47 protein-coding genes and 5 pseudogenes are annotated in these 57,671 nt (G+C 65.5%); 21 read left to right on the forward strand and 31 right to left on the reverse strand.

Features of this window, described 5'->3' with window-relative positions; genetic code table 11:
* The coding region (locus tag F0Q45_RS01450; protein ID WP_188112745.1) for a DUF3068 domain-containing protein at positions 1-712 on the reverse strand (712 nt) is incomplete at its 3' end.
* Positions 713-888: 176 nt separating this feature from the next.
* Here F0Q45_RS01450 and F0Q45_RS01455 point away from each other — a divergent pair.
* On the forward strand, positions 889-2,058 hold the full coding sequence (locus tag F0Q45_RS01455; protein ID WP_262490826.1) for an acyltransferase family protein: 1,170 nt from the start codon (positions 889-891) through the stop codon (positions 2,056-2,058).
* Here the strand turns inward: F0Q45_RS01455 and F0Q45_RS01460 are convergent.
* Positions 2,058-2,250, reverse strand: a pseudogene (locus F0Q45_RS01460) (PE family protein); the annotation flags it as partial. The gene F0Q45_RS01455 and the pseudogene F0Q45_RS01460 overlap by 1 nt on opposite strands.
* Before the next feature lie 48 nt (positions 2,251-2,298).
* Complete coding sequence (locus tag F0Q45_RS01465) at positions 2,299-3,279, reverse strand: phosphotriesterase-related protein (RefSeq protein WP_149652215.1); 981 nt, start codon at positions 3,277-3,279, stop codon at positions 2,299-2,301.
* A gap of 115 nt (positions 3,280-3,394) precedes the next feature.
* On the opposite strand from F0Q45_RS01465, the gene F0Q45_RS01470 reads away from it, so the two are divergent.
* The 3 genes from F0Q45_RS01470 to F0Q45_RS01480 all read left to right on the forward strand — a co-directional run bounded on the left by F0Q45_RS01470 (position 3,395) and on the right by F0Q45_RS01480 (position 6,921).
* Positions 3,395-5,113, forward strand: a complete 1,719-nt coding sequence (locus F0Q45_RS01470) for an acyl-CoA dehydrogenase (protein ID WP_149652216.1) — start codon at positions 3,395-3,397, stop codon at positions 5,111-5,113.
* Between the two features lie 177 nt (positions 5,114-5,290).
* A complete protein-coding gene (locus F0Q45_RS01475; protein WP_149652217.1) occupies positions 5,291-5,986 on the forward strand; it encodes a TetR/AcrR family transcriptional regulator in 696 nt (231 codons plus the stop codon).
* Entirely contained in the window at positions 5,983-6,921 is a 939-nt protein-coding gene (locus F0Q45_RS01480) for a R2-like ligand-binding oxidase (protein WP_149652218.1), read from the forward strand. Before F0Q45_RS01475 ends, F0Q45_RS01480 begins: the two co-directional genes overlap by 4 nt.
* Here the strand turns inward: F0Q45_RS01480 and F0Q45_RS01485 are convergent.
* Positions 6,918-8,294: an NADP-dependent succinic semialdehyde dehydrogenase gene (locus F0Q45_RS01485; RefSeq protein ID WP_149652263.1), complete on the reverse strand. Its 1,377-nt coding sequence runs from the start codon at positions 8,292-8,294 to the stop codon at positions 6,918-6,920. The two genes, F0Q45_RS01480 and F0Q45_RS01485, sit on opposite strands and share 4 nt — an antisense overlap.
* Before the next feature lie 79 nt (positions 8,295-8,373).
* Between F0Q45_RS01485 and F0Q45_RS01490 the strand changes: the two are divergent.
* Positions 8,374-8,585, forward strand: a pseudogene (locus tag F0Q45_RS01490) (thiamine pyrophosphate-binding protein); the annotation flags it as partial.
* An 84-nt stretch (positions 8,586-8,669) separates the two neighbouring features.
* On the opposite strand, the gene F0Q45_RS01495 reads toward F0Q45_RS01490, so the two are convergent.
* The 5 genes from F0Q45_RS01495 to F0Q45_RS01515 form a co-directional block, all read right to left on the reverse strand.
* Positions 8,670-10,094, reverse strand: coding sequence for a lipase maturation factor family protein (locus F0Q45_RS01495; RefSeq protein ID WP_149652219.1), 1,425 nt, complete (start codon positions 10,092-10,094; stop codon positions 8,670-8,672).
* A 216-nt stretch (positions 10,095-10,310) separates the two neighbouring features.
* Positions 10,311-11,072, reverse strand: a complete 762-nt coding sequence (locus tag F0Q45_RS01500) for a glycerophosphodiester phosphodiesterase family protein (protein WP_149652220.1) — start codon at positions 11,070-11,072, stop codon at positions 10,311-10,313.
* 1 nt (position 11,073) lies between these two features.
* A complete protein-coding gene (locus F0Q45_RS01505; RefSeq protein WP_149652221.1) occupies positions 11,074-15,270 on the reverse strand; it encodes an alpha-(1->3)-arabinofuranosyltransferase in 4,197 nt (1,398 codons plus the stop codon).
* 46 nt (positions 15,271-15,316) lie between these two features.
* Positions 15,317-15,490 (reverse strand): DUF2613 domain-containing protein, encoded by a 174-nt coding sequence (locus tag F0Q45_RS01510; protein WP_023369784.1) that lies wholly within the window; start codon positions 15,488-15,490, stop codon positions 15,317-15,319.
* A 67-nt stretch (positions 15,491-15,557) separates the two neighbouring features.
* Positions 15,558-15,815, reverse strand: a complete 258-nt coding sequence (locus F0Q45_RS01515) for a DUF2613 family protein (RefSeq protein ID WP_149652222.1) — start codon at positions 15,813-15,815, stop codon at positions 15,558-15,560.
* A gap of 103 nt (positions 15,816-15,918) precedes the next feature.
* On the opposite strand from F0Q45_RS01515, the gene F0Q45_RS01520 reads away from it, so the two are divergent.
* The 3 genes from F0Q45_RS01520 to F0Q45_RS01530 are packed head-to-tail and all read left to right on the forward strand — an operon-like array spanning position 15,919 to position 19,032.
* Complete coding sequence (locus tag F0Q45_RS01520; protein ID WP_149652223.1) at positions 15,919-17,094, forward strand: glycoside hydrolase family 3 N-terminal domain-containing protein; 1,176 nt, start codon at positions 15,919-15,921, stop codon at positions 17,092-17,094.
* A 39-nt stretch (positions 17,095-17,133) separates the two neighbouring features.
* Positions 17,134-17,760, forward strand: a complete 627-nt coding sequence (locus F0Q45_RS01525) for a TetR/AcrR family transcriptional regulator (RefSeq protein ID WP_149652224.1) — start codon at positions 17,134-17,136, stop codon at positions 17,758-17,760.
* A gap of 9 nt (positions 17,761-17,769) precedes the next feature.
* Positions 17,770-19,032, forward strand: a complete 1,263-nt coding sequence (locus F0Q45_RS01530) for a chloride channel protein (RefSeq protein ID WP_149652225.1) — start codon at positions 17,770-17,772, stop codon at positions 19,030-19,032.
* A gap of 3 nt (positions 19,033-19,035) precedes the next feature.
* Here the strand turns inward: F0Q45_RS01530 and F0Q45_RS01535 are convergent, their stop codons facing one another.
* Positions 19,036-19,878, reverse strand: coding sequence for a MaoC/PaaZ C-terminal domain-containing protein (locus F0Q45_RS01535; RefSeq protein ID WP_149652226.1), 843 nt, complete (start codon positions 19,876-19,878; stop codon positions 19,036-19,038).
* A gap of 90 nt (positions 19,879-19,968) precedes the next feature.
* Positions 19,969-21,333, reverse strand: coding sequence for a 3-oxoacyl-ACP reductase (locus F0Q45_RS01540; protein WP_149652227.1), 1,365 nt, complete (start codon positions 21,331-21,333; stop codon positions 19,969-19,971).
* A 153-nt stretch (positions 21,334-21,486) separates the two neighbouring features.
* Here F0Q45_RS01540 and F0Q45_RS01545 point away from each other — a divergent pair, with 153 nt between their 5' ends.
* A complete protein-coding gene (locus F0Q45_RS01545) occupies positions 21,487-22,815 on the forward strand; it encodes an acetyl-CoA C-acetyltransferase (protein WP_149652264.1) in 1,329 nt (442 codons plus the stop codon).
* A gap of 418 nt (positions 22,816-23,233) precedes the next feature.
* Positions 23,234-23,342 (forward strand): annotated as a pseudogene (locus tag F0Q45_RS30445) (IS982 family transposase); the annotation flags it as partial.
* 73 nt (positions 23,343-23,415) lie between these two features.
* On the opposite strand, the gene F0Q45_RS01555 reads toward F0Q45_RS30445, so the two are convergent.
* Complete coding sequence (locus tag F0Q45_RS01555) at positions 23,416-25,251, reverse strand: acyl-CoA dehydrogenase (RefSeq protein ID WP_149652228.1); 1,836 nt, start codon at positions 25,249-25,251, stop codon at positions 23,416-23,418.
* 464 nt (positions 25,252-25,715) lie between these two features.
* Between F0Q45_RS01555 and F0Q45_RS01560 the strand changes: the two genes are divergently transcribed.
* The gene (locus tag F0Q45_RS01560; RefSeq protein WP_149652229.1) at positions 25,716-26,204 is read left to right on the forward strand and encodes a flavin reductase family protein; all 489 of its coding nucleotides are present in this window, start codon (positions 25,716-25,718) and stop codon (positions 26,202-26,204) included.
* Between the two features lie 387 nt (positions 26,205-26,591).
* On the opposite strand, the gene F0Q45_RS01570 is transcribed toward F0Q45_RS01560, so the two are convergent.
* The 5 genes from F0Q45_RS01570 to F0Q45_RS01590 all read right to left on the reverse strand — a co-directional run bounded on the left by F0Q45_RS01570 (position 26,592) and on the right by F0Q45_RS01590 (position 31,230).
* On the reverse strand, positions 26,592-27,338 hold the full coding sequence (locus F0Q45_RS01570) for a succinate dehydrogenase/fumarate reductase iron-sulfur subunit (protein ID WP_149652230.1): 747 nt from the start codon (positions 27,336-27,338) through the stop codon (positions 26,592-26,594).
* Positions 27,338-29,254, reverse strand: coding sequence for a fumarate reductase/succinate dehydrogenase flavoprotein subunit (locus tag F0Q45_RS01575; RefSeq protein ID WP_149652231.1), 1,917 nt, complete (start codon positions 29,252-29,254; stop codon positions 27,338-27,340). Before F0Q45_RS01575 ends, F0Q45_RS01570 begins: the two co-directional genes overlap by 1 nt.
* A 35-nt stretch (positions 29,255-29,289) precedes the next feature.
* The gene (locus F0Q45_RS01580) at positions 29,290-30,111 is read right to left on the reverse strand and encodes a hypothetical protein (RefSeq protein ID WP_149652232.1); all 822 of its coding nucleotides are present in this window, start codon (positions 30,109-30,111) and stop codon (positions 29,290-29,292) included.
* 78 nt (positions 30,112-30,189) lie between these two features.
* Positions 30,190-30,486, reverse strand: a complete 297-nt coding sequence (locus F0Q45_RS01585) for a hypothetical protein (RefSeq protein WP_149652265.1) — start codon at positions 30,484-30,486, stop codon at positions 30,190-30,192.
* Between the two features lie 303 nt (positions 30,487-30,789).
* Complete coding sequence (locus F0Q45_RS01590) at positions 30,790-31,230, reverse strand: Hsp20/alpha crystallin family protein (protein WP_149652233.1); 441 nt, start codon at positions 31,228-31,230, stop codon at positions 30,790-30,792.
* Between the two features lie 214 nt (positions 31,231-31,444).
* Here F0Q45_RS01590 and nirB point away from each other — a divergent pair, with 214 nt between their 5' ends.
* Together nirB and nirD are read left to right on the forward strand one after the other, a co-directional pair.
* Positions 31,445-34,045 carry a nitrite reductase large subunit NirB gene (gene nirB / locus F0Q45_RS01595; protein ID WP_149652234.1) on the forward strand — a complete coding sequence of 867 codons (2,601 nt, stop codon included), beginning with the start codon at positions 31,445-31,447 and terminating at the stop codon, positions 34,043-34,045.
* Positions 34,045-34,401 (forward strand): nitrite reductase small subunit NirD, encoded by a 357-nt coding sequence (nirD, locus tag F0Q45_RS01600; RefSeq protein ID WP_149652235.1) that lies wholly within the window; start codon positions 34,045-34,047, stop codon positions 34,399-34,401. Before nirB ends, nirD begins: the two co-directional genes overlap by 1 nt.
* A 7-nt stretch (positions 34,402-34,408) precedes the next feature.
* Here the strand turns inward: nirD and F0Q45_RS01605 are convergent, their stop codons facing one another.
* The 7 genes from F0Q45_RS01605 to F0Q45_RS01635 all read right to left on the reverse strand — a co-directional run bounded on the left by F0Q45_RS01605 (position 34,409) and on the right by F0Q45_RS01635 (position 40,424).
* Positions 34,409-34,867 carry a TetR/AcrR family transcriptional regulator gene (locus F0Q45_RS01605; protein ID WP_149652236.1) on the reverse strand — a complete coding sequence of 153 codons (459 nt, stop codon included), beginning with the start codon at positions 34,865-34,867 and terminating at the stop codon, positions 34,409-34,411.
* A gap of 80 nt (positions 34,868-34,947) precedes the next feature.
* Entirely contained in the window at positions 34,948-35,679 is a 732-nt protein-coding gene (locus tag F0Q45_RS01610) for a sirohydrochlorin chelatase (protein WP_149652237.1), read from the reverse strand.
* Complete coding sequence (locus tag F0Q45_RS01615; protein ID WP_149652238.1) at positions 35,676-36,821, reverse strand: uroporphyrinogen-III synthase; 1,146 nt, start codon at positions 36,819-36,821, stop codon at positions 35,676-35,678. The genes F0Q45_RS01610 and F0Q45_RS01615 overlap by 4 nt, the downstream gene beginning before the upstream one ends.
* A 394-nt stretch (positions 36,822-37,215) precedes the next feature.
* Positions 37,216-37,761, reverse strand: coding sequence for a GNAT family N-acetyltransferase (locus F0Q45_RS01620; protein WP_149652239.1), 546 nt, complete (start codon positions 37,759-37,761; stop codon positions 37,216-37,218).
* A 5-nt stretch (positions 37,762-37,766) separates the two neighbouring features.
* Positions 37,767-38,636 carry a 5-oxoprolinase/urea amidolyase family protein gene (locus F0Q45_RS01625; RefSeq protein WP_149652240.1) on the reverse strand — a complete coding sequence of 290 codons (870 nt, stop codon included), beginning with the start codon at positions 38,634-38,636 and terminating at the stop codon, positions 37,767-37,769.
* Positions 38,637-38,651: 15 nt separating this feature from the next.
* Positions 38,652-39,314, reverse strand: a complete 663-nt coding sequence (locus F0Q45_RS01630; RefSeq protein WP_149652241.1) for a 5-oxoprolinase subunit B family protein — start codon at positions 39,312-39,314, stop codon at positions 38,652-38,654.
* Between the two features lie 114 nt (positions 39,315-39,428).
* The gene (locus F0Q45_RS01635) at positions 39,429-40,424 is read right to left on the reverse strand and encodes an ABC transporter substrate-binding protein (protein WP_149652242.1); all 996 of its coding nucleotides are present in this window, start codon (positions 40,422-40,424) and stop codon (positions 39,429-39,431) included.
* A gap of 158 nt (positions 40,425-40,582) precedes the next feature.
* Here F0Q45_RS01635 and F0Q45_RS01640 point away from each other — a divergent pair, with 158 nt between their 5' ends.
* Positions 40,583-41,986, forward strand: coding sequence for a NarK family nitrate/nitrite MFS transporter (locus F0Q45_RS01640; RefSeq protein WP_149652243.1), 1,404 nt, complete (start codon positions 40,583-40,585; stop codon positions 41,984-41,986).
* A 1-nt stretch (position 41,987) separates the two neighbouring features.
* Here the strand turns inward: F0Q45_RS01640 and F0Q45_RS01645 are convergent, their stop codons facing one another.
* On the reverse strand, positions 41,988-43,205 hold the full coding sequence (locus tag F0Q45_RS01645; RefSeq protein ID WP_149652244.1) for a DNA polymerase domain-containing protein: 1,218 nt from the start codon (positions 43,203-43,205) through the stop codon (positions 41,988-41,990).
* A gap of 66 nt (positions 43,206-43,271) precedes the next feature.
* Between F0Q45_RS01645 and fadD2 the strand changes: the two genes are divergently transcribed.
* On the forward strand, positions 43,272-44,942 hold the full coding sequence (fadD2, locus tag F0Q45_RS01650; RefSeq protein WP_149652245.1) for a long-chain-fatty-acid--CoA ligase FadD2: 1,671 nt from the start codon (positions 43,272-43,274) through the stop codon (positions 44,940-44,942).
* Between the two features lie 34 nt (positions 44,943-44,976).
* On the opposite strand, the gene F0Q45_RS01655 is transcribed toward fadD2, so the two are convergent.
* The 4 genes and pseudogenes from F0Q45_RS01655 to F0Q45_RS01670 form a co-directional block, all read right to left on the reverse strand.
* The gene (locus tag F0Q45_RS01655) at positions 44,977-47,172 is read right to left on the reverse strand and encodes an acyl-CoA dehydrogenase (RefSeq protein ID WP_149652246.1); all 2,196 of its coding nucleotides are present in this window, start codon (positions 47,170-47,172) and stop codon (positions 44,977-44,979) included.
* Positions 47,173-47,205: 33 nt separating this feature from the next.
* Positions 47,206-48,163 (reverse strand): annotated as a pseudogene (locus F0Q45_RS01660) (2-hydroxyacid dehydrogenase).
* Positions 48,154-49,269: an alpha/beta hydrolase gene (locus tag F0Q45_RS01665; RefSeq protein WP_149652247.1), complete on the reverse strand. Its 1,116-nt coding sequence runs from the start codon at positions 49,267-49,269 to the stop codon at positions 48,154-48,156. The pseudogene F0Q45_RS01660 and the gene F0Q45_RS01665 overlap by 10 nt, the downstream one beginning before the upstream one ends.
* Positions 49,262-49,879: a TetR/AcrR family transcriptional regulator gene (locus tag F0Q45_RS01670; RefSeq protein WP_149652248.1), complete on the reverse strand. Its 618-nt coding sequence runs from the start codon at positions 49,877-49,879 to the stop codon at positions 49,262-49,264. The genes F0Q45_RS01665 and F0Q45_RS01670 overlap by 8 nt, the downstream gene beginning before the upstream one ends.
* 88 nt (positions 49,880-49,967) lie before the next feature.
* Here F0Q45_RS01670 and F0Q45_RS01675 point away from each other — a divergent pair, with 88 nt between their 5' ends.
* From F0Q45_RS01675 to F0Q45_RS01685, 3 genes are read left to right on the forward strand one after another with little or no spacing between them, the layout of a single operon-like run.
* Complete coding sequence (locus F0Q45_RS01675) at positions 49,968-50,552, forward strand: VOC family protein (protein WP_149652249.1); 585 nt, start codon at positions 49,968-49,970, stop codon at positions 50,550-50,552.
* The gene (locus F0Q45_RS01680) at positions 50,549-51,094 is read left to right on the forward strand and encodes a hypothetical protein (protein WP_149652250.1); all 546 of its coding nucleotides are present in this window, start codon (positions 50,549-50,551) and stop codon (positions 51,092-51,094) included. The genes F0Q45_RS01675 and F0Q45_RS01680 overlap by 4 nt, the downstream gene beginning before the upstream one ends.
* Entirely contained in the window at positions 51,091-51,978 is an 888-nt protein-coding gene (locus tag F0Q45_RS01685) for an oxygenase MpaB family protein (RefSeq protein ID WP_262490824.1), read from the forward strand. The genes F0Q45_RS01680 and F0Q45_RS01685 overlap by 4 nt, the downstream gene beginning before the upstream one ends.
* Before the next feature lie 126 nt (positions 51,979-52,104).
* On the opposite strand, the gene F0Q45_RS01690 is transcribed toward F0Q45_RS01685, so the two are convergent.
* Together F0Q45_RS01690 and F0Q45_RS27450 are read right to left on the reverse strand one after the other, a co-directional pair.
* Entirely contained in the window at positions 52,105-53,856 is a 1,752-nt protein-coding gene (locus tag F0Q45_RS01690) for a PE family protein (protein WP_149652251.1), read from the reverse strand.
* Positions 53,819-54,046, reverse strand: coding sequence for a hypothetical protein (locus F0Q45_RS27450; RefSeq protein WP_188112746.1), 228 nt, complete (start codon positions 54,044-54,046; stop codon positions 53,819-53,821). Before F0Q45_RS27450 ends, F0Q45_RS01690 begins: the two co-directional genes overlap by 38 nt.
* Before the next feature lie 165 nt (positions 54,047-54,211).
* Here F0Q45_RS27450 and F0Q45_RS01695 point away from each other — a divergent pair, with 165 nt between their 5' ends.
* From F0Q45_RS01695 to F0Q45_RS28935, 3 genes and pseudogenes are all read left to right on the forward strand, one after another.
* Entirely contained in the window at positions 54,212-55,843 is a 1,632-nt protein-coding gene (locus F0Q45_RS01695; protein ID WP_306439418.1) for a PPE family protein, read from the forward strand.
* A gap of 18 nt (positions 55,844-55,861) precedes the next feature.
* Positions 55,862-56,767, forward strand: a complete 906-nt coding sequence (locus F0Q45_RS01700; protein WP_149652253.1) for an SAM-dependent methyltransferase — start codon at positions 55,862-55,864, stop codon at positions 56,765-56,767.
* Between the two features lie 309 nt (positions 56,768-57,076).
* Positions 57,077-57,244 (forward strand): annotated as a pseudogene (locus tag F0Q45_RS28935) (PE domain-containing protein); the annotation flags it as partial.
* Positions 57,245-57,671: the final 427 nt, after the last annotated feature.

Genomic DNA, 57,671 nt, shown 5'->3' on the forward strand with positions numbered 1-57,671 from the left:
TCGCTGCGGTCGCGGTGACCTTGCCGTCCTCGTCGCCGGCGTACAGCGATGGGTACTTGATCGGTGCGACCAGCTTCCCGTCGGAGCCGTAGCCGACGTTCTGGGTGAAGCGATAGGTGGTGAGACCGTTGACATCCTCTTCGCTGTCGTAGTTGACGTCGAACGCCTTTTGCGCGATCGGATCGAAGTAGGGGTAGGACTTTTTCTCGGTGTGGAACGGAAAGCGGTAGGCCAGTCCTTCGTGTCGCAGCGGGATGGCGGTCGGCGGACTTTCGTCGTTGAAATTGCGTGGCTTCTGTACCGAGCCGCCGGTGTGGGTGTCATCCGACACGGCCATCGCTGTTCTGCGGTTGAGGGTGACGGTGTCGACGATCGCCAGCAGCAGACCGGTGTCCTTTTGCTTGTCGGTCCGTCGCACCGAGGTGCCGACCTGAAGTGTGACCACATCAGCGTTGGCTGGCGATTCGACAGTGACTTGTTGCTGGGACACCAGCGGCACATTCTGGTTGACCACGACACGGTCGCCCGACAACGACGCCGAGTCGAGTGCTGAGCCGGTCCCTTCGCTGATCAGCGTGGCATCGATATCGAGCGGGATCTTGGTGATCCGGCTGCTGGTGTAGGTCGATAGCAGCAGCGCGGCGATCAGCAGAGCGGCTCCGAGCCCGATCGTTCCCAACGCGGCGATCCGCAACATGACGGCTCGGTTCACGCTGCTGTGACCTCCTTCTGGACCACGAACTGTTCGGTCGCAACCCGCTGTGACCTGACCAAGCCGCGCGGCAAACCCCGTTCGACCCTAACAGCAGAATGTGGTGCCCCCGCGTGCCAACCCGCCCCACGGTTGCTGGTGTGCCCCATTCGCGCGCCGACACGCACGGGCAGACTGTGCTGGTGACCGACAATCAGCAGGTAGGTGGAACACGCTCCTTTCTACCGGCCGTGGAAGGTATGCGCGCTTGCGCGGCCATGGGCGTGGTCGTCACCCACGTCGCTTTCCAAACCGGCCACTCCAGCGGAATCTGGGGACGGCTATTCGGGCGATTCGACCTGGCCGTGGCAGTATTCTTCGCGCTGTCGGGTTTCTTGTTGTGGCGCGGGCATGCGGCGGCGGCCCGAGGCTCGGGCAAAAGGCCACGCACGGGCCACTACCTGCGATCGCGGGCGGTCCGCATCATGCCGGCCTATCTGGTGGCGGTGATCGTGATCCTGACCCTGCTGCCTGACTCCGACCACGCCAGCCTGACGGTGTGGCTGGCAAACCTGACGCTTACCCAGATCTATGTGCCGCTTACCCTGACTGGGGGTCTGACGCAGATGTGGAGCCTGTCCGTGGAGGTCGGCTTCTACCTAGTGCTACCCGTGTTGGCGTTGTTGGCGCGCCGTATCCCGGTGGGGTTGCGGGTACCTGCCATCGCCGCTCTGGGGGGCCTCAGCCTGGCTTGGGCGTGGCTGCCCGTGCCCACCGGGTCTGGGATACATCCGCTGAACTGGCCGCCGGCCTTCTTCTCCTGGTTCGCCGCGGGAATGTTGCTGGCCGAGTGGGCCTACAGCCCGCTCGGGCTATCGCACCGGCTGGCACGCCACCGGATACCGGTCGCCATCGTGGCGGTGTCGGCCTATCTGGTGGCTGCGTCACCGTCGGCAGGTCCGGCGGGCCTGATGCCCAGCACGGCCGGCCAATTCGCGGTGAAGACCGCAATGGGCGCGCTGGTGGCATGGGCACTGGTGGCGCCGCTGGTGCTGGACCGGCCCGATACACCGCACCACCTGCTCGGCAGCACTGTCATGGTGACCCTGGGCCGCTGGTCTTATGGGCTGTTCCTGTGGCACCTGGCCGCCCTGGCGATGGTTTTTCCCGTGCTGGGCATCTTTCCGTTCAGCGGGCACCTGCCCACGGTGCTGGTGTTGACGCTGATTTTCGGTTTCGCGATCGCCGCCGTGAGCTACGCCCTGGTCGAGTCGCCCTGTCGGGCGGCATTACGCCGCTGGGAAAGACGCGCCAAGCACATCGAGCCGCAAGATACCGACCGGGAAGCGGACGCAATCGCGCCCTGAGCGGCGTTGGCGGCCTCGGCCGGCCCGTAGGCGCCTGCCCCGGCGGCTAGTTGCTAGTAGCTGGACGAACTGTTGGTGAAACGCCACCGCCTGCGCGCTCAGCGCCCGATACGCCTGATACGCCTGGCCGTGCGTGCCGAACAAAGCCGCGATGGCCGCCGACACCTCGTCGGCGCCCGCAGCAAGCACGGTGGGCGTCGGGCCAGCCGCGTTTTCCGCCGATGGCGCTCTACGCCAAAGTTATTCGTAGCCGCCCTGCTGCTCGAAGATCCGCCGCGGGTTCTCGACGAGCATGGTGTGCAGCTGCTCATCGGTGACGCCGCGCTGTTTCAGTGCGGGGATGACGTCGTTGTGAATGTGTAGATAGTTCCAGTTCGGGGCGGCCACCGCGACCAGTTGCTCGGGTAACGCATCGAAGTAGCAGTTGGCGTCGTGCGACAGCACCATCTTGGCGGCGTGGCCGCGCTCGCACATCGTCGCCACGATGTCCACTCGGTCCTGGAACGGCAGGATGACATCGACGCCAAACCTGTCCATACCCAGGTACGACCCGGCGGCGATGAGCTCTTCGAGGTAACCAACGTCGGTGCTGTCGCCCGAGTGTCCGATGATGACCCGGCTCAAGTCCACGCCCTCTTCGGCGAAGATCCGCTGCTGCTCAAGCCCGCGCCGCAACCCGGCGTGGGTGTGCGTGGAAATCGGCACCCCGGTGCGCTTGTGCGCCTGAGCGACCGCGCGCAGCACCCGCTCCACCCCCGCGGTGATGCCGGGCTCGTCGGTGGCGCATTTGAGAATGCCGGCCTTGATCCCGGTGTCAGCGATGCCCTGCTCAATGTCGCGGACGAACATGTCGGTCATCACTTCGGGGCCACCCAGCTGCGCGCCCGGTCCCAGGTAGTGAAAACAGAACGGCACGTCGTTATAGGTGTACAACCCCGTGGCGACGACGATGTTGAGGTCAGTCTGTGCGGCCACGCGGGCGATGCGCGGCATGTAGCGGCCCAGGCCGATCACGGTCAGATCGACGATGGTGTCCACCCCGCGGGACTTCAGCTCGTTGAGCCGGGTGACGGCGTCGGCCACCCGTTTGTCCTCGTCGCCCCAGGCTTCGGGGTAGTTCTGCGCTATCTCGGTGGTCATGATGAATACGTGCTCGTGCATCAGCGTGACACCCAGATCCGCGGTATCGATGGCGCCGCGAGCGGTATTGAGTTCCGACACATCAGTGATGCTAGGTCGAGGTGGTGGTTCGCCAAAGGACCGTTTCTCGGCCGCGGCAATAGCTGTGACGTACGCTCACCCTCGACCTTGTCCCCACCCCGCCTGGAGCCCTCTCATGCTGCTCAATCCGAATCGTCTGCAACGCAAATACCCGGACAGCCGCTCGGGAGAGATCATGGCCGCGACGGTGGACTTCTTCGAATCCCGGGGCAAGGCGCGGCTCAAGCACGACGACCACGAGCGGACCTGGTATTCCGACTTCCTCGACCATGTCGGGCGAAACCGCATCTTCGCCTCGCTGCTGACGCCGGCCGAGTACGGCGCCTCGGACGACTGTCGGTGGGACACCTACCGGATCAGTGAGTTCGCCGAGATCGTCGGCTTCTACGGGTTGAGTTACTGGTACCCGTTCCAGGTGACCGCCCTGGGCCTGGGCCCGATCTGGATGAGCGAGAACGAGGACGCCAAGCGCAAGGCCGCCGCCCAGCTGGAACAAGGAGAGGTGTTCGCCTTCGGCCTGTCCGAGCAGGCCCACGGCGCCGACGTCTACCAGACGGACATGATCCTGACGCCCGCAAAAGATGTTGGACACGGCTGGGTCGCCAACGGCGAGAAGTACTACATCGGCAACGCCAACGTGGCGCGGATGGTCTCCACTTTCGGCAAGATCGACGGGACCCCAGGAAGCCAGGAGTACGTCTTCTTCGCCGCCGACTCCCAGCACGACCGGTATGACCTGAAGAAGAACGTGGTGAACTCGCAGAACTACGTCGCGAATTACGCGCTGCGCGACTACCCGGTCTCTGAGGCCGATCTGCTGCACCGCGGGATGGGCGCCTTCCACGCCGCGCTCAACACGGTCAACGTTTGCAAGTACAACCTGGGCTGGGGTGCCATCGGCATGTGCACCCACGCCTTCTACGAATCCATCACCCACGCCGCCAACCGCCACCTGTACGGCACCGTCGTCACCGACTTCAGCCATGTGCGCCGGCTGCTCACCGACGCCTACACGCGGCTGGTCGCCATGCGGCTGGTTGCCAGCCGGGCCAGCGACTACATGCGCAGCGCGTCGGCCGATGACCGCCGCTACCTGCTGTACAGCCCGCTGACCAAGGCCAAGGTCACCAGCGAGGGAGAGCGGGTGATCATCGCACTATGGGACGTCATCGCCGCCAAGGGCGTGGAGAAGGACACCTTCTTCGAGACGGTTGCGCGGGAAATCGGCCTGCTGCCCCGGCTGGAGGGCACCGTGCACATCAACATCGGGCTGCTGGCCAAGTTCATGCCCAACTTCCTGTTCGGCCCGGACGGCGCGCTGCCGCTGATCGGCCGCCGCGACGACGCCGCCGACGACACCTTCCTGTTCAACCAGGGACCCACCGGCGGGCTGGGCAAGGTGCGTTTCCATGACTGGCGAGTGCCGTTCGACAGTTACGCACACCTGCCTAATGTCGCGCTGCTGCGTCAGCAGATCGACGTGCTGGCCGAGATGCTGGCCAGCGCCACCCCGGATGCCGCGCAGCAAAAAGACATCGATTTCGCGTTCGGTGTGGGCCAGATCTTCGCCCTGGTGCCATATGCGCAGCTGATCCTGGAGGAAGCCCCGCTGTCCGGGGTGGACGAGTCGTTGCTCGACGAGATCTTCGGCTTGCTGGTCCGCGACTTCAACAGCTACGCCGTCGAGCTGAACGACAAGGCGGCCACGACCGACGCGCAGGCCCATTTTGCGATGCGGATGATCCGCCGTCCCGGGCACGACCCGGCGCGTTATCAGCAAATCTGGACCGACCACGTGTTGCCCCTCAACGGCGCCTACCAGATGGCCCCCTGATGCGGCCCTGACCGCTGAGCTGAGCGCGCCAATGTCGGCGGCGGGGTCGGCTCCGGTGTGGTCGGTGGCAACGGCGCGCCGGGCAACACCGGCAACTCGGACTGCGCTCGACAGCTAACTTGACTATGGCTCACCTCACAGTAAAATGACCAGTGGTCATTAGCGCGAGGAGGCCCGATGCCAACGGTGACGTGGGGGCGCGTGGATGCGGCTCGCCGGGCTGCTGTGGTGAACGCCGCCGAGGCCGAGTTCGGGGCGCACGGCTTCTCCCAAGGCAGTCTGAACGTCATCGCTCGGCGTGCGGGCGTCGCGAAGGGCAGCTTGTTCCAGTACTTCGCGGACAAGCGCGACCTCTACTCCTACGTCGCCGAAATGGTCAGCCAGCGCGCGCGCGCCGACATGGAGGGCGTTATCAGTGAGCTGGATTCGAACAGACCGTTCTTCGAGTTCCTCACCGAGCTGCTGGACGCCTGGGTCACCTACTTCGCTGAGCATCCCTCCGAGCGCGCGCTTCATGCCGCAGCGACCCTGGAAGCCGACACCGACGCGCGGATCAGTGTGCGGACCGTCGTTGACCGGCATTACCTGCAAGTGCTGCGGCCGTTGGTGCGCGACGCGCAGACGCGGGGCGACTTGCGTGCGGATGCCGACACCGAGGCGTTGTTGGCGCTGTTATTGCTGATTATTCCCCATCTGGCGTTGGCGCCCTACGTACGTGGTCTGGATCCGGTTCTCGGGCTCGACGACCCAACGCCGGAGCAGCCCGCGTTGGCCGTGCGCAGGTTGGTGGCCGTGCTGGCGGCCGCGTTCTCGATGCCACAGCCGGCCGATGACCCAGCCCATCAACACTATCCGAGGAGTTCAACACCATGACACGCACACGATTAGGTTCGCTGGGCGCGGGGGGCCTCAATTGGGACAGTCTGCCGTTGAAGCTGTTCGCCGGCGGCAACGCGAAGTTTTGGAACCCAGCCGATATCGACTTCTCCCGCGAACAGGCCGACTGGGAGCGGCTGTCGGATAGCGAACGTGACTATGCCATTCGGCTGTGCGCCCAATTCGTCGCGGGGGAGGAAGCGGTGACCGAGGACATTCAGCCGTTCATGTCCGCGATGCGGGCCGAAGGTCGGCTCGGCGACGAGATGTATCTGACGCAGTTCGCGTTCGAGGAAGCTAAACACGTGCAGGTGTTCCGTCTGTGGCTCGACTCGGTGGGTGTCACTGGGGACCTACATGGCTATCTCGATGACCTGCCGTCCTACCGCCAGATCTTCTACGAAGAGCTACCCGAGTGCCTCGACACGCTGTCGTCTGATCCGTCACCGGCGGCGCAGGTCCGGGCTTCGGTCACCTATAACCACATTGTCGAAGGCATGCTCGCGCTCACCGGTTACTACGCTTGGCACAAGATTTGCGTCGAGCGCGGCATTTTTCCCGGCATGCAGGAGCTGGTGCGGTGCATCGGCGACGACGAGCGCCGCCATATGGCGTGGGGAACCTTCACCTGCCGGCGCCACGTCGCCGCCGACGACGCCAATTGGACGGTTTTCGAAAACCGCATGAACGAACTCATTCCGCTGGCCCTAGGCCTGACCAACGATGGGTTTGCCCTGTATGGAGACCCCATGCCGTTCGAGCTGTCGGTGGACGAGTTCCTGCAGTACTCCACCGACAAAGGGATGCGGCGTTTCGGAACCATCAGCAGCGCCCGCGGCCGGCCCGTCGGCGAAATCGACCTCGATTTCTCGCCGGTGCGGCTCGAGGACACGTTCGCCGAGGAGGACCGAAAGGCTCTGGCGGGCGTCTAGCCGACCCAGACCGTCTTGGCGTTGCAGAATTCCCGGATCCCGTGGCCGGAGAGTTCCCGGCCGTATCCGGACCGTTTGACGCCGCCGAATGGCAGCTCGGGGTAGGACACCGTCATGCCGTTGATGAAAACCTGGCCGGCCTCGATGTCGTCGATGAAGCGCCGCTGCTCAGCCTCGTCCTGGGTCCAGGCATTCGATCCCAGCCCGAAGGTGGTGGCGTTGGCGATCTCGATGGCTTCGTCGATGTCGGCGGCGCGGTACATCGAGGCGACGGGCCCGAAGATCTCCTCGGTGTAGAGCGCCATGTCTTTGGTGATATCGGTGATCACCGTCGGTGGGTAGAACCAGCCCGGCCGGTCCAGCGGCTTGCCGCCGCAGCGGATCACCGCCCCGGCCGTGGCGGCGTCTTCGACCTGTTTAGCGATCTCGTCGCGGCCCGATTCGGTGGCCAGTGGGCCCACATCGGTCTCGGGGTGGGTCGGATCGCCGACCCGCAGCGCCGACATCCGCTCGACGAACTTTTCCACGAACTCGTCGTAGATGTCGGCGTGGGCGATGAAGCGCTTTGCGGCGATGCAGGATTGGCCGTTGTTCTGCACGCGACCGGTGACCGCTGTACTGACCGCCCTATCCAGGTCGGCCGAGGGCATCACGATGAACGGGTCGCTGCCACCGAGTTCCAACACCGTCGGCTTGATCTCGTGACCGGCGATAGCGCCGACCGATTGGCCGGCCGGTTCGCTACCGGTGAGGGTGGCCGCAGCCACCCGAGGATCACGCAAGATGGCCTCGACCGCGCCGGAGCCCACCAGCAAGGTCTGGAAGCAGCCGTCCGGGAAGCCGCCGCGGGCAATGACGTCGGCCAGGTAGAGGGCGCACTGCGGCACGTTCGAGGCATGCTTGAGAATCCCCACGTTGCCCGCCATCAGCGCGGGCGCGGCGAACCGGACGGCCTGCCAGAGCGGAAAGTTCCACGGCATCACGGCCAGCACCACGCCCAGCGGCTGATACCGGGTGTATGCCTGGGACGCATTAACCTTCCCCGCGTCGGCCGGCTCGTCGGCCAGCTGCGCTTCGGCGTTCTCGGCATAGTAGCGAAAACCCTTGGCGCACTTGAGTGCTTCGGCCTTGGCGGAGGCCAGCGTCTTACCCATCTCCAGGGTCATCAGGGCGGCGGTCCGGTCGGCCTCGGCTTGCAGCAGATCGGCGGTGGCATTGGCCCATTCCGCGCGCTGCGCGAAAGTGGTGTTGCGGCGGTAGTCGTGGAACCGCTGGTAGGCGCGGGCTATCGTTGCCTCGACTTCATCGTCGGATGCTGCAGTGAAGGTCTTGACTGTCTCCCCGGTGGCCGGGTTGATCGTGGCGATGGGCACGCTGACATCCTTATCGCTGGGTTGGTTATAGACGGCCGGTGTCCAGCCTGCCACGATCGTCTCCGCTGAGGGGTGCCGGATGAGTACTGCTGCTCAGCTGATCGTCATGTGCCTGGAAAACGAGGGTGTCACCGTCGTCTTCGGATTGCCCGGCGAGGAGGACATCGCCTGATCCAGGCACTGGCCGCCTCGAACATCCGCCATGTGCTGACCCGCCACGAGCAGGCCACCGGCCGCGCGGGCGTGGTCTCGGCTACGGTCGATCCGAGCGCGAGCGACTGCCCTTCGGGGCCGGATCCCACTGGTCGTATCGAGTACGGACGAGGCGTTGCCGTCGCTGCGGGCTGCTCTTGACGACGACGCCGTGTCACCGGCTCACCCCAGCGACATTGGCGAGACATACCGCCCGATCAGCGTGCGATGCCACCAGGCGCGATCACGGCGCAATTCGGCCACTGTGGTAAAGCGGTACTCGTAGAGCTGTGCACGCACATATCGCGGTGGCGAGTCAGGGAACGGATTGTGCCGCAATAATTTCAATGTCGCCCGATCGTTGCGCAGCAGCCGTGTCAGCAATGGCGTCATCCATGGCAGCGCGTAGCCCGGGGAAAGCGCGGCGAACCACATCAACCAGTCCAGGCGTAGGTGGTAGGGCGCCCATTGCCGCGGCAGGCGGCGCAAGGAGCCGGGCTTGCCCTTGAATTCGTACTCCTTCCAGGCCGTTTGCCCGGTGATCTCCGGCTCGTCGGTTCCTTCGATCACCACTTCGCGACGAACGCGGCTGATGCTGCCGAATGCGCCATAAGTGTTGACCAAATGAAAAGGATTGAATGACATGTTCATTCGTTGCCGGTTTGACAGCATGTTGCGCACCGGCCAGTAGCTCAGGAACAACACCGCCGCCGCGAGCACCAGCACCAGTGCGGTGAACCACAGTGGCGGCGCCGGCAGCGTCGGCCGAACCGTAATCGGTGCCAGCGCCGCCGCAGCCGAAGGATCGATAGCGCTGCACGCCAGCAGGATCGTCAGCCAGTTGAGCCAGGAGAAATTTCCTGATAACACCAACCAGAGTTGCGTGACGATGATGATGGCGGCGGCGACGCTGGCGATCGGTTGCGGGGCGAACAATCCGAACGGCACTACGAGTTGGGCAAAGTGGTTGCCTGCCACCTCAACCCGGTGCAGCGGCTTGGGCATCCGATGGAAGAACCAACTCAGCGGCCCCGGCATCGGTTGCGTTTCGTGGTGGTAGTACAGGCAGGTCAGGTTGCGCCAGCACGGATCACCGCGCAGCTTGATCAGTCCTGCGCCGTACTCCACCCGAAACAGTAGCCAACGCACCAACAACAGCGTCAGCGTCGGCGGGGCCACCTGCTCGTTGCCCAGAAAGACCGTGAGAAAACCGGCTTCCAGCAGTAACGATTCCCAGCCAAAGCCATACCACAGCTGTCCGACATTGACGATTGAGAGGTACAGTCCCCATAGCGTCAGCCACAGCAACATCGCGGCCCACAACGGCACCCGGTCCACTACGCCGACAATGATGGTCGCCGACAGTGCCGCACCACACCAGCACACCCCGGCGAACAACCGGTCGGAGTAGCCGAAGTGAAAGATGCTCGGCGTACGCCAAAAGGACCTGCCGGCCAGATACCCCGGCACCGGAAGCATTCCGTGCTCTCCAATGAGGGCCCGGAACTGCAGTGCGGAGGCGACGAAGGCGGTCAGATAGATTGCCGCGACGCCACGCTCGAGCACCAGCCTGCCCAGCAAGTATTCGGGTGCCGAAAACCATCCCATGCGGTAGCTCCTTGGACGGTGACCGCGTAACCAGTTAACCAGTCGGTAAAGCGGGAGCCAAGCTGACCTTGGCCTTATCATTTCGGGTGCGTGTGTTCATGACTCGGAGGCCTAGCCATGTGCCGGAGGCCGGCGAAACTGCTTTGGCCGCGCTGCTCTTTACCGTGACCGCGGTCACCGTTCGCGGACGAGAAAGCCGCTTTGGCGCCACGGCCGCTACCACGCTCCTCGGGAAATAAGCACCTCGCGAAGCAGATCCGCCCGATCGGTGATGATGCCGTCCACCCCGATGTCAAGAAGCGCATGCATCATGGCGGGGTCATCGACCGTCCAGGCGTGCACCTGACGCTCAGCAGCGTGCATGACCCGCACCAGTGCCGGGGTAATGACCGGCACGCCGCCAAGCCGCGGTGGCAACTGCACGCAGTCGCTGTCACGCAACATCTGCAACGCATAGGCTCGCCGGCCGGCCGTGCGCGCCGCCATGAACGCCACGAATGCCCCCGTCCCCGCCGAGCTCGCCACGCGCTTGGACAGCAGACGTAACGCCCGCTGGCGACGCCGCTCGGAGAACGAACCGATCAGCACGCGGTCATGTGCGTTCAACCGCTCGATGACCGCGACGGTCGGTTCGATGGCCGACTCGGATTTGATGTCGATATTGACCCGCACATCTGGAAATGCGACAAGAAGCTCTTCGAGGGTCGGGATCAGTTCCCCGCGACCCAAATCCGCTGCGCTGACCTGTCGCCAGGATAACTGGTCGACCGCCCCGGACACTCCCGACTTTGATGGCAGCCTGCCGTCATGCAGAATCACCGCAACCCCGTCACCGGTAGCACGAACGTCAGTCTCGAGGTAACGAAAACCCAGCTTCACCGCCTCGTGGAAGGCGCTGATGCTGTTTTTAGGCAGCGAAAACGAGGTAAATCCCTGGTGTGCCATGGCAATAGGTCCGGTGCTGCGAAAAAACTCCATCTCAACTTCTCCGATCTACAGCCCGCGAAGTAACCGACGCAGCCAACGCGGCAAGCGAAATCAGGCTCAGGAGTTGAACACTCGCCGAATGCCCGGCATAGCCGTCCACCGAGCGCCACGGCTGACGCGACAGCACCGCTCCTGCCAGAATCAGGCCACCGGCACTGAGTCCCGCGGTGACGTTGTCTAGCAGTGGCTTTCGTCGACGCAACGCGTACCGCAAACCGCAAACGGCGCCCACCACGATAACTCCGGCCACCCCGGTAATCGCCGCGCCGGCCACCAGCACCGCAGCCGCAGCCAAGCGCCCGGGCATCCATGGCCGCGGGAGCGGATTACCCGGGCCGACTCGTCGTCTGCGCCACCAGGCGAGCAAGGCCAGCATCGGCAACAACGTCAGCCCGAACGCCAGGCCCGATCGGTACACCGCGTTAGCGGCGAAGGTGAGCGTGATGGTGCCGGGGTCCCCGGCGGGTACTACCCAGCCCTGCTGCCAGCCGTTGACCGCGACGGGAGTCAGCCGGGCTCCGGTACTGGTGTGGGCAACCCAACCTGGGTTGATGCTGTCCGGTATGACCAGCACCCGGGAGGTTGCCGAGGCGGCCGCTCGTACCTCTCGCCGGGCCGGACCCCACACCCCGGTCGACGCGGGAACCGTTGTAGTGCCAAGTAATTCGGCGGCCGTCGGTGCCGACAGTTGGGCCCCGTCGACGACGAACTGGGCGCCGGGGCTGATTAACAGCTCCTGTTGTCCGGCCGGCAGCGCGATCGGGTCGCGTTCGCAGGGCAGCGCTGCCACCGGATTGCCGTCTAACAGTGCCCCTACCGTGGTCCGCACCGACGTGTGCACAAAGCGGCCGGCGACCGCGATCACCGGGCCATGGTCGCAGTCCACGGTGATCTCTCGCAAGCGGTTCCGCGAAGCATCAGCGGGTGCAATAGCAGCGCCGTCGCCGCCCAGTGCCACGACTTCGGCCAGCCCGGGGGGCTTGAGCTGGTCGAAGCCCAGCGCGTTGCGGTCGATAACGTCCTCCCAGTCCAGCAGGCTGACGGTGACGGTGTCGGTGACGCGGGGTTGTAAAGACAGCGTCTGCGGCCCTCCGTCCGGATGCACAACGCGCGCTTGGGGGCCGTCGCCGAGGTTGACCGCCACCATCGTCGGATGGGCAGGCAAGGCCGACCGGCTGGGCAGCACGCGTAACCCGGCCACCTCGGTGGGTCGGGGCAGGGTGAGGCTGATCGTCGGTGGAGTCTTGTGCTGCACCACCCGCTGCGGTGCCGTCCACGCGGTCGCCGGATCGCCGTCGCTGGCCGCGTACGCCGAGCCGAGGAGATCCAGCACATCGGAATCTCCGTGAGCGCGGGTGGCCCCCGGTTGGGCGATCAAATCGGCGAGCTTAGGCCCCTGTCGTGGCCGCACCCATACCATCGGGGTGATCGTAACCGGGTGCGGCACGGTCAGGGTGCGGCTGAGGTTGGCCGGCTCTTCGGGTGCCAGCGCCATCGACGCGGCGCAGCGCATGCTGTCGGTCGCGGGGGCGCAACCCGGCCGGCCCAGCAGGTCCGATCCCAGATCCCAGCGCGTGATCACCGAGTCCGCGGGCGGCCCCGGCACCAGCACGGTGTGCCGGAGCTGGACCGGGTGGGCGAACCCGGCGGCGTCGTACTGGGTGATGGCCAGGTCGGTGATGCCGAACTGCACGCCCGCGGACCCGTCATCGGTGGCGGCCGCGGTGACCCGCACCCAGGGCGTCTCGCCGTACGGCAGCGCCGCGGTGAGCGGCTTTCCCGCCTCGTCGAACCGCAGGGTGGTGCTGCCGTTGACGGTCTCGACCAGAATGCGGCGAATCTGCGCGCCGACGGCGGTGGCGCTGGGGGTCAAGGTGATGACGGCGTTGGTCACCGGGTGGTCAAAATCCACTTGTAGCCATTGCCCGACAGCGGCCTGCAGCGCATTGGACACCCAGGCCGTCGCTGAGTCGCCGTCGATCGCGGCGACGGCCGAGGTCGCCGGGGCCACGTCGGGCATGGCGGTGGAATCCGCCGACGAGCTCGATACCGTGACGCGGCCGCCGGCCCACCCGCCGTACACCAGGTCGGCGCCGGGGACCGGATAGTCGGGCACCCGGTTGTAGGTGTGCCGGGCGTCTCCTACTGCTCGGATCGCCGAAGAGTGCTGATCCACCCGGCCGTAGTCGGTTTCGCGGGCCACCGGGGTGTCGGTGACGGTAACCAGGGGAGCAGGCAGACTGGCGGCCCGAGCATCCTGCGTCAGCAACACCGGCCCCAGCGCCGGTTGGCCCAAGAGCCGGCGCCGTTCGTCCAGACGCAACAGCACTTCGGGCCCACCGTCAACGCGGGGCAGCCGGTCGGTCTCGACGAAGTAGGGCGCGCCAGGGTTGGCTGAGCCACCCACGCGGTAGATCTCTACAGCGGGATAGTGCGGTCGCAGTCCGCTGTCGTTGACGAACCCCGCCAGCGTGCCCGGGCCCATTGGTGCGCCGAACTCGGCCACTTTCTGCAGCCCGGGTGAGCCCGCAACGGCCCGATGCACCAGGATGGGGCGAGCCGACCGCGACGACTCGGGATCGAGATCGTTGCGTAGCACTAGGTACGAAATGCCTTGGCGTGCAAGGGTATCAGCCAATCCGGCCGAGGGGCTCCCAGCCGCGAACAGCCGTTGCACTGAGTCCAGCGCCCGGATGGTCTGCGGCGGGGTCAGCGGAATGGAGTCGCGCACCCCCCACGGGCTGCTACCTAGCACCTGCAGCGGCTCGTCGTGGCTGGTGCCCCACACCTGGGTAGCGAACGGCGCCCCCGGCACCACCAGCACCCGCCCCGGCACAGGTGTCCCGGTGTTATGGGAGCTGAGCCAGTCGGCGGCGCCATGCCAGTAGCGGGGTATCGCGCTGAACGTGCCGGGCGGGGTGAGCCGCCCCGTCCAGGCCAGCGACGTGCTTACCATGAGCGCGGTCAGCACGACGATTCCGACTGCCACTCGTCTGTCGCGCTCGGGGTGCGCAACCGCGCGTAACCACACTGACCTGGGTGCGCTGCCGGGTAGCGGCATTCGGCCCAACAGCTGGGCGATGCCCAGCACCAGCGGCAGCCGGATCACCGGGCCCAGCTTGTGCACATTGCGCAGCGGAGTGCCGCCGGCGTCCAGAAACACCTGCACCTGGTGCGCCAACGGCGAGCCCAACCCACCGCTGTAGCCAATGGCCAGCAACACCACACCGACCAGCAGCATCGTCACCAGCCGGCCGCGAGCCGGCAGCGCTGGGCTGGCCAGTCCGGCCAGCCCAGCCGCCGCCACCAGGCAGGTGCCCAGAATCGCTACCGACCCGGTGACCAGCGGCGCGCCGGCAGTCGCATGGGGCGCCACGAACGGTGTCCAGCTGTCAGTGCCGCGCAGCACCTCCACCAGCGAAGACCATTGGGTCGTCACGCCCGAGGATTCGATGAAGTCCAAGAATGGCGGACTGACCCCGCGCAGCTCAGTCAGCGCCACCACCCACCACAGCGTCGCCAACACCAGCGCCAGCAGCCACCACGCGGTGTAGCGCCACCACAGTCGGTTGGGCCGGTGGCAGGCCAGCCAGATCACCGCGGGTAGACAGCTGGCCAGTGTCGCGATGGCGTTCACCGCGCCCATCAACGCCACCGCCAGCCCGGCCTGGGCGGCCAGCGCCCGCACCGACCGCCCTGACGTGCCGCGCAGCGCCAGGATGGCGGGCAGCAGTACCCACGGCGCCAGCATCATCGGCAGGGTTTCCGAGGAGATCGAGCCCAACGTGGTCAACACCCGTGGTGACAGCGCGAACGCCGCCGCTCCGATCACCCGCGACGCCGGACTGCCGATGCCCAGCGCTTCAGCGACACGCAGCACGCCCCAGCAGCCGACCGTCAGCAGCACGGCCCACCACAGCCGCTGGGTGATCCACCCGGGCACCCCCAGTAGGTGGCCGATCAGGAAGAACGTGCCGTGCGGGAACAAGTATCCGTAAGCCTGGTTCTGGGATTGGCCGAACGGTAAGTCGCTGTTCCACAGATTCGTCGCACGCTGCAGGAACCGCAGCGGGTTGGTGGTGAGATCAAGTTTGGTGTCCGGGGAGATCTGCCTGGGGGATTGAGCGAACGTCAGAGCCAACGCGATGGCGCCGACTAGCAGCAACCACTTGCGAGACAACGGCGCCACCTGCGACCAGGGGGCTGCTTCCGCGTGCGGCGCCCGTGTCGCGGGGCTAGCTACGGTTGCCGTACTCGACCCGGTTGAGCACAGAGGACGACGGATCGCCCCCAGGTAGTGGAGGTTTCGTGTCTTGCTGCACCATCAGCGTAATCCCGAAGATTGCGGCCGCGCCCAGTAACAGACCAACCACCACGCTCGCGGCGGCGGGCGCGACGATCCGATTCATCGGTAGCTCCTTGAGGCGTGAGATCTTGGCGTCCAAAGCCTAGCCGTCAACCTAGCAGAACACGCCCTCACGGCTGCCGCGAGCGATCGCCAGGATGGGGTCGGGCATTCAGGCACGGCTTCGTTTCGCCGCACGGTGGCGGGCAGTAGTCCCGAACGCAACGGTCGCCGTACGGCGCCACCGTGGTCACCGCCGGGGCGGGCACACCCTGCCCTGGCGCCATGCTGACGCCTCGTACTACCAGCGTCACGCCGACGGTCGCCGCGGCACCGATCGACAGACCGGCTGCGATGCTGGCCGCCGCGGCCAGCGTGAACCCGGGCATAATGCTCGTCCCTACTTGTCCCTGCTCGCTAGGGTCGGTCGATAACCTAACAGGGGTTGCCCCCCAACCTGTCGATGAAACACCACCGTGACAGCATGTCCGGATGGCTTTTCCGCGCACGCTGGCTGTGCTCGCCGCCGCGTCGGCGCTGCTGGTGGCCTGCAGCCACGGCGGCACCCGGACCACACCGTCGTCAACGACGCCGCCGAGCTCCGCGACCAGCCTGCCCCCGATCGCCGCTGCGGTGCCCCGCGTGTGCGCTGACCCACAGGAGGTGCCGGCGTCGCTGTCCACTCGCGACAAACTGGCCCAGCTGCTGATGGTGGGAGTGCGTGATGCCGCCGACGCCAAAGCCGTCGTCACCACCTATCGCGTCGGTGGCCTGCTTATCGGCAGTGACACCGACCTGTCGATATTCAACGGCCCGCTGGCCGAGATCGCGGCCGGCGCCGGCCCGCTGCCGCTGGCGGTGGGCGTCGACGAAGAAGGTGGTCGGGTGTCGCGGTTGCGGTCGTTGCTCGGGGGCAGGGGACCGTCGGCCCGGGAGCTGGGACAAACCCAGACCGTGCAGCAGGTGCACGACCTGGCGCTGGACCGGGGCCGCCAGATGAAAAAACTGGGTATCACCGTCGACTTTGCCCCGGTGGTCGATATCAGCGACGCCCCCGATGACACCGTCATCGGGGACCGGTCGTTTGGCTCCGACCCGGACAAGGTCACCGCCTACGCCGGGGCGTACGCGCAGGGTCTGCGTGATGCTGAGCTGCTGCCGGTGCTCAAGCATTTCCCTGGCCACGGGCGCGGCTCCGGTGATTCGCACACCGGCGGGGTCACGACGCCGCCGCTGAGCGAGCTGGTAGCCAGCGACCTGGTGCCCTACCGCACCTTGCTGAGGCAGTCGCCTGTCGCGGTCATGGTGGGTCATCTGCAGGTTCCCGGTTTGACCGGCAGTGACCCGGCCAGCCTGAGCCAGGCGGCGATGGACCTGCTGCGCACCGGAACCGGATACGGTGGGCCGCCTTTCGACGGCCCGGTATTCAGCGACGACCTGTCCAGCATGGCTGCGATCTCCGACCGCTACGGCGTGACCGAGGCGGTGTTGCGCACGTTGCAGGCTGGCACCGACGTGGCGCTGTGGGTCACCACCACCGAGGTCCCCGCTGTACTGGACCGGTTGGAACAGGCGCTGGCCGCCGGGGAACTACAGATGGCGGCCGTCGACGCGGCGGTGGTGCGGGTGGCGAAAATGAAAAACGTCACGCCGAGCTGCGGTCCTTAGCAGCCGATTGCTTACCCTAGGGTCAGAAAGGGGATGGCGATGGCTGGTGGTACCAAACGGCTACCGCGTGCTGTCCGCGAGCAGCAGATGCTCGACGCCGCCGTGCAAATGTTTTCGGTGAACGGTTATCACGAGACCTCAATGGACGCGATTGCCGCCGAGGCGCAAATTTCCAAGCCCATGCTGTACCTGTACTACGGCTCGAAAGAGGACTTGTTCGGCGCCTGTCTGAACCGTGAGCTGAGCCGGTTCATCGACGCGCTACGTGCCGACGTTGATTTGACACGGAGCCCAAAAGAACTGCTGCGCAACTCTATTGGGTCGTTCTTGCGTTATATCGATGCCAACCGGGCGTCGTGGATCGTGATGTACTCGCACGCCATCAGCTCGCAGGCGTTCGCCCATACCATGCGCGAGGGGCGCGAACAGCTCATCGAACTGGTGGCCGAGATGCTGCACGCGGGCACCCGCAACCCGCGCTCGGACGCCGAAATCGACATGATGGCGGTTGCGCTGGTCGGGGCCGGTGAGGCGGTGGCCAGCCGGCTCAGTACGGGTGACACCGATGTTGCCGGGGCGGCCGAAATGATGATCGACCTGTTCTGGCACGGTCTCAAGGGCGCACCGGCGGATCGGGAACTCGGCCATAACCTTGCCGCAGGCTAAATTCGTGCGGTGCCCAGCAGCCCGTTCCGCACCAATGTGGATTTCTTCTGCGCAGTGATCATCGTCGGCCTGTTGGCCGGGGTCGCCGGGTTGTCGACAACGCTGGTGCTGCGCTTCGTCGAACACTCTACGTACCACTACAGTTTCGGTTCTCTCATGGACGGGATCACCGGCAGCAGCCCGGTCCGGCGGGCATTGGGTCCCATGATCGGCGCCACGCTGGCCGGACTGGGCTGGTGGCTGTTGCGGCGCCGCACCGACGTGCCGCCGCTAGCCGGGACCATCGTTCGCCATGACCGGATACCGCGGTTGCCGTGGAGCATCGACGCCGTCCTGCAGGTGGTCCTGGTCGGCTCCGGCGCTTCACTCGGCCGCGAAGGCGCTCCCCGTCAGTTAGCCGCATCGCTCAGCGACGTCGGAACCGCATGGCTGCGGCGGTTATCACCGGATGACCGCGAGATCCTGCTCGCCTGCGCCGCCGGAGCCGGGCTGGGCGCGGTCTATGCCGTTCCGTTGGCTGGGGCGCTGTTTGCCCTGCGTATCTTGTTGAACACGTGGCGGTTGCGGGCGGTGGGAGCGGCATTGATCACCTCGGGCCTGGCCGTCGCGATCGGTTCGACCATCACGCACGATCGCCCAGAGCTGGATTGGCCCAGTGCGGAAGCGACCTATCTGCTGAGCGCGCACGCACTCGCATTAGCGCCAGTCGCCTTTGCGCTGGGTTGGGGGTTCAACCGGATCATGGCGGCGGCGCGGCCGGTTGTTCTGTTACGCGGCTGGATATTGATCCCTAGCCTAGCCGCTGCTGGGTTGTTGACCGGCATCTGTTCAATTTGGTGGCCGGAGTTGCCTGGCAACGGCAAAAGCATCCTGGTGGTCAGCCTGGGCAGCGGGATGACGCTGTCGTCGGCGGCTGTGATCCTGGTGTTGAAGCCGCTGCTCACCGCCCTGTTCCTGCGTGCTGGGGGAGCCGGCGGGCTGCTCACGCCGTCCTTGGCCACCGGCGCCGCGGCGGGATCGCTGCTGGTGCTCACGTTCAACGCCGGAGCCGGGACGCACCTGCACGCACCGGTCATCTCGCTGGCCGGCGCTGCCGGCGTGCTTTCGGTCACCCAGTGCTCACCCATATGGGCGGCGATCTTCGTCTGGGAGTTGGCCCGGCCGCCACTCTGGATGTTGGTGGTCTTGCTAGTCACCGCGCTCGGGGCGGACGGACTGAAGCGGCTTGCTGTGGGACGCCGCTTGCCGCACCCCGACCAACGCGCGGGCTGATCGTTACAGCGGCCGGACAGTTGCGCCTAAATGGGGATAGCCCTTCGATAGATTGCGCAACGACAGGTCCCACCCGCCACCGCATTCCGTTACGTATAGTCCCGCGCTGGCGGGCAACAGGACCGGCTTGGCGAACCGCACCGAGTAGCGCACCGCGTCCGGAAACCGACCCTCGATGTTCGCCAATACCGCTGCAGCGCTGAACATCCCGTGCGCAATGACGGTCGGGAAGCCAAATAGCCTGGCTGCGATCGGGTTGGTATGGATCGGGTTGTGATCGCCGCCGACAGCGGCGTAGCGGCGGATTCGGGCCGGTGTGATTCTCAGCACTGCGGCTGGTGGCGGCAGTTTGGTCTGCTTCTGCGGCGGCGGTTTCGGCTCGCCGGACAAGCTGGTGCGCTGCTGGTGCAGGAAAGTGGTCACCTGATGCCACGCCAGCTCATTGCCGACGCTGATGTTGGTCACCAGGTCGACCAGCATGCCCTTGCGGTGCTCTCGCAGGTTTTCGGCATGCACCTGCACGCTCACGGTGTCGGTCACAGCGATCGGCCGGTATTGGGTGATGTGGTTCTCCGTGTGCACCGATCCCATTGCGGCGAACGGGAAGTCGAATCCGGTCAGTAACGACATCACGGATGGAAAGGTCAACGCGAACGGGTAGGTGAGCGGCACGTGGGTGCCGTAGCGCAGGCCGGTGACCGACGCGTAGTCGGCCACATTGGTGTGGTCGATCGTCAGTTCTTCGACGGTTACCGTGCGGGTGGGCAGCTCGGCGCCACGGGGCACCAGGGGTAGAACGCCGGCCGCCGCCCGCAGCATGTTCCTCAGACCGCTTGATTGGTTCACCTCGATAACTCCGTTCGATTTGTCTGGCTCTCCCCCGCGAGCGGGCGGTGCCCCCACATCGGGCCGTTTCGGCTCGCATCGTCGCCAGACCTAAGCGCCGATCATGGCCTGGCCACAGACGCGAATGACGTTGCCTGTCACGGCGTTTGATGCCGGGCTGGCGAAGTAGGCGATGGTCTCGGCTACGTCGACGGGCTGGCCGCCCTGCAGCAGCGAGTTCAGTCGGCGGCCCACCTCTCGGGTGGCCAGCGGGATGGCCGCCGTCATCTGGGTTTCGATGAATCCCGGTGCGACGGCGTTGATTGTGATGCCCTGCTCGGCCAGAGCTGGTGCCAGCGCCTGGGTGATGCCGATCATGCCAGCCTTCGTGGTGCCGTAGTTCGTCTGTCCGCGGTTGCCCGCAATGCCCGCGATCGAGGACAGCCCGATCACCCGCCCGCCCTCGCCGATGCTGCCGTTGCCGACCAGCCCTTCGGTCAGCCGCAGCGGGGCAAGCAGATTGACAGCGATCACCGCGTCCCAGCGGGCGTCGTCCATGTTGGCCAGCAGCTTGTCCCGGGTGATGCCGGCGTTATTGACCAGAATGTCGGCGTTCCCTCCGTGGTGGTCGCGCAGGTGCTCGGTGATCGTCGTCACCGCATCGTCGGCCGTCACATCCAGCCACAGCGGGGTGCCACCAACGCTGCTAGCCGTTTCGGCCAGCGCCTCCGCAGCAGACTCGACATCGATCGCCACGACGCGGGCGCCGTCGCGCGCGAACACCTCGGCGATCGTCTTGCCGATGCCGCGGGCGGCGCCGGTGACGATGGCGACCTTGCCGTCCAGCGGACGATCCCAGTCCGCCGGCGGCGCGGAATCCTCCGCGCCGACGTAGAAAACCTGCCCGTCGACATAGGCCGACTTGGCCGACAACAGGAACCGCATAGTCGATTCCACGCCGGTGGCCGCCGGCCTGGCGTCCGGTGATAGATACACCAGCGCAGCAGTGCTACCGCGGCGCAGCTCCTTGGCCACCGATCGGGTGAAGCCCTCCAGCGCGCGCTGCGCGATCCGCTCGTGGGTGTTGGTGATGGCGTCAGGGGTGGCGCCCACGACCACGACCCGCGCCGAGGCGCCCAGGTTCCGCAGGACGGGAGTGAAGAAGTCGTGCAGGCCCTCGAGTCCGGCCGGCTCGGTAATGCCGGTAGCGTCGAAGACCAGCCCGCCGAACGAGTCGGCCCAGCGGCCGCCCAAGTTGTTGCCGACCACGTCGTAGTCGGAGTCCAGCGCCGCGCGCAGCGGCTCGACCACCCGACCGTCACCGCCGATCAGTAGTGATCCGACCAGCGGCGGATCGCCCGGCCGGTACCGGCGCAGCGTCTCGGGTTGCGGAACACCAAGTTGCTTGGCCAGAAACGAGCCAGGACCGGAGTTGACAACCTGCGAGAATAGGTCGGACGAGAGCTTGGGAGCCACTGAGCTGCCTTCCGTGTGGGGTATGCGCTGTACAAGCGACCGTATCCAGGTCGAACTTACTTGAGAGTAAGAACAGTGGGTAGTATGGCCCCGACGGCCGATCCGCCCAAAATCCTGAGCCTGACGAACCCGCACACACACGGAGAACACAAAGTGGCCCCTGCTGCTGACAACAAGTCCCAGACTAGGCGACGAGTCGCCGTCCTGGGTGGTAACCGCATCCCATTTGCGAGGTCCGACGGCGCTTACGCCGAGGCATCCAACCAGGACATGTTCACCGGGGCACTGAGCGGCCTGGTGGACCGGTTCAACCTGCGCGGCCAACAACTCGGCTTGGTGGCCGGCGGTGCCGTGCTCAAGCACAGCCGCGACTTCAACCTGACGCGCGAATGCGTGCTCGGGTCGGAGCTGTCACCGTACACGCCGGCCGTCGACCTACAGCAGGCTTGCGGCACCGGCCTGCAGGCAGCGATCGTCGCTGCTGATGGCATCGCCGCCGGGCGTTACGAGGTGGCGGCGGCCGGCGGCGTGGACACCACATCTGACCCACCGATCGGCCTCGGCGACGACTTGCGCCGCAATCTGCTGAAGCTACGCCGGTCCAAGTCCAACGTGCAGAGATTGAAGCTGGTGGGCACATTACCGGCCAACGTCGGGGTCGAGATTCCCGCCAACAGCGAGCCGCGCACCGGGCTGTCGATGGGGGAACACGCCGCCGTCACCGCCAAACAGCTGGGCATCAAACGTGTCGATCAGGACGAACTGGCCGCGGCGAGCCATCGGAATATGGCCGACGCGTATGACCGGGGATTCTTCGACGACCTGGTCACGCCCTTCCTGGGGCTGTATCGCGATGACAATCTGCGACCCAACTCCAGCGTCGAAAAGCTGGCCGCATTGCGCCCCGTGTTCGGGGTGAAGGCCGGCGATGCCACCATGACCGCCGGTAATTCGACTCCGCTGACCGACGGCGCCTCGGTGGTGTTGTTGTCCAGCGAGCAATGGGCCAAAGACCATTCGCTTCCACCGCTGGCCTACCTGGTGGACGCCGAGACCGCGGCGGTCGACTATGTCAACGGAAACGACGGCCTGCTGATGGCGCCGACCTACGCCGTGCCGCGGCTGCTGGCGAGAAACGGACTGGGACTGCAAGATTTTGATTTCTATGAAATTCACGAGGCGTTCGCTTCGGTGGTGCTGGCGCACCTGCAGGCGTGGGAATCCGAGGAGTATTGCAAGCAGCGGTTAGGGCTCGACGCTGCGCTTGGTTCGATCGATCGGTCCAAGCTCAACGTTAACGGTTCGTCATTGGCTGCTGGGCACCCCTTCGCTGCAACGGGAGGGCGGATCCTGGCCCAGGCCGCCAAGCAGGTGAGCGAGAAGAAGGCAGAACGCAAGGGGGGTTCAGGCAAGCCGATTCGGGTGCTGATCTCGATCTGTGCCGCCGGCGGCCAGGGCGTGGCCGCGATTTTAGAGGCCTGACGACTTGAGGCCAGACGACGCGGAGCCCGCCGCGCGGGGAAAAGTCCATGATGGATGGTTTGAAGTCACCAGCGGGATGGGTACCAGTGGGTGTGGATGGCCCCGTGCTGTGGTCTGACCCCGACCCCGACGACAGCGCGGGGCATCTGTGATCAACCGCCGGTCGCTGGAGGTGCACGACCGGCGGACCAAAAGGGCCGCCGCTGGAGCGAGGGGATCCAGCGGCGGTCTCTTTGGACCCCTTTGATGAGTAATACCCGCCTGCTGGTCGAGTGTGTACTTGCGGCGCCGAGTGTGCATTGGCGGCGGCGACAGGCCGGCTTGAGTTCAGGCGGTGCCGCCGTGGTTGCACTCTCGGTGGGTCGGCTTGTCAAGGATGTGGCGCGCTGGTGTGCCTGGACGTCGCTCAGGCGCTGCTCTACGCCTGATCGACGGCATCCCGGGTGCCCTGCGGTGCGTCCCGGGAGACCGCGAACGGCTCTGAACTGGCCGGCTTCGCCAACTACGGGTACTGCGCCGCGCACTCGGCTGCAGTACTTAGCCGCAGATCCCCCGTTTCAACGCGGAAACGGCGGATCTGGCTGGCAATAACTGGGTGCTTTAAAAAGCGGCCTCGTCGAGCTCCATGATGTCGTTGTCCAGCGTCTCGATCACCTCGCGGGTGCTGGTCAACAGCGGCAGGAAGTTCTTCGCGAAGAACGAGGCCACCGCGATCTTGCCCTCGTAGTAGGCGCGGTCGTCCCCGGTGGCACCGGCGTCGAGAGCCGCCACGGCGACTGCGGCCTGCCGCTGCAGCAACCAGCCGATGACCAGGTCGCCGACGCTCATCAGGAAGCGCACCGAACCCAGGCCCACCTTGTAGAGGCTGGTGACATCTTGCTGGGCCGCCATCAGATAGCCGGTAAGGGTGGCCGCCATCGCCTGGACGTCAGCAAGCGCCTTGGCCAGCAGCGCTCGTTCCGTCTTCAGCCGCCCGTTGCCGGACTCGCTGTCGACGAACTCCTGGATCTGGCCGGATACGTGGGCCAGCGCCACACCCTTGTCACGGATGATCTTGCGGAAAAAGAAGTCCTGCGCCTGGATGGCCGTGGTGCCCTCGTACAGGGAGTCGATCTTGGCGTCCCGGATGTACTGCTCGATCGGGTAGTCCTGCAGGAAGCCCGACCCGCCAAGAGTCTGCAGGCTCTCGGTGAGCTTGGCGTAGGCCTGCTCGGAACCCACACCCTTGACGATCGGCAGCATGAGGTCGTTGACCTTGGCGGCCAGCTTGGCGTCCACACCGTGCACCGCCTCGGCCACCGCCGCATCCTGGAAGGTGGCGGTGTAAAGGTAAAGTGCGCGCAGACCCTCGGCGTAAGCCTTCTGGGTCATCAGTGACCGGCGCACGTCCGGGTGGCAGGTGATGGTCACCCGCGGTGCGGTCTTGTCGGTCATCTGGGTCAGGTCGGCGCCCTGGACCCGCGACTTGGCGTATTCCAGCGCGTTCAGGTAACCAGTTGACAGCGTGGCGATAGCCTTCGTGCCGACCATCATGCGAGCCTGCTCGATGACTTCGAACATCTGCGCGATGCCGTTGTGCACTTCGCCGACCAGCCAGCCCTTGGCAGGCACGCCGTGTTGGCCCAGCGAAAGCTCGCAGGTGGTCGATACCTTCAGGCCCATCTTGTGCTCGACGTTGGTAACGAAGACGCCGTTACGCTCGCCGAGCTCACCGGTCTTGAAGTCGAACAGGAACTTGGGGACGAAGAACAGCGACAGCCCCTTGGTGCCCGGGCCGGCACCTTCGGGCCGGGCCAGCACCAGGTGGAAGATGTTCTCGAACAGATCGTCGGAATCACCCGAGGTGATGAAGCGCTTGACCCCGTCGATATGCCAGGATCCGTCCGCCTGACGGACGGCTTTGGTCCGGCCCGCGCCCACATCAGAGCCGGCATCCGGCTCAGTGAGCACCATGGTGGACCCCCAGTTGCGCTCGGCGGCCATGACGGCCCACGCTTTCTGCTCTTCGGTTCCGAGGTGGTAGAAGATGTTGGCAAAACCCGCGCCGCCGCCATACATCCACACTGCCGGGTTGGCGCCCAGGATGTGCTCGTGCAGCGCCCAGACCAGTGACTTGGGCATCGGCGTGCCGCCCAGGGCCTCGTCGATACCAGCCTTGCCCCATCCGGCGTCGATGAACGCGCGCACCGAGTCCTTGAACTGGTCCGGCAGCGTCACCGAATGCGTCTTCGGGTGAAATACCGGTGGATTGCGGTCGCCCTCAACGAACGACGCGGCGACGGGCCCCTCGGCCAGTCGGCTCACCTCGACCAACATCTCGCGGGCGGTGTCGACGTCCAGATCGCTGAACTCGCCGTCACCAAAAACCTTGTCAACGCCCAATACGTCGAACAGGGTGAACACCTGGTCGCGGACGTTGCTCTTGTAGTGGCTCACTACGGTCCTCCTCGTTGAGAATGCCACTTGTGGTTGGGTACTAGGGTCTAAGTTACCCACCAGTAACACCGATAAACTATCTTGCCTCCTTCTTGGACGCAAGTAAGTGTGAGCTACATTTCACATGTAAACCAACCAACCGGTTGGGAACGGGCTGATAGGTGCCGTCGGCGCTGCTTCTAACTGCATCGATGCCTACTCGCAGCCGAGGACGGGGGTGTCGCGGCGCCGCCGAGCAGTGCGCCGGTACCAAGTTGGATGCCGTGCCGGTCGGTGTGGCCCGGCCCTGCCGCAGCGTGATCGGTGGCGCTGGGCGGGCCGCAGGACGTGGGTCCGCGGCGGCTGCTGAAACCTGGTTGCCAGGCCGCATGCGGACCCAGATGTGGCCTCTCGGCAGGGATATTCAGCGGGTAGGGTCGGGTGCGAGTAATCCGCGCTCGGCTTTGAGGGGCGAATCAAGTCCGGTGAATTCAGAGAGCAAGCTGACACCCACCTCGCTGCGGGATGCCTTCGGACACTTCCCGTCCGGGGTAGTTGCCATCGCCGCCGAGATTGCGGGGGTGCGGGAGGGTCTGGCCGCCAGCACTTTTGTTCCGGTCTCGTTGGACCCGCCGCTGGTGTCGTTTTGCGTGCAGAACATCTCGACCACCTGGCCCAAGCTCAAATGCGCACCGATGCTTGGCATTAGCGTTCTTGGCGAAACGCATGACGAGGCCGCCCGTACCCTGGCCGCCAAGACCGGGGACCGGTTCGCCGGCCTGGAGACGGTGTCCTGCGACAGCGGCGCAGTCTTTGTCAAGGGCACCAGCCTGTGGCTGGAGAGTGCGATCGAACAGCTGATCCCCGCTGGGGACCACACCATCGTTGTACTGCGGGTCAATCAGGTCACCGTAGATGCTGAGGTGGCGCCGATCGTGTTCCATCGCAGCGTTTTTCGCCGGCTCGGCGTATAACGCTCGACCCCATTGGTGCGGGTAACCGGCCGGATTACTCGGCAACGGTGACGAGGGCGGAGTAGGCGGAGAAAATGTTGGCGCTGGCGGCGGTGACGGCGGCAACGGCGGCAAAGCCCGGCTGACAGTAATGGCGGGCGGCAACGCCGGAAGCGGCTCACCCCCGGGTACCGGCGGTACCGGAGGTGCCGGCGGGCAACTGATTGGCTGTAACTGGAAATACGGATCGCCGTGCCCGGCCTGCACTGCCCTGCCGGAGTCCCATCTGGCCGGCTCAAACGTTACGGTGTGGCACGGAAGTTGCTGAACGGCAACAGCTCAACGTGATAGGTGCGCTCATCCACCGGCGACACCGCGGTGGCCCGATACTGGCGGGAACGGGCGTGGTCAGCGCCGAAACAGCTTGCTACCCAGCCATACGATGGGATCGTATTTGCGGTCGACGACACGCTCCTTCATCGGAATCAGGGCGTTGTCGGTGATCTTGATGTTCTCCGGGCATACCTCGGTGCAGCACTTGGTGATGTTGCAATACCCCAGGCCGTGGGTTTCTTGCGCCTGATTGCGCCGGTCCAAGGTGTCCAGCGGATGCATTTCGAGCTCGGCGATCCGCATCAGGAACCGTGGTCCGGCGAACGCTTGCTTGTTTTCCTCGTGATCGCGGATGACGTGGCACACGTTCTGGCACAGGAAGCACTCGATGCACTTGCGAAACTCCTGCGAGCGCTCGACGTCGGCCTGCGCCATCCGGTAGTCACCGGGCTGCAAGTCCTTGGGCGGCGCGAAAGACGGTATTTCCCTGGCCTTTTCGTAATTGAATGAGACGTCGGCGACCAAGTCGCGGATCACCGGGAAGGCACGCAGTGGCGTGACGGTAACCACCTCGTCCTCGGCGAACGTCGACATCCGGGTCATGCACATCAGCCGAGGTCTGCCGTTGATCTCCGCCGAGCAGGACCCGCACTTGCCGGCCTTGCAGTTCCACCGCACGGCAAGGTCAGGCGTCTGGGTCTGCTGCAGCCGGTGAATGACGTCGAGCACCACCTCACCCTCGTTGACCTCGACGGTGAAGTCGCGCAGTTCGCCGCTGCCCTCGTCGCCGCGCCAAACTCGCAGGCTCGCGTTGTAGCCCATTACGGTCTCCGTCCTGGATGGTCGGCCAACTCTTCGTCGGTGTAGTACTTCTCCAGTTCGGAAATGTCGAAGAGCTCCAGCAGGTCCGAGCGCATGGGCACCTGCGGCTGGCGGGTGATGGTGATGTGGGCACCGTCGCTGGCGTGGTCTGCGGCGCGGCACACCAGCAAGGTGTTGCGCCAGTTGGCTTCCATGCTGGGATGGTCGTCGCGGGTGTGGCCGCCGCGGCTCTCGGTGCGTTCCGATGCGGCCCGGGCCACGCACTCGCTCACCATCAGCATGTTGCGCAGGTCGATGGCCAGGTTCCAGCCCGGGTTGTACTGGCGATTCCCCTCGACCTGCACGTTCTCGTATCGCTTCCACAGCTCGTCGAGCAGGGTCAGCGCCTTGGTGATCTCGTCGGCATTGCGGATGATGCCGACCAGGTCGTTCATCACAAACTGCAGGTCCATCTGCAGCGCGTACGGGTTCTCCGGTGCCGAACCGCCGGTTGGCCCTTCGAAAGGCTTCAGCGCTTGCTGGGCCGCAGTGTCGACCGCCTGGGGTGAGACGGTCGGACGGCTGCTCAACGCCCGCACGTAGTCGGCGGCGCCCAGGCCGGCCCGGCGTCCGAAAACCAGCAGATCAGAAAGTGAGTTGCCGCCCAGCCGGTTGGAGCCGTGCATACCACCGGAGCACTCCCCAGCGGCGAACAGCCCGGCAACCGTGGCCGCACCGGTGTCGGCGTCGACCTCGACACCGCCCATCACGTAGTGGCAGGTCGGCCCGACTTCCATTGGTTCTTTGGTGATGTCGACTCCGGCCAGCTCCATGAACTGGTGGTACATCGACGGCAGTCGGCGTTTGATCTCCTCGGGCGTCAGCCGGGATGCGATATCGAGGTAGACGCCGCCATGCGGGGTGCCCCGGCCGGCTTTGACCTCGGAGTTGATCGCGCGCGCGACCTCGTCGCGGGGTAGCAGGTCCGGGGTGCGGCGGGCCGAGTCGTTGTCCTTGAGCCAATGGTCGGCTTCTTGCTCGGTTTCGGCGTACTGGCCTTTGAACACCAGCGGGATGTAGTCGAACATGAAGCGCTTGCCGGCGGAGTTTATTAACACCCCGCCGTCACCGCGTACACCCTCGGTGACGAGGATTCCTTTTACGCTGGGCGGCCACACCATGCCGGTCGGGTGGAACTGGACAAACTCCATGTTGATCAGAGACGCGCCGGCCCGGAGCGCCAGCGCGTGCCCGTCGCCGGTGTACTCCCATGAGTTGGAGGTCACCTTGAACGATTTGCCGATGCCGCCGGTGGCCAACACCACCGCCGGGGCCTCGAACAAGATGAAGCGGCCGCTTTCCCGCCAGTACCCGAATGCGCCAGCGATGGCGTCTTGGTCTTTGAGCAGCTCGGTGATGGTGCATTCAGCGAACACCTTGATCCGTGCCTCGTAGTCGCCGAGTTCGGCGTAGTCCTGCTGCTGCAGCGAGACGATTTTTTGCTGCATGGTGCGGATCAGCTCCAGGCCGGTGCGGTCGCCGACGTGTGCTAGCCGCGGATAGGTGTGCCCGCCGAAGTTGCGCTGGCTGATCTTGCCGTCTTGGGTGCGATCGAACAGTGCGCCGTAGGTCTCCAGCTCCCAGACTCGGTCCGGCGCTTCCTTGGCATGCAATTCGGCCATGCGCCAGTTGTTCAGGAATTTCCCACCGCGCATAGTGTCGCCAAAGTGGGTTTTCCAATTGTCTTTCGGGTTGGTGTTGCCCATCGCAGCCGCGCAACCGCCCTCGGCCATCACCGTGTGGGCTTTGCCGAACAGCGATTTGCACACCACCGCGACCTTCAAACCCCGTTCGCGCGCTTCGATGACTGCGCGCAAGCCTGCGCCGCCGGCACCGATCACCACTACGTCGTAGGAGTGCCGCTCGACCTCAACCATAAAACCTCGCTCAGCTTCTATTTCTCAATGGCTTGTCAGCCAACAAATCTCAAGTCCGTGATGGCGCCGGTGGACACCAGCATGATGTAGAAATCGGTGAGCGACAGGGTGCCCAGGGTGATCCACGCGAACATCATGTGCCGAGTATTGAGCGTGCTGACCTGAGTCCAGATCCAGTACCGCACTGGGTGCTTGGAGAAATGCTTGAGCCGGCCACCGGTCGCGTGCCGACACGAATGGCAGGAAACGGTGTAGGCCCACAGCAATAGCACATTGGTTACCAAAATGACGTTGCCCAAACCGAAGCCGAAGCCGGACGGTGAGTGGAACGCCGTGATCGCGTCATAGGTATTGATCACCGACACAACTACGGCAACGTAGAAGAAGTACCGGTGGCTGTTCTGAATGATCAGCGGAAACCTGGTTTCGCCGGTGTAGTGCGCGCGTGGTTCCGGTACCGCGCAACTGGTCGGTGATTGCCACACCGACCGGTAATAGGCCTTGCGGTAGTAGTAGCAGGTCAGCCGGAAACCGAGCAGGAATGGTAAAACCAGACTTCCCAATGGAATCCACCATGGGAAGTGACCAAACCAGACGCCGAGGTGGCTTGCCCCGGGCTCACAGGACGCACTGACGCACGGAGAGTAGAACGGTGTCAAGTAATGGTATTTCGCTACCCAGTAGCCGCTGCCCCAAAATGCCCGGGTGGTCGCATAGACGATGAACGCCAAGAAGCCGAGGTTGGTAACAAGCGGTGCCCACCACCAATTGTCGGTGCGCAGCGTCCGCTCAGGGATTCTCGCCCTGGCAGCCGAGAAAACGCCGGTACCAGGACGGTTCGCCGTGGGTGCGCTCATCAGGTGTAGTCCTCTTCGAGTGGTATCTCGTCGAAGGGTACACAGATAGAGGACCCTCTTTTCGGCCGGGCTTGGTTGTCAGAATCGGCTGTGACCCCCAACACCTTCGTCGTCCACGTCCCGCCAGAAATCGCGGTCGTAGTCGGTGTCGGGGATGGCAATTTTCTCGCCGGCGTACTGAACGGTGGCGCGATCCAAATCCAATTCCGAGACGTCGGTGTCGAGTAATTGGATGTCGGTGAGGATTCGGTCGGCGTCAATGACGATGCGGCGCATGGCCGGATCCTCGCCATATCGCGACTTCAATAAGGTCACGCACCGCCGCAAGCCACCGATGAGGTCGTGCAGTTCGGCGATTTCAGCGGAGGCGGACAACGTGAACTCCCTGGGGACGATGGTGTTACGGATCACAGTACGCCCCTCGATAGTATCCATAGTCTGAGCCAGCCGTCGCACAACGGAAGTCTCAATGCGCCTCGAAGCGGCGCACAGCATCTGGGCGCAACGTGCGCGGGCCTCGTAGGAGCTGCGCCAACCCGGCACTCCCGTCGGCCTGTCGACGGTTGCACACCGCACTGTCTAGCCGGCCAGCAAACTGTTGGTCCGTGGCAGCTGGCCGATGTGCTGGGCAATCCGGCGGAGCCAAACGGCCCCGCCGGATCGGCCCCAATCCAGGTGTTACGTGGTGATTTCGATGCGCTGCGGCCGAGTCCCGGCGTAGGCACCGGCGACCCGCACAGTCAGCACGCCAGCGTCGTAGCAGGCCGTGATGGCCTCGCTGGTCACATGTGTCGGCAGCTGGAACGACCGGCGAAACGCCCCATACCGAATCTCGCGCAAGGTGCGGCCGTTCTTTTCTTCCGCGTGCTCGTCGCGGTGTTCGCCGTGGACTACCAGGCGCCCGTGCTCGACCTCGACATTGACGTCCTTATCGACGTCAATACCGGGCAGTTCTAAACGCACTACCGCGTCGTCGCCGTCCTTGACGATGTCTGCGGCCGGCCTAAATCCGCCGTCCGCTGGGCGATGCCAATCCGTTGCTGCGGCGGGACCGAAGAAATCCCGTAGCCACCGGTCAGTGTCCCAGGCCGGACGCGACCACAATGCGAGATTGCTCATGGATGACTCCTTATGCTTCCTTGTGAGTTAGCTGTGTCCGGCGCTTTGCCGGTCGCTACCACTAAGAACATGAGTCGATCACGCTAAAGTTCCACCTGCGAGTTCGCCGATGGCGAACAGCGTCACCGCAGGTTGTTGCCAGGTGTGAGCACAGCGTCATCGGGGTGTCACATTCTGCGCTGCTGCGGTAATTTCATGCCCTTAACCTGCATTCATGGCTTCGTTAGATGGCCGAGCCGGCAATACCCGCGCGCGCGAGGCGCGGCGCCACGTCGTCGTGGTGGGACACGGTATGGTCGGGCACCGGCTGGTCGAGGCCCTGCGGGCCCGTGACACCGACGGCTGCTGGCGGATCACGGTGCTTGGCGAGGAAGCGGATGCGGCCTATGACCGGGTGGGCCTGACGTCTTACACCGAAAGCTGGGACCGCGGGCTGCTCGCCTTGCCCGGCAACGAGTACGACGGCGACGAGCGGGTTCGGCTGCTGCTTAACACGCGGGTGACCGAGATCCACCGCGCCACCAAGTCGGTGCTCACCGCCGATGGACAACGGCACAGCTACGACGCCCTGGTGCTGGCTACCGGGTCGTACGCCTTCGTCCCGCCGGTGCCCGGTCACGATCTGCCGCAGTGCCACGTCTACCGGACGCTTGACGACCTCGACGCCATTCGCGCATGCGCCCAGCAGACGCTGGAGGCCGGTCATACCGGGGCCGGGGTAGTCATCGGTGGCGGCCTACTGGGCCTCGAAGCGGCCAATGCATTGCGCGAGTTCGGGTTGCAGACCCATGTGGTCGAGATGATGCCGCGCCTGATGGCCCAACAGATCGATGAGGCCGGGGGGGCGCTGCTGGCCAGGATGATCGCCGACCTCGGGATTGCCATCCATGTTGACACCGGCACCGAATCGGTTGAGCCGATTGAGCATTCGGATGGTACAGCGTCGCTGCGCGTAACCCTGACCGGCGGCCTGGACAACGAGCGAGTGATCACCGCCGGCCTGGTTGTTTTCGCCGCTGGTATCCGTCCCCGCGACGAGTTGGCCAGGGCCGCGGGACTGGCCATCGCTGAACGAGGCGGCGTGCTGACCGACTTGTCCTGCCGGACAAGTGATCCTGACATCTACGCCGTCGGGGAGGTAGCCGCGATCGAGGGGCGGTGCTACGGCCTGGTTGGACCCGGGTACACCAGCGCCGAGGTGGTGGCCGACCGGCTGTTGGGCGGCGCCGCGGAATTTCCCGAAGCTGACCTGTCGACCAAACTCAAGCTGCTCGGGGTCGACGTCGCCAGCTTCGGGGACGCAATGGGGGCCACCGCGGATTGCCTCGAGGTCGTCATCAATGACGCGGTCAAACGTACCTATGCCAAGCTGGTGCTCTCTGATGACGCCAAGAAGCTGCTGGGCGGCGTACTGGTGGGTGACGCCTCGTCGTACGGGGTTTTGCGGCCCATGGTCGGCAGCGAGCTGCCGGGGGATCCGCTGGCGCTGATCGCGCCGGCCGGGTCCGGCGATGGCGCAGGCGCGTTGGGGGTTGGAGCGCTGCCAGATTCGGCGCAGATCTGCTCGTGCAACAACGTCACCAAGGGCGATTTGACGTGCGCGATCGCCGATGGTTGCGCCGATGTGCCCGCTCTCAAGGCGTCCACCGCGGCCGGCACGTCGTGCGGGTCCTGCGTGCCGCTGCTCAAGCAGCTGCTGGAAGCCGAGGGTGTGGAGCAGTCCACGGCCCTGTGCGAGCATTTCAGCCAGTCGCGGGCGGAGCTTTTTGAAATCATCTCGGCCACCGAAATTCGGACTTTCTCCGGCCTGCTGCAGCGCTTCGGCCGCGGAATGGGTTGCGACATCTGCAAACCCGTTGTCGCCTCTATCCTGGCGTCCACCGGGTCCGACCACATTCTGGACGGCGAGCAAGCCGCACTGCAGGACTCCAACGACCACTTCCTGGCCAACATCCAAAAGAACGGCAGCTATTCAGTGGTGCCGAGAGTGCCAGGCGGCGACATCAAGCCCGAGCATTTGATTCTGATCGGGCAGATCGCGCAGGAATTCGGGCTCTACACCAAGATCACCGGCGGCCAGCGGATCGACATGTTCGGTGCCCGGGTGGATCAGCTGCCGGCAATCTGGAAGCGGCTGGTCGACGCCGGCATGGAGTCCGGCCACGCCTACGGCAAGGCGCTGCGCACGGTGAAGAGCTGTGTGGGCAGCGACTGGTGCCGATACGGACAGCAGGATTCGGTGCAGCTAGCGATCGACCTGGAGCTGCGCTACCGCGGCCTGCGCGCACCGCACAAGATCAAGCTGGGCGTCTCGGGTTGTGCGCGGGAGTGCGCCGAGGCGCGCGGCAAGGACGTCGGCGTCATCGCCACTGAAAAGGGCTGGAACCTGTATGTGGGTGGCAATGGCGGCATGATGCCCAAGCATGCCCAGCTGCTGGCGAGCGACCTCGACACCGCGACGTTGGTCTGCTACATCGACCGGTTCCTCATGTACTACATCCGCACCGCCGACCGGCTGCAACGCACCGCGCCCTGGGTGGAATCCCGTGGGCTCGATCACGTCCGCGAGGTCGTCTGCCACGACTCGCTCGGTCTCGCTGAAGAATTTGAGGCGGCCATGGAAAGGCACGTCGCGAACTACCAGTGCGAATGGAAGGGGGTGCTCGAGGACCCGGAGAAGCTGTCCCGGTTTGTCTCCTTTGTCAACGCCCCGGGAGCTGTCGATTCGACGGTGGCATTCACCGAGCGCGCCGGGCGCAAAGTGCCCGTGCCCATTGGCATTCCGCGGGTACGTTCAGAGTCAGGGAGGGAATGATGACACTTCTTAACGACATTGCGGTGTGGACCACCGCGTGCCCATACGACCACCTCATTCCGGGGCGTGGTGTCGGTGTGCTGCTCGACGACGGTAGTCAGGCGGCGCTGTTCCGGCTCGATGACGGCTCGGTGCGAGCGGTCGGTAACGTCGACCCGTTCTCCGGCGCCGCGGTGATGTCGCGCGGCCTCGTGGGCGATCGCGGCGGGCGCGTCACCGTCCAATCGCCGATCCACAAGCAAGCTTTCGCACTCGACGACGGTCGCTGCTTGGACGACCCGCGCGTGTCGGTGCCGGTGTACCCCGCCCGGGTGACACCCGAAGGCCACATCCAAGTCGCCCGGATCGCGGCCTGAATCTCGGCTACTGACCCCGGCTGATATCACCGACGAGGTAGCGCTGCATCGTCGGGCCGATGGCGTCGACCAGCGCCTCCACCGACATCGAGTGCAGCGGTTCGGAGCGGACCCCGTACCGCATGATGCCCAGGCCAACCAGTTGGGAAGCGCAGAGCGAAGCCCGGACGGCGACCTTGTCGGCGCCCAGCATCTTGAGCAGCGGATTAAAGACCGGGCCGACGAACATCGACTGCACGATTTCGGCGGTCTTGGCCAGCCCGGTGGATGCCACGGCACTGGCGGCAAAGGGGCCGCCGCCGGCCGCGTCCCAGGTGGTAATCAGCAGGTAAAGAGTCCGCCGGCCCACCTGGTTGACGCTTCCGGTCACGATGTTGTCGATGAAGTCCGGTGTGCTGAATGGCAGCCGCAGCATCTTCGCTACCGGGTCGAGGAGCCCGCGTGAGGGCTCCTGATGACGGGCCATGCTGCCAGGATTGCCTGGATGTGATCAAAGTTCAAGCGTGCGTTACCGCGGCGAGCCTTGCGGCAAGACCTCATTGGCGCCTACTTCGGCATGTGTTGCATTTGTCGGCTGCCGAAGCGACACGGCATTGCGCGGCGGAAACGCTGTGCAATCAGTTGCGCCAACCCCGGATGGTCGCCCAACGGCGGGGTCACCAGATCGGCGCCGCTGGCGCGCAGCCGTTCTTGAAACAGGCCTTCGGCTAGCAGATAGGAGACGACCACGACACGGCGCGCACCGCGGCGGCGAGCGCGGGCAACGGCCGCGCGTACATCGGGGCGACCGGTGGCCGCGAATGCCAGCTGAACGTGCGATCCGATGAGCGCGGACAAACGCGCCCGAGCGGCGTGCAGGTCGGCCAACGCACGGTGATCGGATGTTCCCGCAGCTGCTAATACTACTGAATCTTCAGGGCGCCAACCGGATTCGACCAGCTGCCGGGCGAGGATTCTGGTGATTTGCCGGCTTGGCCCCAACGCCGGCGTGACGGTGACGTGAGGGTGGCCGCTGGCCGCGACATGAGCAGGCAGATCGCAGCGGACATGGTATCCCCGAGACAGGAAGGCGGGCACCACGATTGCGGGTTGTGCAGATTGGGCTGGGGAAAGCTGCGGCAGCCGGGCGAGTACTTCGCTGGGCGTGGGACCCAGCACGTCGACGAATGCGACGTGCACTGTCTGGTCGACCAGCGCGCTGACTTGCGCCGCGAGGTCGCCGATCATGGCGACGCCGCCGGGTCTGCGGGTACCGTGGGCCGTCAGAATTAGACTCATGGGGCGCCGTGCTGCGTGTCCACCGCAAGCCGGTAACCACGTTTGACCACCGTTGCGACGATATTCTTGTCCCCTAGCGCCGTTCGCAGCCGCAATACCGCAGTGTCCACGGCATGGGTGTCGCCACCGTTGCCGGGTAGCACGTTCAGCAGTTCACCACGCCCGACGACGTCGCCGGGGCGATGCGCCAATGCGCGCAGGATCGCCATTCCCGACCCCGAGAGCGTCTTGATGGATCCGTCGACCAGCACGCAGGTCCCGCGGATATCGACGACGTGCCCTGCCGCCGTCACGGTGCACGATCCCAGCAGCGGTAGTTCTTCGGCGATATGTCGGGCCAAGGCTCCCAACCGCATTCGCTCTGGGGAAGACGTGGGGACACCCTTGCGGATCAACGGCCGGGAGGTGACCGGGCCCACGCACATCGCATGCACGTCACTGCGCAGCGCCGCCAACAACTGGTCCTCGATACCGAGCTCTCGGCTGCGTTCCAGCACCGCCGCCGCAGCTGGCGCCGAGGTGAAACTGACCGCATCGAATTGGCGTCGGGCAATCCCGGTGACTATTTGGTCGAATTCGCCACCCAGGGGTGTTGGGGTCCAGCGGTACACCCGGATGGGCACCACGTGGGCACCCGCGGAACGCAAGCCACCCAGAAATTCCGGGAACGGATCCCAGCCGTCGGCGGCGCCGTGCAGCTGGACGGCGATCCGTTTCTCGGATACGCCAGCGGCCAGCAGGTATTCGAGTACTTCTAGCGACGATTCGGATTCCGGCGACCATTCCTCGCGTAGCCCAGCGGCGCGCAGCTCCCCTGTCGCTTTCGGGCCTCGAGAGATAACTCGAGCTGACGACAATGCCTCGATGAGCTGGCCGGCCAGTCCCCATCCCTCGGCCGCGGCTACCCAGCCCCGGAACCCGATACCGGTGTGCGCCACCAGAATGTCGGGCGGATTGGTAGTCAAAGCCACTGTGTTGCTGTGCAATTCGTCGTCGTCGGGCAGGGCGATCATGTTGATCGCCGGTGCGCTGCAGACCTCGGCGCCCTGGCGGCGCAGCAGTGCGCACAGCTCATCGGCGCGACGAGCTGACGTCACCGCGATACGGTAGCCGCGTAGTGGCTCAGGGTTTCGCGGCGCCATAGAAACTGTTTATGCGGGTGAAGTTGCGGATGCGTTACCCGGCAATTGCCGCCGCATTGCCCTCTTTTCAGACGTGCTCACATGCTGACGAGTGAGTACGTGAGCTTCGGCACGGGCAGGGTTGCGGTTCACAGGGTGTTGCGCTCGGCATGTAAACGACATGAACTCTGACCCCCGTCGAGCGAGCTGTCCCACCATCGCTCATTGCTGTTGGCGTCGAGATGGAGGCATTCGCGGTTTAGAGGCAGCCGCCGTCATTTCGATGCTCACTTCGAGTATGCAAGTGTGTCAGCGTGATTAACGCGATGTTGCCTGTACGTTGACTCCCGGTTGCCTGGTAACACCCTGATAGGAGCAGCGGCCAAGCTAACTCTCGGAAACCCGCCGGCACCCATCACCACACGTCTCCCGCGCGCCAATCACACATCAGTTCCAGCGACGTATCCAAGCTGACCTCGACCGGCAGGACGTACACCGCTCCGTCGTCGTCCGGTGTCCGGGTCGGTCCTCCGGGCGCCAGCACCGATGTCGGGCCATGCCAGGGTAACCAGCCCCGCGAGGCGTACAATACGCGCGCCCGTGCCGAGGAGCTGAGCGCCCCGAGTTGATAGCCGCCGCGTATCACCTGCTCGCAAGCGTCCAGAAGCGCTTTGGCCAGTCCTTGACCGCGCCAACCTTCGTGTACTGCGACACCTTCGACATAACCGCAGCGCAGCGCGCAGCCGTTGTAGATCAGCCGTCGCTGCACCACCGCCGCATGCCCGATGATGGCGCCGTGCCGCCAGATCAGGGCATGCATGCCGCCCAGCGCGTGCTCCCAGTCGTTCTCGGTGAAGTCGCCGGCGAACGCGGCGGTCACCATCTGGTGGATGCGCTGGCGTGTCTGGCTGTCCAGATCGGAGGTGTGCACCAAGCGTGCCGTATGGACCCGGGGATGCACTGTGCCTACAGCCGAGGCCGTGCCCAGTGCAACCGTAGGTGCTGGCCGGGTCGCAGCTGGGCGACTTTGTCGACGTCCTCGTCGATCACCACGCCCACCACCGGATAGCCGCCGGTGAGCGGGTGGTCGGGCCCCAAGATGAGCGGTAGCCCGTTGGGTGGCACCTGGATAGCGCCACGGGTGGTGCCCTCGCTGGGCAGCTGTCGATCCGGGTTACGGTGGCCCAGTGGCCGCCCGATCAATCGCGTTCCCACTCGGTCGCTGTGATCGGAGACCACCCAGTCGGTGTGCACGAGGGCGTCGGGATCGACGAACCAATCGTGGCGCGGGCCGGGTAGGGCGCGTAGCTCGACAATGCTTCCCGAGAGCGCGGCCACCGGTGCCTGATCGAGTTCGGGGTAGTCGTCGGTGTGCTCGCCAATCGGCAGCACATCTCCGGCTCTCAGCGGTGCCGGACCGATCGCCGACATCACGTCGTAGCTGCGTGAGCCCAGCACCGGGGTGGCGCTGATGCCGCCGCGCACCGCCAGATACGTCCGCAGTCCAGTGCTCGGAGTGCCCAGCGAGATCACTTCGCCATTATGGACATGGTGAATGCTGTTAGTGCCGAACATCGTTCCGTTGACAGTCGGGTCGGTGTCAGCGCCCGTCACGGCGATGTCGACATCGCCCCCGTGAACGCGCGCCGCAAAGCCGCCGAACATGATTTCTACGGTGGCCCGGTCGTCGGGATTGGCGACCAGCCGGTTGGCCAGTGTGTGGGAGCGGCGGTCGGCGGCCCCGGAGCGGCCGACACCGAGGTGGGCGAGCCCGGCCCGGCCGAGATCTTGGAGTATGGCCAGCGGGCCGGTGCGCAGGACTTCCAGAGTCGGCACGGTGCGTTCTCCTCGTTATGTGGCGCGGAATCGGACCCACATGCCCTGGGTGAGCAGCGCCGGGATGGGGCGGGCGATGTCCCACAGGACGGCGTCGGTGTGGCCGATGATTTGCCATCCGCCGGGAGATTGACAGGGATATATGGCGCTGTATTCGCCGGCCAAGGCCACTGCGCCGGCAGGTACCGAAGTCCGCGGCTCTAATTTGCGCGGGACTCGCAGTCGTGGGTCGCCGCCGATCAGGTAGGCAAAACCGGGCGCGAAGCCGTGGAATCCCACGCGCCACCGGGTGGCGGTGTGGGCGTTGATGACCTGTGCGGTGGTCAGGCCGGTGTGGCTGGCGACCTCGGCGAGGTCGGGACCGTCGTAGATGACATCGATGACGGGATGGTAGCCCTGGTGATCAGCTGCTGAGGCAGCAGAGCGCAGCGGCAAGCGGCGGAGCCGCTGACGGGTAACCCCCTGAAAGCGAGGCGCGGCGAGTTTCACCAACACACTCCGCGAAGCCGGAACGATATCGATGACGCCGGGCAGGGCAGCGGCGCGCAGCGCATCCGTCCACACCAATACGTCGGCAGGGGCGTCACATTCCACCATCAGGGCCTGGTCGCCGTAGTCCAGAACCGTGCGGGTCACTATGGTGGCTGCGAGGTCGGTTGAGATGTCCGTCACACTCATCTTTTGACGGTAGTCCCGAGATTGGCGGTACCGCGAGGGATTTTCGAGCACTGCCAGAGGTGCCTTAGCAAACGCTCAAGAGCGCCACGGCCAGCGCCGTTGCTGACGTGAAATTCAGCCCAAGACCTTACCGATCAGCAGGGGCAGTTGATCGGCCACCAAGGGATAACTTAGCGGCGACGCGAAGGCGATGGCTCCGGCCTGGTCTTTGGTGGTGAAGATGTGGCGCCGCTGCGCGGTCGCCTCCGATCTTGCGATTTCCGGATCAGCCAGCAACGTCTGTTCGTCGTCTGGGCTTTCGGTCGACCAGATCAGCACGTCGGCGGAATCGAGCACCTCTTTGATGTGGTCGCGCGGGATGACGGCGCGGTGATCCGCGGCGTAGGGCTTGATGCTGTCGAGGATGGCCAGCAGGCCCATCTGGGTCAGGAACTCGGTCCGCCAACCGGGCATGGTGGCGACTACATTGCCTTGCCAGAGCTTGCCCTGCAGCAGCAATGCCTTCTTGTCCTTCCACTGCGGATTCTTCTGGGCCACGTCGAGGAACTTGCGGTCGACGGCGTCGATCAACGAATGCATCTGGTCAGCCTGGAACACTGCCTGGCCGATCGTGGTCGCCTGGGTCTTCCACGGCTCGAAGAAAGCGTCACCGTCCGACTGCGCGATAGTCGGCGCGATCGCCGACAGCTTCTGATAGGTATCGGCATCCAGGCCGGCGTTGATTGCCACGATCAAGTCCGGCTTGAGACCCGCGATCTGGTCGACCTGAATTCCGGTGTCCAGGTTCAAGACAACCGGCTGCGCCGATCCGAGTTTGGGCTGAGCCCACGGCCACACCGCAAACGGCTGGTCGCCGAACCAGTTGGTCACGGCTACCGGCACCACGCCCACCGCCAATAAGTCGTCTTGCTCGGTGTAGCCGGCGCTGACCACGCGTTTGGGCGGCTCTTTGACGACGGTCTTGCCGAAGAGGTGCGAGACGGTCACCGCGCCTCCGCCGGGTGTACCTGGCTTCGGCTCGGGTGACGAGCATCCCGCGACCCCGGCGGCGAGCAACCCTGCGGCCCCAGCGACCTGCAGGAATCCTCGCCGACTCCATCCGTGTTGCATCGCGTGAGATTATCGCGTGCCAGGCAGTGATCGTTCCTAGATCGTTCTTAGATCGTTCCTGGTTCTTACAGACGGGCCAGGACCGCTGTGATTATTGCTTTTCGGCGGCGTAACTGCGGGCACCTAGGCCGGTAACACCGCGTCTTTAGCGTCTAGCCATGACCATTACCTCGGTTAGCCCGGTAGTTCCGCTAATCGCGCCCGCTGCGCCGCGTGAGCCGCGTGCCGGCGATCACTGGATTCACGACTGGCGGCCCGAAGACCCCGAGTTCTGGGAAGCCGTTGGGCGTCCGATCGCCCGGCGCAACCTCATCTTCTCTATTTTCGCCGAGCATGTGGGTTTTAGCGTGTGGATGCTGTGGAGCATCGTGGTCGTCCAGATGATGGCGGGCGCACCTGGGCACCCGGCGCCCTCCGGCTGGGCCCTTTCGGCGAGCCAGGCCCTGTGCTTGGTCGCCATTCCCAGCGGCGTGGGTGCGTTGCTGCGGTTGCCCTACACCTTCGCGATCCCCATCTTCGGTGGCCGCAACTGGACCACCATCTCGGCGGCTCTGTTGGTGCTGCCCTGTCTGCTACTGGCCTGGGCGGTAAGCCATCCCAACATTCCGTTTGGGCTGCTGACGGTCATCGCCGCGACCGCTGGGTTGGGTGGCGGCAATTTTGCTTCCTCGATGGCCAACATCTCGTTCTTCTACCCGGAGCAGGAGAAAGGCTGGGCGTTGGGCCTCAACGCGGCCGGAGGCAACGTGGGCGTGGCAGTGGTGCAGAAGATCATTCCGCCGATCGTGGTCGCCGGGGGCGGGGTGGCGCTGGCACGTGCTGGACTGTTCTTCGTTCCGCTGGCGGTTGCCGCCGCGGTGTGTGCCTTCCTGTTCATGAACAACCTCGCCGAGGCAAAGGCTGACGTGAAGCCGGTGTGGCAGTCCTTAAGGCACGCCGACACCTGGATTCTGGCGCTGTTGTATATCGGCACCTTCGGATCCTTTATCGGCTACTCGGCGGCGTTTCCGACTTTGCTCAAAACCGTGTTCGGCCGCGGCGATATCGCATTGGGCTGGGCTTTCCTCGGTGCTGCCATCGGGTCTGTCTGCCGTCCGCTGGGCGGCAAGCTCGCCGACCGGATCGGCGGTGCGCGCGTCACCGCCGTCAGCTTCGTCATGCTTGCGGCCGGGGCTGCAGCGGCGCTGTGGTCGGTTCAGGCGGTCAACTTGCCGATGTTTTTCCTTAGCTTCATGTTTTTGTTTGTGGCCACCGGCATCGGCAACGGATCGACCTACCGGATGATCTCGCGCATCTTCAGCATTAAAGGTGAGCTCGCGGGCGGCGACGCCGACACCCGGGTGCACATGCGCCGTCAGGCTGCCGGTGCGTTGGGCATCATCTCCGCGGTCGGTGCCTTTGGCGGGTTTATCGTGCCGCTGGCCTACGCCTGGTCGAAGTCTCAGTTCGGCAGCATCGAACCCGCCCTGCGTTTCTACCTGGTGTTCTTCGTCGCCCTGCTGATCGTGACCTGGTACTGCTACCTGCGTCGCCACTCCCTGATGGGGCAGCTGGGGGTGTGATCTAGCTGGTCTGGCCCCGCCAGGGGCTGTAGTCGGCGATCAGCTCCTCTTGGGGCGGGCGCTGCTCCGAAGGCACGTGTTGCAGGTTGATCCGGATCCGGTACCAGATCGAACTGGGCCCGCGCATGCCGTCGACCAGCACGTCGGTGGGCTGCAGCCGATCGGCCACGGCAGGGTAGCGCTCACGCCAGGTCTCCAACGCGGCCAGCGCTTCTTGTTTGGTCTTAGTGCGGGCGATTTCGATGAGTGGCATTGTGGACTGGCGGCGGCCGTCGGCGCGCTTGCCAGTTGCTTTGGGAGCCTTCTCCGGGGGCCCCAATTCTTCGGACAACATGAGCAGGCGGTCGAGTCCACCCACCGAGTCGTCCATCCCGGCCCACGGATCGCCCCGATCGGCGAACCGGGCGGGAACGGTGTCCATGGTGAAATCAGCAGGATCGCAGTCGGGCACCTCGTCCCAATCCAGCGGCGCTGACACCCGGGCATCGGGAGTGGCCCGCACCGAGTAGGCCGACGCCACCGTGCGGTCCTTGGCGTTTTGGTTGAAGTCGACGAACACGCCATCGCGCTCTTCCTTCCACCAGCGGCTGGTGGCGGCGTCGGGGACGCGGCGTTCCACCTCCCGCGCCACGGTTTGGGCGGCCAGCCGGACCTTCGGAAACGGCCAATGTGGTGCGATGCGGGCGTAGACGTGGAAGCCGCGCGAACCGGATGTCTTCGGCCAGGCTGTCAGGCCGTAGTCTTCGAGCACCTGTCGGGTGACCAGCGCCACGTCGACGATATGGCGCCACCCGACGCCGGGCATCGGGTCGAGGTCGATCCGTAGCTCGTCAGGATGATCGAGCTCGCCGGCCAGCACCGGATGCGGGTTCAGGTCGATGCAGCCCAAGTTGATCACCCACGCCAGTCCGGCGGCATCGTGGATGACGGCCTCCTTGGCGGATGTGCCCGACGCGTAGCGCAGCTCGGCAACGTCGACCCAATCCGGCCGGTTAGCAGGCGCTCGCTTTTGGAATACCGCTTCTTGAGAGATGCCCTGGACGAACCGCTTGAGGATCATCGGCCGACCGGACACACCACGCAGCGCGCCGTCGGCCACCTTGAGGTAGTAGCGGACCAAGTCGAGCTTGGTATGCCCTGGTCCGGGAAACACCACTCGGTCGGGATGGGTGATGGTGACGTGGCGCCCGGCGATATCCAGGGACGCTGGACCGGTCATGGGAATTCATGGTAGTTCCGGGAGACTTTCTGCCGGGCTGCGACGGACGTCACATATGGTGAGGTTATGCCTAAGCTCAGTGACCTGCCCGGGGCCCCGAAGATTCAGCAGTATGTTGACCGCGGCACCGCCGAACTGCACTACGTGCGCAAGATCATCGAATCGGGCGCGATCCGGTTGGAGTCGCCGCTGAACTATGCCGCGATGGCAGCCGAAATCGCGAAATGGGGCGCGCTGGGCATGCTGCCCGCGCTGAATGCCAGACGTCATCCCGACCGGGCCGCGTGCATTGATGAAGAAGGCGTGTTTACCTACCGGGAGCTCGACGAGGCTACCCACGCGGTGGCCAACGGCCTGCTCGCCAGTGGCGTGCGCGCCGGCGACGGTGTTGCGATCCTGGCGCGCAACCACCGCTGGTTCCTCATCGCCAACTACGGTGCCGCCCGGGTGGGCGCCCGCATCATCTTGCTCAACAGCGAATTCTCCGGCCCTCAGATCAAAGAGGTCTCCGAGCGCGAAGGCGCCAAACTGATCATCTACGACGACGAGTACACCAAGGCCGTCAGCAAAGCTGAGCCGCCGCTAGGCAAGCTACGGGCGCTAGGCGTGAATCCCGATTCCGACGAGCCATCCGGCAGCACTGACGAAACCCTGGCGGAGCTGATCGCGCGCAGCAGTATCACACCTGCCCCTAAAGCCGCCAAACATCCGTCGATCATTATCTTGACCAGCGGCACTACCGGAACCCCGAAAGGGGCCAACCGCAGCACTCCGCCGACGCTGGCGCCGGTCGGCGGGATTTTCTCGCACGTTCCTTTTAAGGCTGAAGAAGTGACCTCGCTACCAGCGCCGATGTTCCACGCGTTGGGTTACTTACACGCGACGCTGGCGACGTTCTTGGGCTCGACGTTGGTGTTGCGCCGGAAGTTCAAGCCGCCGTTGGTTCTGGAAGACATCGAAAAGCACAAGGTGACCGCCATGGTGGTGGTGCCAGTGATGCTGTCGCGGATCCTCGACACGTTAGCGAAGATGGAGAAGAAACCCGATCTGTCCAGTCTGAAGATAGTGTTCTGTTCCGGCTCGCAATTGGGTGCCGAGCTGGCCAACCGTGCGCTCAAGGACCTCGGTCCGGTGATCTATAACATGTACGGCTCGACCGAAATCGCGTTCGCCACCATCGCTGGGCCCAAAGACCTGGAACGTAACCCGGCGACGGTAGGGACGGTGGTCAAAGGCGTGAAGGTCAAGATCCTCGACGAGAACGGAAAAGAGCTGCCGCAAGGCGAAGTTGGGCGGATCTTCGTCGGCAACGCGTTTCCGTTCGAGGGCTACACCGGCGGAGGTCACAAACAGATCATCGACGGCTTGATGTCGTCGGGAGATGTGGGCTACTTCGACGAGCACGGCCTGCTTTACGTTAGCGGGCGCGACGACGAAATGATCGTCTGCGGAGGTGAAAACGTCTTCCCGGCCGAAGTGGAAGATCTGATCAGCGGGCATCCCGACGTGGTTGAGGCCACTGCGATCGGCGTCGACGACAAGGAATGGGGCGCCCGGCTGCGCGCGTTCGTGGTTAAGAGGCCGGACGCAGACCTCGACGAGGACACCGTCAAACACTATGTGCGCGACCACCTCGCGCGTTATAAAGTGCCGCGCGAGGTGATCTTCCTCGACGAGCTGCCGCGCAACCCCACTGGCAAGATTCTCAAGCGGGAGCTTCGCGAGCTGGAGCTCTAGCTCCGCTCACTGGCTGCGTCTGCTGGCCAGGGAACTAGGGATCGCGGGGCAGGCCCAGTAGCCGCTCGGCGATGATGTTCAGCTGAACTTCCGATGTGCCGCCATAGATGGTGGTGGCCCGGCTGGCCAGCAGGTATTCGCCCCATCTACCCGGCAATTGGTCGGTGTCGCCGATCGCGGCATCGGTGCCGAACGATGACACTGCGTACTCCGCGTAGCCCTGGCCGGTGCGCATCGACAACAACTTGGAGATCGCGGCCGAAGGCATGGGGTCCCCGCCGGCAATGGTCAACAGCGTGGAGCGCAGGTTGACCAACTTGACGGCGTGACCCTCGGCTATCAATTGGCCGGCGCGGTGTTGGCCGACCTGGTCGAAATGGCCGTCGCGGACGAACTCAACGAATTGCGGCAGCGTGGCTAGAAAATTGGCGTCGCTGCTGCCAATAGAGACGCGTTCGGCCGTCAGGGTATTGCGGCTGACCTCCCAGCCACGGTTCACCTCGCCAAGCACGCAGTCATCCGGCACGAATACGTCGTCGAGGTAGACGGTGTTGAACATCTCGTGCCCGGTGAGTTCGCGCAGCGGTTTTACTTGTACACCTTGACTTTTCATATCCAGCAGAAAGTAGGTGATGCCATTGTGTTTGGGAGCGCTTGGGTCGGTGCGCGCCAGCAGGGCGCCTCGGTGCGAGAACTGGGCGGCCGTGGTCCAGATCTTTTGACCCGTGATGCGCCAGCCGCCGTCCACCCGGGTGGCCTTGGTGGTCAGCCCCGCCAAATCTGAGCCGGCGCCGGGCTCGGAAAACAGTTGGCACCAAATCATCTCGCCGCGGAAGGTCGGTGGCAGGAAACGCTGTTTCTGCTCTTCGGTACCGAACGCGACGATCGAGGGGGTGACCCAAGTCGCGATCCCGATTTGCGGCCGCTTAACCCGCCCGTTGGTGAACTCCTGCGCGATGATGATCTGCTCGACCGGGCTAGCCGCCCGCCCCCACGGCTTGGGCAGGTAGGGCAGCACCCAGCCGCCTTCGGCGATCGCGACCTTGCGATGCGCGCGGTCCATCGCCTTCAGCGCGGCTACTTCGGTCCGGATCTCGGCCCGCAGCTTATCGGTGTCGGGATCCAAGTCGATGTCCACCGGCCGCATCCCGGTAGTGGTCGCGGTATCCACCACGCGCTGCGGATAGGTCGTGTGGCGGCCAAAGCAGGCGGCCAGCATCAGCGCTCGGCGGTAGTACACATTGGTGTCGTGCTCCCAGGTGAAGCCGATGCCGCCGTGCACCTGGATGCAGTCCTGCATACACCGCTGGGCAGCAGTGGGTGCCAGCGTCGCCGCTACGGCGGCGGCGAACTCGACGTCCGGGCTACCCTCGCGCGCCTCGTCCACGGCGCGGGCGGCGTCCCACACCGCGGCGGTGGCCCGCTCGGTGTCGGCGATCATTTCGGCGCACTTGTGCTTGATCGCCTGGAACTGACCAATCGGCCGGCCGAACTGCTCGCGGATCTTGGCGTAGTCCGCCGCGCTGTCGGTGGCCCAGCGCGCCACACCTACGGCCTCGGCCGAGAGCAGCGTGGATATCAGCGCGTGCGCGGTGGCCATGCTCAGATTGCTCAACACGACGTCGTCGCTGACTTCGACGGCGTTGGCTTGCACGTTCGCGATGGGCCGTAGCGGATCCAGGCTGCGGACCGGCTCGATCTCGAGTTGCTCGGCGCGCAGCACCACCCACTCCTCGCCGCTGTCGATGGCCACCGGCAGCACCAGAATGGTGGCCTGAGCCGCGGCGGGAACCGCGCGGACTTCACCGCGGATCACCAGCACGTCACCCTGGCGGGTGGCGGTCAGCCCGGAATCCAGCGCATAGGCGGCAATCGCCGCCCCGGTGGCCAGCTCGGAAAGCACCTTGGCCTCGGGGTCGTGCGCTGAAATCAGCGCGCTGGCGATTGCCGACGGGACGAACGGTCCGGGCACCGCCCCGCAGCCGAACTCGGCCAGCACTACAGCCAACTCGAGGATGCCGAAACCCTGTCCGCCCACGGACTCGGCCAGGTGCACCCCTTGCAGCCCCTGTTCGGCGGCCGCCTGCCAGTAGCGCGGCGGGTTCTCGATGGGGGTTGCCGGGGTTGCCGCTAAGGCCGCATGCAGGACCTCCGACGGCGCGACCCGCGCCACCAGGGATCGCACCGAATCGGCGAGGTCTTGATGTTCAGGGGTAATTGCGATCGGCATTGTTCGCCTTCCCTTTCCCGAGTTCCCATCAAGCTACCAACCGGTGGGTTGGTTGACCAGGTTGGCTAACGGCCGCCCGTCGCGTAGCCGCCGGCAGTTGTCAACGGCTTCGGTCAGATAGCGTCGCATGGTGTCGGCGGTGTACCAGCTGACATGTGGTGTCAGCACTACGTTGTCCAGGGCTAACAGCGGGTTGTCGGGCGCAACCGGCTCGACGGCAAAAACGTCTAACCCCGCAGCGGCCAGCCGCCTGCCGCGCAACGCCTCAATCCAGTGCGGCTTCGTCGATCACGGCTCCCCGCGACGTGTTGACCAGCAGCGAATTCGGTTTCATCCGGGCCAGCGCGGCGGCGTCGATCAGCTGGTGGGTGTCGCTCGTCAACGGTAAGTGTAGGGAGACGATGTCGCTGCCCGCCAACAGTTCAGGCAGCGGCCGCCAGCCGGGCCGCCCGTCGTCGCGGGTGGTCGTGTGCAGCACGGTGGCCCCCATCGCGGCGAGGATGGCGGCCACGCGTTTGGCGACGCTGCCGTAACCGATGAGACCGACCGTGCAGCCGCCGATGTCGCGAACTGTCTCGCCCAGCCGCGGGTCGGCCGGCCAGCCTCGATCCTGGCGGACCGCGGCATCGAGCGCCGGCAGCCGGCGCAGTGCGGCCAGCATCAACAGCACCGTGCCCTCGGCTACTGACGGTGCGTTGGCGCCCGGCATATTAGCGACCGCGATACCGCGTCGAGTAGCCGTCTGCACGTCGATGGTGTTCACCCCGGCGCCGAACTTGTGCACCAGCCGCAGCTGCGGCCCGCGTTCTAGATCTGCGTGTGACAGCGCCCGCAGCACATGCCCAATCACTTGGGCTTCGGGCAACTCGCGGTAGAAACACGTGTCGTCATGGTCGGCGCACCAGCGGATGTCGAGCCAATCCCGTTCCGCAGCAATAAAATCCAGCACCGTGTCGCCCGGGACGAAGTGGGCGAGGACTCTTAGCGCCACCGGTCAGCAACCCAGTTTGCGATGGTATCGGCCTGCTGGTCGCGCGCCCCGGGTGTGGTGAAGTAGTGGTCGGTGTCGATCGAGCTTTGGGTCTTGTCGGTGCTGGCCAGCGCGTCGTAGATGCGTCGAGCGTCAGAGGGATAGACTCCGGTGTCGGCTTCGGCGTTGATCACCAACGCCGGGCAGGTGATGCGGGCCAAGTGCGGCTCGGCCCGGGTTTGCGCCACCCGCAGGCTCCACATGCCCAGCCAGTTGCGCAGCGTGCAGGCCGCGGCGATGCCGCGCGCGGAGCGGTTCGCCCTAACCGGCGTGCCCGCGTAGCACAGATTGGGCGGGCGCTTGGTCGGCTCGATGCTGGGATCGACCATGCGCGGGTCGGCCCAGGTTCGCATCACGGCAAACGGCCGATCAGAGAATCCAGCTGTGCGAACGCGTTTGAGCTCCATCTCGGCCCAGGCGGTGATGCGCTCGTTGCGCGCTACCTGCGCCGCCCGGTAGCGGTTGAGAAACTCGGCGGAGTATGGGGGCCCGTTGGCTTCGTTGAACAGATCCAAGTCGTAATCCGTTGCCAACGGGTCGTTTTCGTCGACGACAGCAGCGTCCATCCAGGCGGTTAGTACATCCGGGCGTCCGGGATGCGCGGCGGTGGCCACGTAGCCGTCGGCGACCGGCAGTTCGGTCAGCCCAGCCGCCGGGCGCATCCCTTCCAGCGGTGTGACGTTGGGATCGACTGCCTGAGACTGATAAGCGGCCATCAGCGAACCACCTCCGGAATTACCCAGCAGCACCACCGTTTCCGCGCCCTTGGCGTCGCGCAGCCAACGCACTCCGACTCCGATGTCGACCAACGCGTGGTCGAGCAGAAAGTTGCTTTCGAAGCCCCGGAACCGGGTGTTCCAGCCCAGGAAGCCGATCCCGCGGTTGGCCAGGTATTCGGCGAGATAGTGCTCAGAGAAATCGATTTGGTAGTGCGTGGCGATGAACGCCACCGTCGGCTTCCTTCCCGCGCCATGATGGTAGAGCCCTTGGCACGGGTGCCCTCCCGCGCCGGCGCGTCCGGCGGTCGGCGCGGACAGGCCGACGAACTCGCGCCTGACGTCAGCCAAGTCGGTGAACCTCCTCGCCGTAGATGGCTCGGTAATAGATGTTGGCCAGGGTCTGAATGCAGGCCTGGTCGTCGGGCTCTTTGGCGTGGGCTCTGCTGAGTTGGATGTAGCAGAACTGGTTGAACATCGCCACGATCGCCTCGGCGATCAGTTCGGGGTCGTCGCCTGGGCAATACCCCTCAGATTGGGCGCGCTTGACCGTACCGGTAATGAAAGTTAGCGGAATGGAACACATCTCGGCCCAGTACTGGGCGAAGTCGTCGCTGACCATCGCCAACTGCGACACGCTGATCATCTCCGCGAGGCGGTGGCGGTAGGTGTGCCAGTGCGCGGCCGCGGCCTCGTAGGCGCGCTCACGGTCAGACAGGCCATGCCGGGTCACGGACTGTGCTCGCTCTTTGGCTTCGTCGCGAAAGCGCACGGCCCACTGGCGGACCATCGCTTCTTTGGAGTCGTAGTAGTTGTAGAACGAGGCCGCCGAACGGCCGGCTTCGGCGGCGATCTCGGCAATGGTGGTGGCCAGGATTCCTTTGCGCGCGATAACGGTTCGAGCGGCGGTGTCAATCGCGGCCTGGGTCCGCCGCCCGCGGTGCGTCGGGAACTCCGGCACCGGCGCCACCTCCTCTGGAGCGAAACTGAATCTGATGTTAGATTCAGAATCAAGTTTGGGCCAGGCCGGGGCCGATCGGAGCCGCACGATGATCAAGCCGCACAACACCAATGCCGAGTTCGAGCTCGGCGGAATCAATCACGTCGCACTGGTGTGTTCTGACATGGCGCGCACCGTAGACTTTTACAGCAACATCCTGGGTATGGCGCTGGTCAAGTCGCTCGACCTGCCCGACGGTCGGGGGCAGCACTTCTTCTTCGACGCCGGTAACGGCGACTGCGTGGCGTTCTTCTGGTTCGCCAACGCGCCGGACCGGGTTCCGGGTATGTCGTCGCCGGGCGCCATCCCGGGCATCGGCGATATCACCAGCGCGGTGAGCACCATGAACCACCTGGCCTTTCATGTTCCGGCAGAGAAGTTCGACGCCTATCGGCAGCGGCTCAAGGACAAAGGGATACGCGTCGGCCCGGTGCTCAATCACGACGAAAGCGCGACGCAGGTGTCGGCCACGGTGCATCCCGGGGTGTACGTACGCTCGTTCTACTTCCAGGATCCCGACGGTATCACGCTGGAATTTGCTTGTTGGATAAAGGAATTCACTGAGAACGACACGCCGGCCGTACCTAGGACGGCTGCCGACCGGCAACCTGCGGTGGTGGCTGGGCAAAAGTGACGCACGGCATTTTGACCGACGATCAGATCGCGGCGCTGACTCCAGAGCAACGGCGGGAGTTGATCATGCGGATCCAGCAACCCCTCGACGACCTGTTGCCGGCGCCGGTGCTAGCACGTATGCGGCGTATCCGGTTGAGTTTGATGGCCGGCGGTGCGGCAGCGCTCATCCCCTGGACTGTGCTGCTCGCCGTCACGCTCCCGCAGACCTACACCGCGCACAATTGGTCGCTAACCTGGGTCGGATTCGACATCTTCTTGGTGGCGTTCATGGCGACGACGGCGGTGCTGGGTTATCTGCATCGACAATTGGTGGTGCTCACGGGATTTGCCACCGGGGTGTTGTTGATCTGCGATGCCTGGTTCGACCTGATGACGGCGGGATCGCGCGAGTTGTGGGTTTCGGCCCTTTTGGCGGTGGTCGAGTTGTCCGTGGCGGCGATCTTGGTCAGCGGCGCCTTGCGCGCGCTGCGCGTGATCCTGGCCCGGCTGTGGTTATTGGAGCCGGGGATGCGATTGTGGCGGGCGGAGCTCGCGCCGTGACCGTGGATGAGCCCGTCGGACATGTTGAGCGCGCGCTTACCGATTCGCGTCCGGGCTCGGCGCGGCGCCAGGCTGGCATTGGCGACGGGTTGATGGGTATTGCGCTGCTCGCCGGCCCGGCGAATGTGATCATGCAATTGGCCCGGCCGGCAGTTGGCTACGGCGTGGTAGAGAGCCGGGTGGAAAGTGGCCGCCTGGACCTACATCCGATCAAACGGGCACGCACCACCTTCACCTACCTGGCGGTGGCCACCGTCGGCACCGATGCGCAAAAGGCCGCTTTCCGCCGGGCCGTCAACCGGGCGCATGCGCAGGTGTACTCCACACCCGAAAGCCCGGTGCACTACAACGCGTTCGACCCCGACTTGCAGCTGTGGGTCGCAGCATGTCTGTACAAGGGCGCCGTCGACGTGTACCGCACCTTCATCGGTGAGTTGGACGACGCAGCGGCCGACCGTCATTATCGCGACGGCATGGCGCTGGCCACCACCTTGCAGGTGCCCCCGAAGATGTGGCCCAAGGACCGGGCGGCGTTCGATCGGTACTGGCAGGAGTCCCTGGACCAGGTGCACATCGACGACGCTGTCCGGGAATACCTCTACCCCATCGCGGCGGCCCGGCTGCCGGGTGTAGCTTTCCCGGGTGCGCTGCGCAAGATCCCGGAAAGTATCGCGCTGCTGATCACCACCGGCTTTCTGCCGCAACGGTTTCGCGACGAGATGCGGCTGCCGTGGGACGCCGGCCGGCAACGGCGTTTCGATCAGCTGATGGCCGTGTTGGGCACGGGAAACCGGGCGATGCCGCGGTTCGTCCGGCAATTCCCGTTCAACCTGATGCTGTGGGATTTGGACCGGCGGATCCAGACCGGTCGTGCGCTGGTGTAGCGGGACGCGGGCACGCGCCCCTGTCGGGCGGGTCAACCAAGGGATCGCTGGCAAGCAGCTGCGTCAATTGCACTCGAAGCGGCTGACCGCCGCATGAGCGGCGCTGCCGTGACGCTGGAATGGCTATCAGCCAGGTGTGCCGGCCTGCCCTGCGGCACCGGTCGCGCCCTTCGCGCCAGTTGCGCCGGGTGATCCCGATGATCCGCCGCTGCCGCCCGCGCCCCCGGCACCGCCGGTGCCGCCGGTGCCGCCGCTACCGCCGCTACCGGCGTCTCCGCCCGCGCCGGGGCTACCCGAGAAGCCGATCAACCCGCCGGCGCCCGCGGCGCCGCCGTTTCCTCCGTTCCCTCCGCCGCCTCCGGCACCTCCGGTTCCGCCGTCACCGCCATCGCCACCGTCCCCGCCATTGATGCCGCCAGCGCCAGTGCCGCCGAGGCCGCCGTCGCCCCCGGCACCGCCGGAGGCGCCTATCCCGCCGCTTCCGCCGATGCCGCCAGCACCTCCGCTACCGCCCGCGCCGAATAACAGCCCGCCACGGCCACCGGCACCTCCGTCGCCACCATTCGAACCAGTACCAGCGGTAGCGCCGGTGCCGCCGATGCCGCCGGTACCGCCGAAGCCGCCAAGCGTGACGTTGCCGAAGGAATTGCCCCCGTTGCCGCCGTTCCCGGCGGAGGCGCCGAGGCCGCCGTTTCCGCCGGCGCCGCCGCCACCCCCGGCACCGCCGGATACATCGCCGGCGTTTCCGTTTCCGCCATTTCCGCCGTTCCCGCCCGGCGCACCGATGCCGCCGTTACCTCCGACACCGCCGCCGCCACCACCGTTGCCGATGCTGTTGCCGATCCCGCCTTCCCCGCCGCCGTTGCCGCCGCCATTGCCCCCGCCGCCCTGGAAGCCGCCGATGCCACCATCGCCCCCGCCGCCCTTGCCGCCAACGGGCTGGCCCTGCCCGGCGCCGTCGCCGCCGCTGCCGCCGGCGCCGCCGCCGCCCCCTCCGCTGGCTGAGGGACTGTTCGAGTTAAATTTGCCGCCAACACCGCCGGCCCCACCGGGCGCACCGGGGCCGCCATTGCCACCACTACCGCCGCCGCCACCGCCGCTGCCGCCGACGATGTTGTCGCCATCGCCGCCAGTGCCTCCGTTGCCACCGGCCTCCCCGATGCCGCTGCCGTTGCTGCCCGGCTGTCCACCACCGCCCCCGACTATGCCGAAGCCGTCGACGCCGTCGGCGCCGTCAGGCGCCGGAGTGGTCGGAGTGGCGGGCCCAGGATTGACCCCGGGCGTGCCGATGGCCCCGGCCCCGCCGTGGCCGCCGGCGCCGCCGGCGCCGAATAGCCCGGCGCTACCGCCGGCTCCGCCGTTACCGCCGTTGCTACCGGGTCCTGGTGCGGCGCCGCCCGCCCCGCCCGAACCGCCATTGCCCCACAGCCAGCCCCCTGCGCCACCGGCGCCGCCTGCGGCGCCCGCCCCACCCGTGCCTCCTACTCCGCCGTTGCCGATGAGGCCGCTGGGTCCGCCGGCCCCGCCGGCCACCCCGGCGGTGTTGCTGGTGCCGCCCTTTCCGCCGTCGCCGAACAGCAGACCGCCGGGGCCACCGGGCTGGCCTGGTCCGCCGTCGGCGCCGTTGCCGATCAGGGGACGACCCAGTAGCGCCTGGGTGGGCGCGTTGACCGCGTTGAGCAGAGCCTGCTCGATGTTGGCGGCTTCGGCGGCCGCATATGAGCTTCCGGCAGCGGCCAGCGAGCGCACAAATTGGTCATGGACCGCTGCCGCCTGGGCGCTCAGCGCCTGATAGGCGTTGGCGTGTGTGCGAAACAGGGCAGCAATGGCGACCGATACCTCATCCGCGCCGGCCGCCAACAGTTGCGTGGTGGACATGGCTGCCGCCGACACCTAACAGCCTGCCGACACCGACGTCCCCACCGACTTTGGTGGCGGCCGATGTCATCCCGCCGGCCCCGCCGCGACCAAGTAGGCGGGTGACCCCGCCGGCGCCGCCTTTCCCGCCGTCGGAAAAATCGTTGCGGACCTTCCGGACCCGCCTGCGCCGCCGTTGCCGACCAACCACCCGCTGAGCGTTCCGTTTTGCCCCGTCCCGGCGCGCCGTGCCTGCCGGCTCCTGACAACGACTGGTGAAGTCAGACTTGCAATGCGACCGTTCGTGGGGTCGAATACCAATAATGAAAATCATGTTCATCTCGGGCAGACGTTGCTCGTGACAGCCCCGGTGTGGATGGCGTCGCCGCCGGAGGCGCACTCGGCGTTGCTCGGCAGCGGCCCGGGACCGGACTCGTTGTTATCGGCCGCAACGGCGTGGTCGGTGTTGAGCACCGAATACACATCGGTGGCAGATGAGCTTATCGCCATATTGGGCGCTGCCCAGACCGGCGCCTGGCAGGGGCCAAGCGCCGAGCGGTATGTGAGTGCCCATGTGCCGTATCTGATGTGGTTGACGCACGCCAGCGTCACGAGCGCGCAAGCGGCTGCGCAGCACGAAACCGCGGCTGCCGCCTATACCACTGCATTGGCGACTATGCCGACGCTCGCCGAACTTGCCGCCAATCACGCCATCCACGCGGTCTTGGTGGCAACGAACTTCTTTGGGATCAACACCATCCCGATAACGCTCAACGAGGCCGACTACACACGAATGTGGATCCAGGCGGCCACCACGATGGCCACCTACGAAGCAGTGTCAGGCGCCGCGGTGGCGTCGACGCCGCCGACCACCCCGGCGCCGGACATCTTGGCTTCCGCAGCCGCAGACGAAGACGACCATGGCGCCGAAGACGACCATGGCCACGAAGACGACCATGGCCACGAAGACGACCATGGCGATGATCACGACCACGCCGAGCCCACCCCGATTGACTACGTCGTTGCCGAGATCATGCGCGTCATCACCGGCGGCCGGGTGATCTGGGATCCCGCCGAAGGCACCCTCAACGGAATCGACATGCATGACTACGTGGACGCAACTCAGCCGCTCTGGTGGGTTGCCCGCGCCCTGGAATTCAGCCAGCAGTTCCAGACTTTCGTCCAGGAATTGTTCACCAACCCGGTGGGGGCGATCCAATTCGTAGTCGAACTGGCCTTGTTCGACTGGCCGACCCACGTCCTACAGATCGCTCAAGCGCTCAGTCAATCCCCGCAGTTACTGGCGGTCGCGGTGAGCGGCGCCATCTCCAACTTGGGCGCCGTGACTGGCTTCGCGGGATTGGCCGGACTGGGTGGGATACCGCCGGCCACCGTCTCCGCGGCGCTGCCAGCGGTTGCGGCCGAGCCAACGATATTGCCGGTCGTCGGGATGGCTCCCGCCGTTGTCGCAACCGCGGGGTTAGCGGCGCCGGCCCCGGCGCCCGCATCAGTGGCAAGCACTGTCGCCGGGGCCGGTCCGGCACCGGCACCGCCACCGGTCTCGGCCGGCGGTGGGTTCGGCTATCCCTTCCTGGTGGGCGGCGGACCTCGCCTTGGGTTGGGCGAGGCGATGAGCGCCAGCGCGAGCGCCAGCGCCAAGAAGAAGGCACCAGAACCCGATTCGGCCGCTGTGGCGGCCGCGGCAGCCGCACGGGAGCAGGCTCGCCGGCGCCGACGGCGGCGCGCGGGGTTGCGCAGCTACGGCAACGAATACATGGACATTGAGGTGGACCCAGATTGGGGTGCCCCGCCGGACGGAGAGCCGTTTAGGTCGACGACGGCATCGGATCGCGGCGCGGTGCACATGGGCTTCGCCGGCACGGTACGCAAAGATGCGACCGCCGGAGTTGCTGGACTAACCACGCTGGCCGCCGACGAATTCGGCAGCACCAGGATGCCGCTGCTGCCGGACTCGTGGGACCCTGACTGCGATTCGCCACGCAGTTAGCCGGGTAATCTCGTAGAGGTGCGTAGCGAAGGTGACCGCTGGGACATCACCACCAGCGTCGGATCAACGGCGCTATTCGTGGCCACGGCACGGGCGCTCGAGGCGCAAAAGCCCGATCCATTGGCCGTCGATCCCTACGCGGATTTATTCTGCCGCGCCGTCGGCGGCACTTGGGCCGACGTGCTCGACGGTAACGCTCCCGAGCACGACTTGAAAAGTGCTGACTTCGGCGAGCATTTCGTCACCTTCCAGGGTGCCCGCACCCGGTATTTCGACGCGTACTTCCGCCGCGCCGCCGCCGCCGGCGCCCGGCAGGTGGTGATCCTGGCAGCCGGACTCGACGCCCGCGCCTACCGGCTGACCTGGCCGGACGGGACGACAGTCTTCGAGCTGGATCGCCCGCAGGTCCTCGACTTCAAGCGGGAGGTGCTCACCGACCGTGGTGTGCAACCGCGCGCCCAGCGTCGCGAGATCGCTGTCGACCTGCGTGACGACTGGCCGCAGGCATTGCGGGACAACGGCTTTGATCCCTCCGAGCCGTCGGCGTGGATCGCCGAGGGTCTGTTGATCTATATGCCGGCCACCGCGCAGGAGCAGTTGTTCACCGGCATCGACAGCCTGGCCAGCGCCGGTAGCCACGCCGCTGTGGAGGACGGAACCCCGCTTCCCCCGGATGAATTCGCCGCCAAAGTGGCAGAAGAACGCGCTGTCGTCGCGGCAGGTGGCAAGAGTCCGTTTTTCCAGTTGGTCTACAACGAGCGCTGCGCACCGGCCACCGAATGGTTCGGGTTGCATGGTTGGACGGCGGTGGGTACCCCATTGATCGAATACCTTCGTGAGGTGGGCCGGCCGGCGCCCGAGCCGGGCACCGAAGCGGGGGCGCTTTTCGCGCGCAACACGCTGGTCAGCGCGACCAAACCGTAAGCGCACGAGCGCGCCCAAGAACGCGATGAATGCCTGGGGTCACAAATTGGCCGGACCCGGCGTCTGACGACGGACAGCTGGCGCTAGGACCATCCGACTGCGGCGCGGGCAGACGCAACCCTCAAGGCCAGCGTTGATCAGTTTCACTTATTGATCGAGTCAACAAAAGTATTGGCGGACTGTTGCCGGGTTGCGTGATGCTGTGCTAGGTGCTAGGTCCATCGAAGATGCCACGCATTTGGCGTGATGTTTGACGGCCGCAATGTCGGAAAGCACGGAAAGCACGGAAAGCACGGAAAGGATGTGGCTTTGACGTTATGGGTGGTTCCTGGGGGTTTGGCGGGCGCGGCTGCGTCGGTGGAGGCGTTGAGCGCTCGGTTGGCGGCAGCGCATGCTGCTGCGGGTCCGGTGATTTCGGCGGTGGTGTCCCCGGCGGCCGATCCGGTGTCGTTGGCTACTGCGGCTGGGCTGAGCGCCTGCGCGACATGGCCGAAGCGGCCAAATCGGGCGCATAACCTAGCGGTAGTGGTTGATAACCACCTCGTTGGGGCCGCTCGGGCAAATTGGGTCGGGTTGCGGCTGTGAGTCACGTCAGCGACGCCACCGCTGATCGCCGTGCCGCCAGGTCGAGCAGCCCCGGCGGGTCATCGGGCCCAATGAGGTTTATCGGCGCCGACCCCAGCCCATAAGCTGCTGTTGGGCGGGCGGCGGGGAGTTCGCAACGACGTCGGTGCTCGCGCCGTTGAGGCGAGTATCGCTGTTCGAGCGAGTGTTGGCTGCGACACACAGTTGCCCGTGGGCGTGTGGATCGCGCCTAGCACTGCGCGGACTACCAATCACGGGTGCGTCGAAGGCCCTGGTCCCGAGCGCCCAACGCGAGCCCTCTTTTGATAATGAAAACCAT

This window comes from Mycobacterium simiae (assembly GCF_008370645.1).
GTDB classification, from domain to species: domain Bacteria; phylum Actinomycetota; class Actinomycetes; order Mycobacteriales; family Mycobacteriaceae; genus Mycobacterium; species Mycobacterium simiae_A.

Coding starts and splice junctions, on each gene's coding strand:
- F0Q45_RS01480 (WP_149652218.1), top strand. CDS start 5,983: ATGACACGCACACGATTAGGTTCGCTGGGCGCGGGGGGCCTCAATTGG.
- F0Q45_RS01475 (WP_149652217.1), top strand. CDS start 5,291: ATGCCAACGGTGACGTGGGGGCGCGTGGATGCGGCTCGCCGGGCTGCT.
- F0Q45_RS01515 (WP_149652222.1), bottom strand. CDS start 15,815: ATGCCCGGGTTCACGCTGGCCGCGGCGGCCAGCATCGCAGCCGGTCTG.
- F0Q45_RS01525 (WP_149652224.1), top strand. CDS start 17,134: ATGGCTGGTGGTACCAAACGGCTACCGCGTGCTGTCCGCGAGCAGCAG.
- F0Q45_RS01645 (WP_149652244.1), bottom strand. CDS start 43,205: ATGACCGGTCCAGCGTCCCTGGATATCGCCGGGCGCCACGTCACCATC.
- F0Q45_RS01590 (WP_149652233.1), bottom strand. CDS start 31,230: ATGAGCAATCTCGCATTGTGGTCGCGTCCGGCCTGGGACACTGACCGG.
- F0Q45_RS01640 (WP_149652243.1), top strand. CDS start 40,583: ATGACCATTACCTCGGTTAGCCCGGTAGTTCCGCTAATCGCGCCCGCT.
- F0Q45_RS01580 (WP_149652232.1), bottom strand. CDS start 30,111: ATGAGCGCACCCACGGCGAACCGTCCTGGTACCGGCGTTTTCTCGGCT.
- F0Q45_RS01630 (WP_149652241.1), bottom strand. CDS start 39,314: ATGAGTGTGACGGACATCTCAACCGACCTCGCAGCCACCATAGTGACC.
- F0Q45_RS01495 (WP_149652219.1), bottom strand. CDS start 10,094: ATGGGATGGTTTTCGGCACCCGAATACTTGCTGGGCAGGCTGGTGCTC.
- F0Q45_RS01500 (WP_149652220.1), bottom strand. CDS start 11,072: ATGGAGTTTTTTCGCAGCACCGGACCTATTGCCATGGCACACCAGGGA.
- F0Q45_RS01570 (WP_149652230.1), bottom strand. CDS start 27,338: ATGGGCTACAACGCGAGCCTGCGAGTTTGGCGCGGCGACGAGGGCAGC.
- F0Q45_RS01605 (WP_149652236.1), bottom strand. CDS start 34,867: ATGGCCCGTCATCAGGAGCCCTCACGCGGGCTCCTCGACCCGGTAGCG.
- F0Q45_RS01510 (WP_023369784.1), bottom strand. CDS start 15,490: ATGAATCGGATCGTCGCGCCCGCCGCCGCGAGCGTGGTGGTTGGTCTG.
- fadD2 (WP_149652245.1), top strand. CDS start 43,272: ATGCCTAAGCTCAGTGACCTGCCCGGGGCCCCGAAGATTCAGCAGTAT.
- F0Q45_RS01615 (WP_149652238.1), bottom strand. CDS start 36,821: ATGGCGCCGCGAAACCCTGAGCCACTACGCGGCTACCGTATCGCGGTG.
- F0Q45_RS01470 (WP_149652216.1), top strand. CDS start 3,395: ATGCTGCTCAATCCGAATCGTCTGCAACGCAAATACCCGGACAGCCGC.
- nirD (WP_149652235.1), top strand. CDS start 34,045: ATGACACTTCTTAACGACATTGCGGTGTGGACCACCGCGTGCCCATAC.
- F0Q45_RS01655 (WP_149652246.1), bottom strand. CDS start 47,172: ATGCCGATCGCAATTACCCCTGAACATCAAGACCTCGCCGATTCGGTG.
- F0Q45_RS01635 (WP_149652242.1), bottom strand. CDS start 40,424: ATGCAACACGGATGGAGTCGGCGAGGATTCCTGCAGGTCGCTGGGGCC.
- F0Q45_RS01695 (WP_306439418.1), top strand. CDS start 54,212: ATGGCGTCGCCGCCGGAGGCGCACTCGGCGTTGCTCGGCAGCGGCCCG.
- F0Q45_RS01520 (WP_149652223.1), top strand. CDS start 15,919: ATGGCTTTTCCGCGCACGCTGGCTGTGCTCGCCGCCGCGTCGGCGCTG.
- nirB (WP_149652234.1), top strand. CDS start 31,445: ATGGCTTCGTTAGATGGCCGAGCCGGCAATACCCGCGCGCGCGAGGCG.
- F0Q45_RS01575 (WP_149652231.1), bottom strand. CDS start 29,254: ATGGTTGAGGTCGAGCGGCACTCCTACGACGTAGTGGTGATCGGTGCC.
- F0Q45_RS01690 (WP_149652251.1), bottom strand. CDS start 53,856: ATGTCCACCACGCAACTGTTGGCGGCCGGCGCGGATGAGGTATCGGTC.
- F0Q45_RS01610 (WP_149652237.1), bottom strand. CDS start 35,679: ATGAGTCTAATTCTGACGGCCCACGGTACCCGCAGACCCGGCGGCGTC.
- F0Q45_RS01675 (WP_149652249.1), top strand. CDS start 49,968: ATGATCAAGCCGCACAACACCAATGCCGAGTTCGAGCTCGGCGGAATC.